The organism is Saccharopolyspora sp. 7B (assembly GCF_020177435.1).
Classification (GTDB): Bacteria; Actinomycetota; Actinomycetes; order Mycobacteriales; family Pseudonocardiaceae; genus Saccharopolyspora_C; species Saccharopolyspora_C gregorii.
The window spans coordinates 1-53,545 of record NZ_JAIUKC010000038.1 but is presented as its reverse complement, the minus strand read 5'-3'; the positions used below and the strand labels follow the sequence as shown (position 1 = coordinate 53,545).

Annotated in this window: 48 protein-coding genes; 36 read left to right on the top strand and 12 right to left on the bottom strand. The window is 72.5% G+C overall.

Going from position 1 to position 53,545, the window contains the following annotated elements; all coding sequences use genetic code 11:
- The first annotated feature begins 142 nt into the window (after positions 1 to 142).
- From LCD33_RS08060 to LCD33_RS08050, 3 genes are all read left to right on the top strand, one after another.
- The gene (locus tag LCD33_RS08060; protein ID WP_224956840.1) at positions 143 to 1,438 is read left to right on the top strand and encodes an MFS transporter; all 1,296 of its coding nucleotides are present in this window, start codon (positions 143 to 145) and stop codon (positions 1,436 to 1,438) included.
- Between the two features lie 246 nt (positions 1,439 to 1,684).
- A complete protein-coding gene (locus LCD33_RS08055; RefSeq protein ID WP_224956842.1) occupies positions 1,685 to 3,079 on the top strand; it encodes an APC family permease in 1,395 nt (464 codons plus the stop codon).
- A gap of 102 nt (positions 3,080 to 3,181) precedes the next feature.
- Positions 3,182 to 4,102: an aldose 1-epimerase family protein gene (locus LCD33_RS08050; protein ID WP_224969004.1), complete on the top strand. Its 921-nt coding sequence runs from the start codon at positions 3,182 to 3,184 to the stop codon at positions 4,100 to 4,102.
- Positions 4,103 to 4,381: 279 nt separating this feature from the next.
- Here LCD33_RS08050 and LCD33_RS08045 read toward each other — a convergent pair whose 3' ends face one another.
- Positions 4,382 to 5,608: an acyl-CoA dehydrogenase family protein gene (locus tag LCD33_RS08045; RefSeq protein ID WP_224977673.1), complete on the bottom strand. Its 1,227-nt coding sequence runs from the start codon at positions 5,606 to 5,608 to the stop codon at positions 4,382 to 4,384.
- Positions 5,609 to 5,754: 146 nt separating this feature from the next.
- Between LCD33_RS08045 and LCD33_RS08040 the strand changes: the two genes are divergently transcribed.
- The 4 genes from LCD33_RS08040 to LCD33_RS08025 all read left to right on the top strand — a co-directional run bounded on the left by LCD33_RS08040 (position 5,755) and on the right by LCD33_RS08025 (position 10,899).
- Positions 5,755 to 6,456 (top strand): TetR/AcrR family transcriptional regulator, encoded by a 702-nt coding sequence (locus LCD33_RS08040; RefSeq protein ID WP_224977671.1) that lies wholly within the window; start codon positions 5,755 to 5,757, stop codon positions 6,454 to 6,456.
- Positions 6,457 to 6,566: 110 nt separating this feature from the next.
- Entirely contained in the window at positions 6,567 to 7,499 is a 933-nt protein-coding gene (locus LCD33_RS08035) for a carbohydrate kinase (protein WP_224956850.1), read from the top strand.
- Positions 7,500 to 7,874: 375 nt separating this feature from the next.
- Positions 7,875 to 9,179 carry a citrate synthase gene (locus LCD33_RS08030; RefSeq protein ID WP_224956851.1) on the top strand — a complete coding sequence of 435 codons (1,305 nt, stop codon included), beginning with the start codon at positions 7,875 to 7,877 and terminating at the stop codon, positions 9,177 to 9,179.
- Positions 9,180 to 9,534: 355 nt separating this feature from the next.
- Positions 9,535 to 10,899, top strand: a complete 1,365-nt coding sequence (locus LCD33_RS08025) for a deoxyribodipyrimidine photo-lyase (RefSeq protein WP_224977670.1) — start codon at positions 9,535 to 9,537, stop codon at positions 10,897 to 10,899.
- Positions 10,900 to 11,119: 220 nt separating this feature from the next.
- On the opposite strand, the gene LCD33_RS08020 is transcribed toward LCD33_RS08025, so the two are convergent.
- Entirely contained in the window at positions 11,120 to 11,854 is a 735-nt protein-coding gene (locus tag LCD33_RS08020) for a hypothetical protein (protein ID WP_224956853.1), read from the bottom strand.
- The gene (eccE, locus tag LCD33_RS08015) at positions 11,851 to 13,041 is read right to left on the bottom strand and encodes a type VII secretion protein EccE (RefSeq protein WP_224956854.1); all 1,191 of its coding nucleotides are present in this window, start codon (positions 13,039 to 13,041) and stop codon (positions 11,851 to 11,853) included. Before eccE ends, LCD33_RS08020 begins: the two co-directional genes overlap by 4 nt.
- 87 nt (positions 13,042 to 13,128) lie before the next feature.
- Between eccE and eccB the strand changes: the two genes are divergently transcribed.
- From eccB to LCD33_RS08000, 3 genes are all read left to right on the top strand, one after another.
- A complete protein-coding gene (gene eccB, locus LCD33_RS08010) occupies positions 13,129 to 14,904 on the top strand; it encodes a type VII secretion protein EccB (protein ID WP_308011246.1) in 1,776 nt (591 codons plus the stop codon).
- Between the two features lie 192 nt (positions 14,905 to 15,096).
- A complete protein-coding gene (locus LCD33_RS08005; protein WP_224977669.1) occupies positions 15,097 to 15,402 on the top strand; it encodes a hypothetical protein in 306 nt (101 codons plus the stop codon).
- Positions 15,402 to 16,589, top strand: a complete 1,188-nt coding sequence (locus tag LCD33_RS08000; protein WP_224977668.1) for a hypothetical protein — start codon at positions 15,402 to 15,404, stop codon at positions 16,587 to 16,589. Before LCD33_RS08005 ends, LCD33_RS08000 begins: the two co-directional genes overlap by 1 nt.
- A 74-nt stretch (positions 16,590 to 16,663) precedes the next feature.
- On the opposite strand, the gene mycP is transcribed toward LCD33_RS08000, so the two are convergent.
- Together mycP and eccD are read right to left on the bottom strand one after the other, a co-directional pair.
- Positions 16,664 to 18,055 carry a type VII secretion-associated serine protease mycosin gene (gene mycP, locus LCD33_RS07995; RefSeq protein WP_224956858.1) on the bottom strand — a complete coding sequence of 464 codons (1,392 nt, stop codon included), beginning with the start codon at positions 18,053 to 18,055 and terminating at the stop codon, positions 16,664 to 16,666.
- Between the two features lie 11 nt (positions 18,056 to 18,066).
- Positions 18,067 to 19,485 (bottom strand): type VII secretion integral membrane protein EccD, encoded by a 1,419-nt coding sequence (eccD, locus tag LCD33_RS07990; protein ID WP_224956860.1) that lies wholly within the window; start codon positions 19,483 to 19,485, stop codon positions 18,067 to 18,069.
- 320 nt (positions 19,486 to 19,805) lie between these two features.
- Between eccD and eccCa the strand changes: the two genes are divergently transcribed.
- The 15 genes from eccCa to LCD33_RS07920 all read left to right on the top strand — a co-directional run bounded on the left by eccCa (position 19,806) and on the right by LCD33_RS07920 (position 35,300).
- The gene (gene eccCa / locus LCD33_RS07985) at positions 19,806 to 23,897 is read left to right on the top strand and encodes a type VII secretion protein EccCa (protein ID WP_224977666.1); all 4,092 of its coding nucleotides are present in this window, start codon (positions 19,806 to 19,808) and stop codon (positions 23,895 to 23,897) included.
- 118 nt (positions 23,898 to 24,015) lie between these two features.
- Positions 24,016 to 24,915 (top strand): helix-turn-helix transcriptional regulator, encoded by a 900-nt coding sequence (locus tag LCD33_RS07980; RefSeq protein ID WP_308011245.1) that lies wholly within the window; start codon positions 24,016 to 24,018, stop codon positions 24,913 to 24,915.
- Between the two features lie 13 nt (positions 24,916 to 24,928).
- Entirely contained in the window at positions 24,929 to 25,051 is a 123-nt protein-coding gene (locus LCD33_RS07975; protein ID WP_308011244.1) for a DUF397 domain-containing protein, read from the top strand.
- A gap of 307 nt (positions 25,052 to 25,358) precedes the next feature.
- Positions 25,359 to 27,179, top strand: a complete 1,821-nt coding sequence (locus LCD33_RS07970) for a type VII secretion-associated protein (RefSeq protein ID WP_224967398.1) — start codon at positions 25,359 to 25,361, stop codon at positions 27,177 to 27,179.
- Between the two features lie 246 nt (positions 27,180 to 27,425).
- Entirely contained in the window at positions 27,426 to 27,737 is a 312-nt protein-coding gene (locus LCD33_RS07965) for a WXG100 family type VII secretion target (RefSeq protein ID WP_224956871.1), read from the top strand.
- Between the two features lie 61 nt (positions 27,738 to 27,798).
- Positions 27,799 to 28,086, top strand: coding sequence for a WXG100 family type VII secretion target (locus LCD33_RS07960; RefSeq protein WP_224956872.1), 288 nt, complete (start codon positions 27,799 to 27,801; stop codon positions 28,084 to 28,086).
- Between the two features lie 416 nt (positions 28,087 to 28,502).
- Positions 28,503 to 28,952: a 50S ribosomal protein L13 gene (gene rplM / locus LCD33_RS07955; RefSeq protein ID WP_224956873.1), complete on the top strand. Its 450-nt coding sequence runs from the start codon at positions 28,503 to 28,505 to the stop codon at positions 28,950 to 28,952.
- A gap of 161 nt (positions 28,953 to 29,113) precedes the next feature.
- Positions 29,114 to 29,509 (top strand): 30S ribosomal protein S9, encoded by a 396-nt coding sequence (gene rpsI, locus LCD33_RS07950; RefSeq protein ID WP_308011247.1) that lies wholly within the window; start codon positions 29,114 to 29,116, stop codon positions 29,507 to 29,509.
- A 127-nt stretch (positions 29,510 to 29,636) separates the two neighbouring features.
- The gene (gene glmM, locus LCD33_RS07945; protein WP_224967413.1) at positions 29,637 to 30,971 is read left to right on the top strand and encodes a phosphoglucosamine mutase; all 1,335 of its coding nucleotides are present in this window, start codon (positions 29,637 to 29,639) and stop codon (positions 30,969 to 30,971) included.
- 51 nt (positions 30,972 to 31,022) lie between these two features.
- Positions 31,023 to 31,187 carry a hypothetical protein gene (locus LCD33_RS07940; protein ID WP_224956875.1) on the top strand — a complete coding sequence of 55 codons (165 nt, stop codon included), beginning with the start codon at positions 31,023 to 31,025 and terminating at the stop codon, positions 31,185 to 31,187.
- Positions 31,180 to 31,302: a hypothetical protein gene (locus LCD33_RS28800; protein ID WP_255617167.1), complete on the top strand. Its 123-nt coding sequence runs from the start codon at positions 31,180 to 31,182 to the stop codon at positions 31,300 to 31,302. The genes LCD33_RS07940 and LCD33_RS28800 overlap by 8 nt, the downstream gene beginning before the upstream one ends.
- A 92-nt stretch (positions 31,303 to 31,394) precedes the next feature.
- Positions 31,395 to 31,733 carry a hypothetical protein gene (locus LCD33_RS07935; RefSeq protein ID WP_224977664.1) on the top strand — a complete coding sequence of 113 codons (339 nt, stop codon included), beginning with the start codon at positions 31,395 to 31,397 and terminating at the stop codon, positions 31,731 to 31,733.
- A gap of 139 nt (positions 31,734 to 31,872) precedes the next feature.
- The gene (locus LCD33_RS07930) at positions 31,873 to 32,184 is read left to right on the top strand and encodes a type VII secretion target (protein ID WP_224956877.1); all 312 of its coding nucleotides are present in this window, start codon (positions 31,873 to 31,875) and stop codon (positions 32,182 to 32,184) included.
- Positions 32,184 to 34,829: a hypothetical protein gene (locus tag LCD33_RS07925; RefSeq protein ID WP_224967400.1), complete on the top strand. Its 2,646-nt coding sequence runs from the start codon at positions 32,184 to 32,186 to the stop codon at positions 34,827 to 34,829. The genes LCD33_RS07930 and LCD33_RS07925 overlap by 1 nt, the downstream gene beginning before the upstream one ends.
- 27 nt (positions 34,830 to 34,856) lie before the next feature.
- On the top strand, positions 34,857 to 35,300 hold the full coding sequence (locus LCD33_RS07920) for a hypothetical protein (protein WP_224956880.1): 444 nt from the start codon (positions 34,857 to 34,859) through the stop codon (positions 35,298 to 35,300).
- Positions 35,301 to 35,345: 45 nt separating this feature from the next.
- On the opposite strand, the gene LCD33_RS07915 is transcribed toward LCD33_RS07920, so the two are convergent.
- Positions 35,346 to 35,774, bottom strand: a complete 429-nt coding sequence (locus LCD33_RS07915) for a hypothetical protein (protein WP_224967401.1) — start codon at positions 35,772 to 35,774, stop codon at positions 35,346 to 35,348.
- 238 nt (positions 35,775 to 36,012) lie between these two features.
- Positions 36,013 to 36,831 carry a dienelactone hydrolase family protein gene (locus LCD33_RS07910; RefSeq protein WP_224956884.1) on the bottom strand — a complete coding sequence of 273 codons (819 nt, stop codon included), beginning with the start codon at positions 36,829 to 36,831 and terminating at the stop codon, positions 36,013 to 36,015.
- 269 nt (positions 36,832 to 37,100) lie between these two features.
- Between LCD33_RS07910 and glmS the strand changes: the two genes are divergently transcribed.
- From glmS to LCD33_RS07880, 6 genes are all read left to right on the top strand, one after another.
- Complete coding sequence (gene glmS / locus LCD33_RS07905) at positions 37,101 to 38,963, top strand: glutamine--fructose-6-phosphate transaminase (isomerizing) (protein ID WP_224977663.1); 1,863 nt, start codon at positions 37,101 to 37,103, stop codon at positions 38,961 to 38,963.
- Positions 38,964 to 39,089: 126 nt separating this feature from the next.
- Positions 39,090 to 40,592 carry an NAD(P)H-hydrate dehydratase gene (locus LCD33_RS07900; RefSeq protein WP_224977662.1) on the top strand — a complete coding sequence of 501 codons (1,503 nt, stop codon included), beginning with the start codon at positions 39,090 to 39,092 and terminating at the stop codon, positions 40,590 to 40,592.
- 93 nt (positions 40,593 to 40,685) lie between these two features.
- On the top strand, positions 40,686 to 41,831 hold the full coding sequence (alr, locus tag LCD33_RS07895) for an alanine racemase (RefSeq protein WP_224967403.1): 1,146 nt from the start codon (positions 40,686 to 40,688) through the stop codon (positions 41,829 to 41,831).
- Positions 41,828 to 42,934, top strand: a complete 1,107-nt coding sequence (locus LCD33_RS07890) for an alpha/beta fold hydrolase (RefSeq protein ID WP_224956888.1) — start codon at positions 41,828 to 41,830, stop codon at positions 42,932 to 42,934. The genes alr and LCD33_RS07890 overlap by 4 nt, the downstream gene beginning before the upstream one ends.
- Complete coding sequence (tsaE, locus tag LCD33_RS07885) at positions 42,931 to 43,392, top strand: tRNA (adenosine(37)-N6)-threonylcarbamoyltransferase complex ATPase subunit type 1 TsaE (protein WP_224967404.1); 462 nt, start codon at positions 42,931 to 42,933, stop codon at positions 43,390 to 43,392. The genes LCD33_RS07890 and tsaE overlap by 4 nt, the downstream gene beginning before the upstream one ends.
- A gap of 199 nt (positions 43,393 to 43,591) precedes the next feature.
- Entirely contained in the window at positions 43,592 to 44,245 is a 654-nt protein-coding gene (locus tag LCD33_RS07880; protein ID WP_224967405.1) for a DedA family protein, read from the top strand.
- Here LCD33_RS07880 and LCD33_RS07875 read toward each other — a convergent pair.
- Positions 44,231 to 45,010 carry an IclR family transcriptional regulator gene (locus LCD33_RS07875; protein ID WP_224956891.1) on the bottom strand — a complete coding sequence of 260 codons (780 nt, stop codon included), beginning with the start codon at positions 45,008 to 45,010 and terminating at the stop codon, positions 44,231 to 44,233. The genes LCD33_RS07880 and LCD33_RS07875 overlap by 15 nt on opposite strands.
- A 182-nt stretch (positions 45,011 to 45,192) precedes the next feature.
- Here LCD33_RS07875 and aceB point away from each other — a divergent pair, with 182 nt between their 5' ends.
- The 3 genes from aceB to LCD33_RS07860 all read left to right on the top strand — a co-directional run bounded on the left by aceB (position 45,193) and on the right by LCD33_RS07860 (position 48,697).
- Positions 45,193 to 46,791 (top strand): malate synthase A, encoded by a 1,599-nt coding sequence (gene aceB, locus LCD33_RS07870; RefSeq protein WP_224977661.1) that lies wholly within the window; start codon positions 45,193 to 45,195, stop codon positions 46,789 to 46,791.
- 72 nt (positions 46,792 to 46,863) lie between these two features.
- Entirely contained in the window at positions 46,864 to 48,114 is a 1,251-nt protein-coding gene (locus LCD33_RS07865; protein WP_224977660.1) for an aldolase/citrate lyase family protein, read from the top strand.
- Positions 48,115 to 48,358: 244 nt separating this feature from the next.
- On the top strand, positions 48,359 to 48,697 hold the full coding sequence (locus tag LCD33_RS07860; protein ID WP_224977659.1) for a hypothetical protein: 339 nt from the start codon (positions 48,359 to 48,361) through the stop codon (positions 48,695 to 48,697).
- A 265-nt stretch (positions 48,698 to 48,962) separates the two neighbouring features.
- Here LCD33_RS07860 and LCD33_RS07855 read toward each other — a convergent pair whose 3' ends face one another.
- Positions 48,963 to 49,571 carry a TetR/AcrR family transcriptional regulator gene (locus LCD33_RS07855; RefSeq protein ID WP_224963046.1) on the bottom strand — a complete coding sequence of 203 codons (609 nt, stop codon included), beginning with the start codon at positions 49,569 to 49,571 and terminating at the stop codon, positions 48,963 to 48,965.
- A gap of 133 nt (positions 49,572 to 49,704) precedes the next feature.
- Between LCD33_RS07855 and LCD33_RS07850 the strand changes: the two genes are divergently transcribed.
- Positions 49,705 to 50,256 carry a hypothetical protein gene (locus LCD33_RS07850; RefSeq protein ID WP_224969059.1) on the top strand — a complete coding sequence of 184 codons (552 nt, stop codon included), beginning with the start codon at positions 49,705 to 49,707 and terminating at the stop codon, positions 50,254 to 50,256.
- 51 nt (positions 50,257 to 50,307) lie between these two features.
- Here the strand turns inward: LCD33_RS07850 and LCD33_RS07845 are convergent, their stop codons facing one another.
- The 3 genes from LCD33_RS07845 to LCD33_RS07835 form a co-directional block, all read right to left on the bottom strand.
- Positions 50,308 to 51,210, bottom strand: a complete 903-nt coding sequence (locus LCD33_RS07845; protein WP_224963050.1) for a serine/threonine-protein kinase — start codon at positions 51,208 to 51,210, stop codon at positions 50,308 to 50,310.
- Positions 51,207 to 51,395 (bottom strand): hypothetical protein, encoded by a 189-nt coding sequence (locus LCD33_RS07840; protein ID WP_224963052.1) that lies wholly within the window; start codon positions 51,393 to 51,395, stop codon positions 51,207 to 51,209. The genes LCD33_RS07845 and LCD33_RS07840 overlap by 4 nt, the downstream gene beginning before the upstream one ends.
- 243 nt (positions 51,396 to 51,638) lie before the next feature.
- Complete coding sequence (locus LCD33_RS07835; protein WP_224963053.1) at positions 51,639 to 52,220, bottom strand: TetR/AcrR family transcriptional regulator; 582 nt, start codon at positions 52,218 to 52,220, stop codon at positions 51,639 to 51,641.
- 137 nt (positions 52,221 to 52,357) lie between these two features.
- Between LCD33_RS07835 and LCD33_RS07830 the strand changes: the two genes are divergently transcribed.
- On the top strand, positions 52,358 to 53,212 hold the full coding sequence (locus tag LCD33_RS07830) for an NAD(P)H-binding protein (RefSeq protein WP_224963055.1): 855 nt from the start codon (positions 52,358 to 52,360) through the stop codon (positions 53,210 to 53,212).
- The last annotated feature ends 333 nt before the right edge of the window (positions 53,213 to 53,545 follow it).

The window sequence follows — 53,545 nt, the reverse complement described above, 5'->3', positions numbered from 1 at the left end:
GCGGCGCGGAACCCCGCCCCCCCCCCGCCGTCGTGCGAACCGGTCGAAGGGGACGTCCGCGCACGTGATCGCCGGTGCGCGTGGTCGGCTGCGTCACAAGACCTGGTTTCCTTAGCCACGCTCATGGCTAGGCTGGCTCCTCGTGGACCAGCAGAGCGGCCGCGCGGAGCGGGAGCGGACCCGGCGATCCTGGCGATCGCTGCTCGGCAAGGTCGTCCTCGACACCCGGCCGCTCGGCTACCCCGCCTACCGGCGGCTGTGGACCTCCAGCATCGTCACCTCGGTCGGTGCCCAGTTCAGCGCCGTCGCGGTGCCCAAGCAGCTCTACGACCTCACCGGGAACTCCGCGTACGTCGGCCTCGCCGGGATCTTCGGCCTGGTGCCGCTGCTGGTGTTCGGGCTCTGGGGCGGCGCCGTCGCCGACACCGTGGACCGGCGGAAGCTGCTGCTGCTCACCAACAGCGGGCTCGCCGCGACGGCCGTGCTGCTGTGGCTGGTGGCCGCATCGGGCGTCGGTTCGGTGTGGCTGGTGCTGGTGCTGTTCGCGCTGCAGCAGACCTGCTTCGCGGTGAACATGCCGACCCGCAGCGCGGCCATCGCCCGGCTCATCCCGGCGCCGCTGCTGCCCTCGGCGCAGGCGCTGGGGTCCACCGTGTTCCAGCTCGGCGCGGTCATCGGGCCGCTGCTGGCCGGCGTGCTGCTGCCGGTGCTGGGCCTGTCCGTGCTGTACCTGGTGGACGCGGTGGCGCTGACCATCGCGGTGTGGGCGGTGTTCCGGTTGCCCGCGCTGCCGCCGCTGGCGGGGGCTCCGACGAAGGCCGGGCTGCGCTCGGTGGTCGACGGGTTCCGGTACCTGGGCACGCACCCGGTGCTGCTCACCTCGTTCCTGATGGACATCATCGCGATGGTGTTCGGCATGCCGCGGGCGCTGTTCCCGGAGCTCGCCGAACGCGTCTACGGCGACCCGCCGGGCGGCGGCGCGGCGCTGGGCTGGCTGTACGCGGCGATCCCGCTGGGCGCGTTCGCGTTCGGCGTGCTGTCCGGGTGGCTGCACCGGATCCTGCGCCACGGCGTCGGCGTCACCATCGGCGTCGTCGTGTGGGGCGTGGCCATCGTCGGGTTCGGGCTGTCCGACTCGCTGTGGCTGGGCGTGCTGTTCCTCGCCATCGGTGGCGGCGCCGACCTGGTGAGCATGGTGTACCGCAGCTCGATGCTGCAGGCCGCGGCGACCGACGAGATGCGCGGCCGCATCCAGGGCGTGTTCACCGTCGTCGTCGCGGGCGGCCCGCGGCTCGCCGACGTGCTGCACGGGTCGGGCGGTGCGGTGATCGGCGCGCAGACCGCGGTGGCGGCGGGCGGCGTGCTCGTGGTGGTGCTCGCGCTGGGCGCAGCGGTGCTCACGCCCTCGTTCTGGCGTTACCGCGCGCCGTCCGAGTGAGCCGCCCGCGGACTCCACCGGAAGGGATCAGCCGGGCCGCGGCACTGCGGGAACCGGTGACTATCCGGAGCCGGCCGCGCGGCTGAGCGTGTCCGGCCGGGGCCGTTCGGCTCAACGCGGTTCGGCCGACGAGCGGTTCCCGGTCCGGGGCCGATGCGCTGAGCGGGCCCGGTGCCGTCGACGGTGCACGCCGTCCACCAGGGGTGCTCCAAGATCACGTCGAACCACCCTGCACACTTTCCTGCCATGGCCAACGACACGACCATGAACGACGACGCGCCCGACGGTGCGCAGCCCGGCCTGAAGAAGGTCATGGGGCCGAAACTGCTCTTGTTCTTCGTAGTGGGCGACATCCTCGGGACCACGGTGTACTCCCTCACCGGCAAGGTCGCGGGCAAGGTCGGCGGCGCGTTGTGGATCCCGTTCGTGGTCGCCTTCGTCGTCGCGTTCCTCACCGCTTGCAGCTACCTGGAGCTGGTGGGCAAGTACCCGAAGGCGGGTGGGGCGCCCCTGTACGTGCACCGCGCGTTCGGCATCCACTTCGTCACCTTCATCATCGCGTTCGCCGTGATGTGCTCCGGGATCACCTCGGCGGCCTCCGCCGCGCAGGCGTTCAGCGGCAACTACCTGGAGGAGATCTTCCCCGGCGTGGGGCCGGTCGCGATCGTGGTGGCGCTTGCGTTCCTGGTGCTGCTCGCCCTGATCAACTTCAGGGGCGTGGGCGAGTCGGTGAAGATGAACGTCGTGCTCACCTGCGTGGAGCTCGGCGGCCTGGTCATCGTCATCCTGTTCGGCGCGGTCGCGCTGATCAGCGGCAGCAAGGACCCGGCGGTGGCGCCGGACCCGGGCCGGTTGCTGGAGTTCAACCCGGAGTCCAGCCCGCTGCTCGCGGTCACCTCCGCGACCGCGCTGGCGTTCTTCGCGATGGTCGGCTTCGAGGACTCGGTGAACATGGCCGAGGAGACCCGGAACCCGGCGAAGGTGTTCCCGCGCGCGCTGCTGCTGGGCCTGTCCATCACCGCGGGCATCTACCTGATCATCGCGGTGATCACCTCGACGCTGGTGCCGACCGATGAGCTGGCCGCCACCGACGCGCCGCTGCTGCTGGTCGTCAAGGCCGCCGCGCCCTGGTTCCCGCCGATCCTGTTCTCCATCATCGCGCTGTTCGCGGTCACCAACACCGCGCTGATCAACATGCTGATGGCGAGCCGCCTCGTCTACGGCATGTCGAACGAGCGGATCATCCCGTCCGTGTTCGGCCGCGTGCACCGCTCCCGGCAGACCCCGTGGGTCGCGATCCTGTTCACCAGCGTGCTGGCCGTGGTGCTGGTGAGCCTGCTGGACATCGAGGACCTGGGCAGCACCACCTCGCTGCTGCTGCTGGTCGTGTTCGCCATCGTCAACATCGCGGTGCTGGTGCTGCGCAAGGACGAGGTGGAGCACAAGCACTTCAAGGCCCCCACCTGGGTGCCCGTGCTGGGCGCGGTGCTGTGCCTGTTCTTCGCGAGCCCGCTGTCGGGCCGTCCCGTCGCCGAGTACCTGGTCGCCGCGGGCCTGCTGCTCATCGGCGTCGTGTTCTGGGGCGTGAACCGGGCGATCGCCGGCCGCGTCGACTTCGACCCGGACAAGCTCGCCAAGTAATCGCCGGACCGGAACCCCGTCCCCGCGGTGCGGAAGCACCCGTGGGGGCGGGGTTCTTCCGCGTCCGCACCGGGGTCGCCGGGCACGTTCTAGAGTGGCGGTGTGAATGATCTGGTCGCCGCCACCGGCAGGCAGTTCGAGATCGTCAGCGGCAGTGCGCGCGCCGTCGTCACCGAGGTCGGTGCGGCGCTGCGCCTGTTCGAAGTGGACGGGATCGCGTACTCCGAGACCTACGACGCCGACCAGCGGCCACCGGGCGGCGCAGGCGCGGTGCTGGTGCCGTGGCCGAACCGGGTCGCCGACGGACGCTGGACCCTGGAGCGGGAGCCGCAGCAGCTGGCGCTCACCGAACCGGACCGGCACAACGCGATCCACGGCCTGCTGCGGCACACCCCGTGGACCGTGGTCGAGCACGCCGAGTCGACGATCGTGCTGCACGCGATGGTGCCGGTGCAGCCGGGCTGGCCGGTGCCGCTGCTCACCTCCATCGGCTACTCGCTGGACGCGACGGGGCTGACCGTCACGCACACCGTGGAGAACCTCGGCAAGCGCGCCGTGCCGTTCGGCGTGGGCGTGCACCCGTACCCGCGCGCCGGGCTCGCCGAGACCGACGACTGCACGCTGCGGCTCGCGGCGTCCTCGGTGCTGCCGGTCGACCCGGAACGGCTGCTGCCGGTGCGGCCGCCGCGCGCGCTGGAGGGCGACGAGCAGGACTTCCGCCGCGGCCGCCGCCTCGCCGGGGTGCTGCTGGACACCGCGTTCGGCGGGGCCGCGCCGGATCCGGGCGATCCGCTGGTGCGGCACTCGTTGACCGACCCGGCCGGGCACGGCGTGGAGCTGTGGGCGGACCCGGTGTTCAAGTGGGTCCAGGTCTACACCAACGACGAGTTCCCGGGCCGCGGCCGGGCCGTCGCGATCGAGCCGATGACCTGCCCGCCGGACGCGCTGAACTCCGGCACCGACCTGATCACCCTCCCGCCCGGCGAGGACTGGATCGCCCAGTGGGGCCTCCGCCCGTTCTGATGCGGGATCCCCGCTCTCGTTGCTGAGGGGGTGGGGTGGCGGAACCTCAGCGGTTTCCTCGCTGCGGGATCTTTTTCGCAGGTGGCTCCGCCACATGCAAAAAAGCTGTCCTCGCGAGGAAACCGCTGAGAACCCGCGGATGGTCGTCTTGCTCTGGTGGTCGCCGCTCAGCGGCTTCGCCGCTGACAGGAAAACGGCGGAGCCTGCGGGTGGTCCGGTCGCTCGGGTGGTTTCTGCTCAGCGGCTTCGCCGCTGACGGGACACGGACGAACCGGTGGGTCAGCCCTTGGCGAGGTCGCGGGCGATGACCATGCGTTGGATCTGGTTGGTGCCCTCGAAGATCTGCAGCACCTTCGCCTCCCGCATGTACCGCTCGGCGGGGAAGTCGCGGGTGTAGCCGGCGCCGCCGAGGACCTGCACGGCGTCGGTGGTCACCTTCATCGCGGCGGGGGGGGGGGGGGGGGGGGGGGGGCCGCCGCCCCCCCCCCCCCCCCCCCCGCCGCGCGCCCCCCCCCCCCCCCCCGCGGGGCCCCCCCCCCCCCCCCCCCCCCCCCCCGCCTGCGTCCCGAACGGCCTGCCCGCGTCCCGGCGCCGCGCCCCGTCCAGGTAGGCGGCGCGGGCGGACTGCACGGCCGCGGCCATGTCGGCGAGCAGGAACTCGACGCCCTGGAACTCGATGATCGGCCGCCCGAACTGCTCGCGGCCCTTGGCGTAGTCGACGGCGAGGTCCAGCGCGGCCTGCGCGAGGCCGACGGCGCAGGCGGCGATGCCGAGCCGCCCGGAGTCCAGCGCGTTCAGCGCGATGGCCAGCCCGTGCCCTTCGCCGCCGAGCAACCGGTCCGCGGGCACCCGCGCGTCCTCGAACCGCAACTCGGTGGTGGGGGAGCCGGTGAGGCCCATCTTGCGCTCGGGCGGTGCCGCCGACAGCCCGGGCGTCGCGCCGTCCACGAGCAGGCAGCTGATGCCGCGCGGCCCGTCGTCGGAGGTGCGCGCCATCAGCGCGTAGAAGTCGGCGACCCCACCGTGCGTGATCCACGACTTGGTGCCGGTGACCCGGTACTCGTCGCCGTCCCGGTCGGCGCGGGTGCGCAGCGCGCCGGCGTCCGATCCGGCGTGCGCCTCGGACAGCGCGTAGCCGCCGAGCAGGTCGCCGCCGATCATCTCCGGCAGCCACCGGTCGCGCTGCTCGTCGGTGCCGTACCGGGCGAGCGGGTAGCAGGACATGGTGTGCACCGAGAGCCCGACGCCGACGGTCATCCAGGCGCTGCTGAGCTCTTCGAGCACCTGCAGGTAGACCTCGTAGGGCTGGCCTCCGCCGCCGTGCTCCTCCGGGTACGGCAGGCCGAGCAGCCCGGAGTCGCCGAGCAGCTGGAACGCCTTGCGCGGGAACAGTTCCCGTTCCTCGGCCCCGGCGGCGGCGGGGGCGAGCTCGTCGCGGGCGATCTCCGCGGTCAGCGCGAGCAGGTCGCTGGCTTCCTGGCTGGGCAGCAGTCGGTCGACGGCCATGGGCGGCGCTCCTGCGGGCTGTGGCGGGTGCGGAACATGCCAGTACTGAAAAGAGTACTGTGGGACTCGTCAGAGTACTGTCGCGCCGCGTCCGGCGCCAGGCCCGCCGACGCCCGCCGTTCCCGAGCTGTGGCAGTCTCACCCGCATGACTCCTCCCGAGCCGGTCGCCGCCGAGGCGAACGCGTCGCCGGGCCGCCGCCGGAGCGCGGGATCGCCGGAGCAGCGCCGCGCCGACCTGCTCGACCGGTTGTGCGCCCTGTTCCTCGCGGAGGGGTTCGCCCACTTCACCCTCGACGAGCTCGCCGCCCGGCTGCACTGCTCGAAGTCGACGCTCTACACGCTCGCCGGCAGCAAGGAGCAGCTCGCCGTCGCCGTCGTCGCCCGGTTCTTCAAGAACGCCACCGCCGACGTGGAGCGCGCCGTCGCCGAGGTCGACGACGTCCGCGCCCGGATGCGCACCTACCTCGACACCGCCGCGGCCAGGCTGCGCCCCGCCTCCCGGCGGTTCATGGCCGACATGGCCGCCAACCCGGCCACCCGCGCCACCTACCAGGCCAACGCCCGCGCCGCCGCCGAGAACATGCGCCGCTACATCCGCGACGGCGTCCGCGAAGGCGTGTTCCGCGAAGTGCACGCCGCGTTCGTCGCCGAGATGGTCAGCGGCACCATCGGTGCCATCCAGCGCGGCGAGATCGCCGAGCGCACCGGCCTGTCCGACGCGGAAGCCTTCGCCGAGCTGTCCCAGTTCCTGCTCGGCGGCCTGTTCGACCCGGCGGCCGGAGGTTCACGGATCGCCCCACCCCCGGCGGAGCACACTGGTCCCCGCCCCCCGACCGCCCGGCCGTAGCCGTCCGGCGCGGTCCCCGGCCCGAAACCTGGTCCGGAACGCCGAACCCGGCGGCCGGCCCGGTCGCGGAGCCGAGCAAGTCAGCACGGAAGCACCAGCACGGAGGAAACGTGATCGTCATCGGTGGAGAGGCCCTCGTCGACCTCGTCCCGGACGCCGCCACGCCAGGAGGCGAGCTCGGCCCGCTGCACCCCCGCCTCGGCGGCGGCCCGTACAACGTGGCGATCGCGCTGGGCCGCTTGGACGTGCCCGCCGGGTTCCACGCGACCCTGTCCACCGACCAGTTCGGCGACAAGCTGCTGGAACGCCTCGTCGAATCCGGGGTGAGCACCGAGCTGGTGCGCCGCGGCCCGGAACCGACGACGCTCGCCGTGGTCGGCCTCGCCGAGGACGGCTCGGCCCGCTACAGCTTCCACACCGAAGGCACCGCCGCCCGCTTCGTCGCCGACCCGGGCCCGCTGCCCGACGAGGTCACCGCCGTCTCCTTCGGCACCCTCGGCATGGTGCTCGAACCCGGCGCCACCGCGTACGAGGCGGTGCTGTTCCGCGAAGCCGAGCGCGGCCGGTTCGTGGCGCTGGACCCGAACATCCGCGCCGACCTCATCGGCGACCCGGAGGCGTACCGCAAGCGGTTCGAGGCCTGGCTGCCCTCCGTGCACCTGCTGAAGCTGTCGGTGGAGGACGCCGAGTGGCTGGCCGGGGACGAGGAGCTGGACGTCGCGCTGCGCCGATGGCAGCAGGCGGGCCCGGCCGGGCTGGTGCTCACCCGCGGTGCCGACGGGCTGGCCGCGCTGGTCGGTGACGGCGAGCTCGTCGAGGTGCCGGGCGTGCGGGCGCAGGTCGCCGACACCATCGGCGCGGGCGACACGGTGCACGGGGCGCTGCTGGCCTGGCTGCACCGCAACGACGCGCTGTCCCCGGCCGCGGTGCGGGCGCTCACCCACGACCAGTGGCGCGAAGCCCTCGGCTTCGCGGCCCGGGCCGCCGCCATCACCGTCTCCCGGCCCGGTGCCGAGCCGCCGACCACCGCCGAACTCGCCTGACCGGCCGCCCCGGCCCGTCGCGCGGCGGGTCGGGGGCGGGTCCGGGCATTCCGGGCGCCCCCGGGCCGGAGGAGCTCCGGCCCTGGGCCCCGCCGCGATCGGTTGCGGCAACCGGGTGCCGAGCGCGTGGCGTCCGGCCTGATCGGCGATGTGATCGTGGTCCCACCTGCCCAAAAGGGCTAACACGATTGCTGCGCGAGGGGCCTGGAGCGGTCTAGCGTGGCATCTGACAGGACCCCAACGGGGTGGTGCTGCGGCGGTCCGGAAACCCCGACCGGCGCATGCGCGCGACCGACCACGCTGCCCGAACACCACGGGAAGTGCGCAGTCGTCGGCGGAAGCGCCGCCCCCTTCACGAGCGCGAGAGGTTCCCGAATGCCCGACGACGCGACCGCCAAACGTACCGTCGCGCTGCGCTACGACGGTGGCGAGCACGAAATGCAGGTGACGGAGCCGACCGAGGGCTCCGCCGGTGTGGATCTCGGGAAGCTGCTGGCCCAGACCGGTTTGGTGACGCTGGACCCGGGTTTCGTCAACACCGCCGCCTGCAAGTCCGACATCACCTACATCGACGGTGACGCGGGCATCCTGCGCTACCGCGGCTACCCCATCGAGGAGCTGGCCGCCAAGTCCAACTTCATCGAGGTCAGCTACCTGCTGATCTACGGTGAGCTGCCCACGCAGGCGCAGTACGACGACTTCGCCGACCGGATCCAGCGGCACACCCTGCTGCACGAGGACCTCAAGCAGTTCTTCGACGGCTTCCCCCGCGACGCGCACCCGATGCCGGTGCTGTCGTCGGCGGTGTCGGCGCTGTCGACCTTCTACCAGGACAGCCTGGACCCGTTCGACCAGAACCAGGTCGAGCTGTCCACGGTGCGCCTGCTGGCGAAGCTGCCGACGATCGCGGCCTACGCCTACAAGAAGTCCGTGGGGCAGCCGTTCCTGTACCCGGACAACTCGCTGGGCCTGGTGGAGAACTTCCTGCGGATGACCTTCGGGTTCCCCGCCGAGCCCTACGAGGTCGACCCGGCGCTGACCCGCGCCCTCGACCTGCTGTTCATCCTGCACGCCGACCACGAGCAGAACTGCTCCACCTCCACGGTGCGCATGGTGGGCTCCTCCGAGGCGAACCTGTTCGCCTCGATCTCCGCGGGCATCAACGCCCTGTTCGGCCCGCTGCACGGCGGCGCGAACAGTGCGGTGCTGGAGATGCTGGAGGGCATCCACGCCAACGGCGGCGACGTCGACTCGTTCGTCGAGCGGGTCAAGAACAAGGAGCCCGGCGTCAAGCTGATGGGCTTCGGGCACCGGGTCTACAAGAACTACGACCCGCGCGCGGCGATCATCAAGAAGACCGCCGACGAGGTGCTCGGCAAGCTCGGCGCGAACGACCCGCTGCTGGAGATCGCGCTCAAGCTGGAGGAGAAGGCGCTGGCCGACGACTACTTCGTCGAGCGCAAGCTCTACCCGAACGTCGACTTCTACACCGGCCTGATCTACAAGGCGATGGGCTTCCCGACGAAGTACTTCACCGTTCTGTTCGCGCTCGGCCGCCTGCCCGGCTGGATCGCGCACTGGCGGGAGATGCTGGAGGACCCGGCCCGCAAGATCAGCCGTCCGCGCCAGGTGTACACCGGTGCGGCGGAGCGCTCCTACCGGTCCATCGGCGAGCGCTGAGGGCCCGCACCGCCGGGGGCGCCCGATGAGCCGTGCGGGCTCGACGGGATCCGTCCACGGCGGAGCTGAATCGAAAGCTGAATCGACCTAGCGGCTCCGGCCGCGGCGGGTATCGGCCCGTCGTCCCGCCCAGGCCCCGGTGTCCGGCTCCTCGCCGGCCGCTGCGCCGACTCGTGTCGGCCTCCCCTGTGGCTGCGCCGACTCGTGTCGGCCTCCCCTGTGGCTGCGCCGACTCGTGTCGGCCTTCCTGGTGGGTGCTGCGCCGACTCGTGTCGGCTTCCCACCAGCACGGTGCCCGACTCGTGCCGGGTTCGCGCTCGGCCTCCGGCGGGCGCGGTGCGTAGGGTCGTCGGGCATGAGCGCACCTGCCGTCCTGTGGTTCCGGCGCGATCTGCGGGTCCGCGACCACCCGGCGCTGGCCGCCGCGGCCCGCGACGGCCGCCGGGTGATCGGGGTGTTCGTGCTGGACGAGGCGCTGCTCGCGCCCGCGGGCCCGCCCCGCCGCACCTTCCTGTACCGCTGCCTGCGAGAGCTCGACGCGAGCCTCGGTGGTCGGCTGCTGGTGCTGCGCGGTGCTCCGGCGCAGGTGCTGCCGGAGCTCGTCGCGGAGGCCGGCGCCGGTTCGGTGCACGTCTCCGCCGACACCGGGCCCTACGGCCGGGAGCGCGACGAGCGGGTGCGGGACGCGCTCGGCGAGGTCGAGTGGGTCGCCACCGGTTCGCCGTACGCGGTCACCCCGGGGCGCGTCACCAAGCGGGACGGCACCGCCTACCAGGTGTTCACCCCGTTCCGGCGCGCCTGGGACGAGCACGGCAGGCCCGCGCCCGCGGACACCGACGGGTCCACGGCGAACTGGCTGCTGCCGCGGAAGGTGCGCGCCGCCGGGATCCCCGCGGACGAGGACCTGGGCGGTGTCGTGCTGCCACCGGCGGGGGAGCGGGCCGCGCTGGAGCGCTGGGACGACTTCTGCGCTTCCGCGCTCACCGGCTACGACCGGGACCGGGACCGGCCGGACCGCGCGGGCACCAGCCGGATGTCGCCGTACCTGAAGTGGGGCTGCGTGCACCCGCGCACCCTGCTCGCCGACCTGGCCGGCGAGGTCGGGGACGGTGCGAGCAGCTACCGGAACGAGCTGGCGTTCCGCGACTTCTACGCGGACGTGCTGTGGCACCGCCCGGACAGCGCCCGGCACAACTTCGACACCCGCTACGACCGGATCCGGCTGGACACCGACGCCGACGCCTGGGACCGGTTCGGCGAGTGGTGCGCGGGCCGCACCGGGTTCCCGATCGTGGACGCGGGGATGCGGCAGCTGCTCGCGGAGGGCTGGATGCACAACCGGGTGCGGATGGTGGTGGCGAGCTTCCTGGTGAAGGACCTGCACCTGCCGTGGTGGTGGGGCGCCCGGCACTTCATGCGGCACCTGGTGGACGGGGACCTCGCCTCGAACCAGCACGGCTGGCAGTGGGCCGCGGGTTCCGGCACCGACGCCGCCCCCTACTTCCGGGTCTTCAACCCGATCACCCAGGGCACCCGGTTCGACCCGGACGGCGCGTACGTCCGCGAGCACGTCCCCGAGCTGCGCGACCTGGATGCGAAGAGCACCCACCGGCCGTGGACCCTGCCGGACGGTCCGCCGAACGGGTACCCGCCGCCGATCGTCGAGCACGGCGTCGAACGGCAGGAGGCGCTGGCCCGCTACGGCGAGATCAAGAACTGACCTCCCCGGCGCGGAACGGCCCGCACCCCGATGGGGGATGCGGGCCGTTCCGAACGTCGTCCTAGCCGGTCAGCGGCGAAGCCCCTGACCGCCCGTCTCCGAACCTGCCCGGCGGGTCGTGTCCGTCTTCCTGTCAGCGGCGAAGCCGCTGAGCTGCCGACCGAGCACGCAACCGGACACCCGAGCTCCTCGCACCCCGAGTTCGAAGACCGTCGCGTGATCAGTCGCCGCGGCGGATGGGGCCGAGGATCTCCCGTTCCTTGGCGCCGGTGACCAGCGTGATCGGCTCCCACAGGTTGTCCCCGAGGGCGATCACCCCGTCGTCCTTGAGCTGGGTGAGGTGCTGGATCTGCTGCTGCCCGAAGTACCAGAACCGCGCCGCCAGCTGCGCCTGCTGCAACGGCAGGCGCTGCAGCAGGATCAGGTCGGCGGTGTTGGTGGCCGCACCGCTGCCCGCCTGCGGGTGCAGGTAGGGCAGCACGTACATGGTGGTCTGCCACGGGACGCGCGGCGGGAACATCTCCTGCGGCACCGCGCCGCCGTCGTGGATCAGCAGCAGCGGTGACTCCTCGGTGACCCGGGGAACGTCGTAGGGGGCGAGCTTGCGCAGGCTCACCACCGGGACCGGCTTGCCGTCGGGGGTGAGCCCCGCGGCCCGCTCCAGCACCCGCCACGCGCCGGGGCGGCCGGTGACCACGTGCACCCAGGCGCCCGCGGCCATGGCGCGCAGCGCGATCTGCCGCGCCAGGTACAGGCCGCCGACGGTGACCATGCGGGTCGGTTCGGGCCGCAGGATCGACGCCGTCAGCGGCTCCCCGGTCGGCCCGGCGCCGATGATCATCCCGCCGCGGTCGCCGGGCGGGCTCACCAGGTCCAGCATCTCCGGCCGCACCAGGAACTCCGGCGCGGTCCCGGTGCTGTTGCCGGGGGTGTCGAGGGTTCGCGTCCGGCTCATGCCGCACCTCCCAGGGGCAGCGTTCCGGTCAGGCCCGCCAGCTGCATCCCGCGCAGCGGGGTGAGCGTCAGGTTGAGCTTGTTGCTGATGGCCCGCAGCTGGTGGTCCGCGGAGTTCAGCGCCTCCGGGGTGCGGCCGCTGATCCGCACCAGGCCGCGCAGCCCCACCTCGCCGTCCTCACCGGACGGTGCGATGGACAGCGCGATGCTGATGGACCGGCCGCGAACTCCGGTCAGCGCGTTGATGCCGTCGGTCATCCGGTTCGGCCAGCCGGTGATGGCGTAGCTGGCGTGCCGGTAGTTGTCGGCGATGACCCCGCTCCACCGCTCCCGCAACCCGATGGGCCGCTGCGAACCGAGCGCGTCCTGCAGCTCGGCGGAGGAGATGCCCGCCTGCAGCAGTTCGTCCGGGTCCAGCGGCCGGGCCGAAATGCCCTGGCTCGCCAGCGCGTTGCGCACTCGGGACAGCGCGCCGATCAGCGCCCGGTGCGCGCCGACGACCCCGCCGCCGCGTTCGCCGACGGCCTTCGCGCAGGTCTGCGGGTCCAGCCGCACGGCGACCCAGGTGGTGCGGCGTGCGGCGGCGGAGGAGGTCCCCATCAGTTCCAGGTAGGAGTTCAGCGCGGGCGAATCCGGCAGCAGCGCGGCACTTCCCGGGTAGCAGTGCCAGATCACCTGGATCGCGTCGAGCACCACGCCGCGGTCCTCCAGGCACGGCGTCAGCACGCCCAGCGGCAGGTTCGTCGCCTTGTCCGGGTTGCTGATCAGCGGCGGCGTCGGGTCCACCATGAGCACCGCGGTCCACTTGCCGTTGTGCCAGGACAAACCGACCGGGTTGCGGTCGTGGTCCTGGCCGCGCGCGACGACGAGGTCCTCGACCAGGATCCGCAGCAGCGCCACCCGGTGGTTCTCGTCGGGACCGATGATGCCGTCACCGTTGCGGTCCTCGACGAATTCGCTGACGTCCTCGGACGGCGGGACGGAACGGCGGATGTGGCTGCGCGTGCGGTATTCCAGGACGAGCCCGAACCACTGGGTGAACCAGCGGCCGCGCCTGCGCAGCAGCGCGATGATCAGCGCGAGCGCGACGACGCCCGCGGACACCGGCCACAGCATCTCGTTGAGCAGCACCAGGATCAGGCCGAGTGCCAGGCCGACCTCGATGACGACGATGTTGGCCACCGGCATCGCCCCGAGGCTGGCACCGACCGTGCGACGCCGCGCTCGGATGCGCGTGCGAGCACCGCCGGTACCGGAGGCGTTCGGCTGGGCCGGATGTTGCGTGCTGACGGACATCCGTTCGGTCTCTTCCCCTCGCAGGTAGTGCGCGCACGGGCGCGCCAACCAGGTCGTTCGGCAGCCGTTCCAAGAGTTTGCGGAAGGGTTCCGTCGAACCGGACCCGTGCGGCGCCCCTCTCCGGCTATCCTGCGGAACCGTACCTCGGACGGGAGAGCTGTAGGCGAAGAATGGCATCAACACCCACAACGAAGTCACAGGTTCAGGCGTACCAGTTCGTCCTTCGCCGCATGGAATCGGCGTTGGTGCGCAAAGACGCGGTGATGCTGCACGACCCGATGGGCTCGCACAAGCGCGCCACCATCGCCGGTGCCATCCTCGCCTGCATCGGGCTGATCGGGTTCCTCGTCTGGGGCTTGTTCGGCGGGAAGGGGTCGATCCCCGAACCGGGCAACATCGTCATCGGCAAGGACAGCGGCAGCGTGTACGTCGTCACCGCGGACGACGCCGCGCAGAAGCGGCTGATCCCGATGCTGAACATGGCGTCCGCGAAGCTGCTGGTGATGGCGCAGGGCGGCGGCCAGGGCGGGCAACCCGTCGAGGCGACCACGGTGAAGGAGTCGGCGCTGGCGGACTTCCCGCGCGGCCCGCGCACCGGAATGGTCAACGCCCCCAACTACTTGCCCGCGGCGAACAACGTCGCCGAGCCCGCGTGGGCGATCTGCGACGTCGGGCAGGTCCGGGACAACCTCGGCAGCGAGGCCCGGACCCAGCGCGCGACGAAGGTGGAGACCACCGTCATCGGCGGCGACGCGGACCACGGCGTCGAGCTCAAACCCGACGAGTCGCTGTTCGTGCAGGACCAGAGCTCCGGGCAGGAGTACCTGATCTACCGGGTGGAGGACCTGCCGGGCCGGCCGCACACCAAGGTCGTCAAGGCGCAGGTGGACCGCTCCGAGCAGGCCGTGATGGACCTCTACGGGCTCAACGGGGTGGTTCCGCGGACCATCACCACGAACATGCTGAACTCGGTGCCGGACGCGCCGCCGTTGCAGATCCCGGACGCGCCCAGCGGCACCGTGGACTACATGCAGAACCCGTACGACTCCGGTGACGTGGTCAAGCAGACCGTCGCCGGGGCGCCGGACAAGTACTTCGCGCTGCTGCCCGAGGGCAAGCAGGAGATCAGCGCCGGTGCGGCCGCGGTGCTGCACGCCAGCAAGCGCGGCAGCCAGGAGATCCCGAACTCCACCGGCACCATCACCGACGCGAAGACCGCGGAGGCGCAGCGCCTCGACATGGACTCGTTCCCGACGGTCGTGCCGCACCCGCTGTCCTTCCAGCAGGCGCCCACGTCCTGCCTCAGCTGGCACAACGTCGGCGGCGAGCACCACGTCACGGTCACCGTCGGCAAGGACGCCCCCACGAAGACCGCCCCGGTGAAGCTGGCCCAGCACGACGGGACCGGCCCGAAGGTGGACTTCTTCTACATGCCCGCCGGGAAGGCGGCCGTGGTGCGCGGCGCGTCCAACGAGGCCGGTGCCGACTCGGCCCCGATCTACCTGGTGTCCGACCAGGGCGTGATCTACGGGATCAAGGACGGCGCGACCGCGCAGGGGCTCGGCGTGGTGACCAACCCGGGTGCGTTGCAGGCCGGTCCGTCCGGGATCCTGCGGTCGCTGCCGAAGGGCGATCTGCTCGACCCGGCGCAGGCCAGCTACGTGTACGACTCCGTCCCGGTCCCGCCGGGCGGCGTGAACCGGCCGCCGCCGAACCCGCAGGCGCAGCAGCAGTCCGGCAGCACCGGCGGCTGACGGCTCCTCCCGCGAGGTCAACGGCCCGCTCGACCTTTTCCGGTCGGGCGCCCCGCTCGCGTTTCCCGCCCAGCGGACGGGAACCGCGGTGCCGGTGAGCACGTCCCAGGGACGGTGCGCTCGTGCCCGAGCGCGGGCGCGCCCGCCGGCCCGCTGGGGTGGCCGGTGTCGTCGACTACCGGGAGGTGCCGGATGGCGGGGATCCGGATCGAGACCGACGAGCTGGTGGCGCGCGCGGCCGCGCTGCGCGCCGCCCGGGAGCTCGTGCGCGAAGTGGGGCGCGGACTGGGGGACGCGCCCGGTGGCGCCGATTTCGGGGAGTGGGGCGAGGTGGCCGCCGAGTCCTACGACGGGCTGGCCGGGGCGCTGCGGGAGCGGATCTTCGGTCTCGGCCACGCCGTCGCCGACGCGGGGGACGAGCTCACCGCGGTCGTCGAGCGGCACGCGACCGGGGACGCCGAGCACGCCGCCGGTTTCGGCCGGGAAGGTGAGGCGTGATGGGGGAACCGGGCGGGATGTTGCAGTCGAACGACCTGCGCGCGGTGCGCGCGGCCAGCGCGGCGGAGGCGGAGCGGAGTTCCGCGCCCGCGGCCGACGTCGGAACGGCGGCGGTCGCACCGGGGGCCGATCCGGTCGCACCCGGATCCCGTTCGCCCGCAACGGGAATCGAGCCGCTAGCGCCCGGGTCCGGGGCCGTCGCACCGGAATCCGCCGCGCCCGCACCGGGAACCGAGCCCGCCGCGTTCGCCGCCGACCGGGCCGAGCTGCCGGTGCAGCTGGACTTCCTGCACCAGTCCGTCGAGGTGCTGGAGGTGCCCGACCCGTTCGGCCCGGAGTTCGCCGTCGCGGGAGGGGAGTGGCGGGCGCTGCCGCCCGCCGCCGAGTTCTGGCGCGCCGCGGCGGAAGCCCTGCGCGAAGGCACCTCCTCGGCCGCCGACCAGGTGAGCGGGGTCGAGGCGAGCTGGGACGGCGCGGACGCCGACGCGTTCGCCGCCGCGCTGCGCCGGATCGGCGCGAGCGGAGCGGCGCTCGCCGAGGTGGCGGACGCGCTGGCCGCGGAACTCGACGCGGCGGCCGGTGCGCTGCGCGAACTGGCCGGGGAGATGGGGCTGCTCGTCGCCGAGGTCGCGGCCCAGGTGTACGCGGCCTTGCGCGAACCGGGGCCGGACCTGCCCGCTGCCCGCGAGCACCTGATGCGGGTCCGGCGCCCGGCGGCGGGCCTGGCCGAGTCGGTGCGCGAGGTACTCGCCCGGTTGCACCGGTTCTGCGCCGCCCAGCGGGACGTGCTGCCGCCGGTGCCGGCCGTCACCGCGGACGGGCCACGGAATCCGTTGTGGACAGAGCTCGCGGCTGCGGGGGAACCGCGAGCCGGAGCGGCCCCTGCCACGGCCACCCCCGCCACGACCAGCCCGGCCCAGGCCGGGAACGCCGAGCAGTCGGGCGACGCCGAGCAGTCTGACGAGGGCACCTCCGCGGCCACCACCGGTGCCGTGCTCGGTGGCGGGATGGTCGGCGGCATGATGCCGCTCGCCGGGATGGCGGGCCTGGCCGGTGCGGGTGGCGGGACGGGACGTCGCTCGCAGAAGCGGCCGCGGCCGAAGGCCGACCCGGCCGAGCTGTTCGGCACCCCGCCGCCCGCCGCCGACCCGGTGCTCGGCGACACGAGGAAGAAGCGCCCGGAATGACCGTGGCCTGACAGGACGAGGCCCGGTGGAGTCCGAAGTGGACGCCACCGGGCCTTCGTCGTCGAACGCCGCGATCAGTCGTCGTCGCCGCCCGCGCGGCGCGCGCGGACCGTGCGCACCGCGTTGATCAGGAACGCGGTGAACAGCACCGCCCCGATGCCGCCGAGCGCCCCGCCGAACGCGACGGTCATCGCCGCCCAGTCCGGCTGCGGGATGACGTCCGCGCCGAGCCGCGCCGGCTTCGCCGGGGCGGGCTGCGCGCCGTGCTCGGCGGGCACCACGTCGCTCAGCGCCGCCATCGGGTCGATCATGCCGTGCCCGAGGATGTCGTTGCGCCCGTTCGGCCCGCCGGGGCTCAGCGAGGTCTGCTCGATCCGGTCCATCACCTGCTTCGCGGTGAGCTCCGGGAACTTCTGCTTGATCAGCACCGCCAGCCCGGAGACGTACGGGGCGGCGAAGCTGGTGCCCTGGATCGGACCCGGCTCGCCCTGCGGCCCGGTCGCGAGCTGGTTGACCACGCCGGTCCCCCCGCTGCCCGGGTCGAGCGCCGTGAGGTCCTCGCCCGGTGCCGCGACGTCCACCCACGGGCCGGGAACGGTGAACTCGGAGGCCTGGCCCTGCTGCCCGACCGACGCCACCGTCAGCACGTACTCGTCGAACCAGGCGGGCAGCACCGCGGTGACCGGGTTGCCGGGCGGGTTCTTCTGGCAGCTGTCCTGGGTGTTGCCCGCCGCGGCGACCACGACGACGCCCTTGTCGTAGGCGTTCTTCACCGCGTTGTGCAGCCGGTTGTTGTGCCCGCCGCCATCGGCCATCGCCGCGGCCATCGTCTGGCAGGACGACTGCGAGATGTTGATGACGCTGGCGCCCTGGTCCGTGGCGTACTGCACGGCCTGCGCCATCGTGCGGGTGTCACCGATCGTCTTGTTCTGCTGCTTGTCCTGGAACAGCGCGGATGACTGCCGGATCGACATGATCTGCGAGTCCGGGGCGACCCCGACGAACCCGGTGTCCGGGGAGGGCGCCGCCGCGATGATCCCGGCCACCACCGTGCCGTGGCCGTCGCAGTCGCGGTTCGCGCCGCCGTCCGGCACCGCGCTGCCCCCGCCGCCGGTCAGCTTCAGCCGCGGGTGCTCGTTGACGCCCGTGTCGATGACCGCGACGGTCGCGCCCTGCCCGGTGAGCCCCTCGGAGTGCGCGCGTTCGAACCCGAGCGTGAGCTGGCTCCACGGCTTCTCCACGACGGAGGCGCCGCTGCTGTTCGCCTGCATGCAGCCCTGGGTGGGCTCGTAGTTGCCCGACGGGGACAGCGGCCCGGTCGGCGGCGCGTCCGGGACGAGCGGCGGTGGCTGGAACTCGGTCTCGTCCGCCAGTGCGGGCTGCACCGGGCCGAGCGCGGTGATGCCCAGCACGGCCACCAGCGCCATGCCGCGCCGCAGCGCGCCGTTCCGCGAGTTGAAACCCATCTCGGCGGTCCTCAGAAGAAGTTCAGGTTGAGGTCGCGGATCGTCATGTACAGGTCCATGACGCCCAGCGCGAGCGGCAGCACCAGCGCGATCAGCACCGCCTCCAGGATGTCCACCATGCGCCGCTGCACCGGCGAGAACCGGCGGTTCGGGAACACCACGCCGAACACCAGCGCGCCCACGCTCAGCAGCAGCAGTGGCGGGAACACCCAGGCGACGGCCATCGGCGCCACCGCGGTCTGCACGAGCAGCCCGGCGGCCACGCCGACCGAGGCGAGCAGCCCGCTGATCAGCAGCGCCACCGCCTGGCTGCCGTTGGCGTAGTTGCGGCCGCGCAGCAGCAGCACCGCGGCGACCACGATCGCGAACAGGGCGCCGAAGACGCCGCCGTTGGCCAGCGTGATCGCGAGGATCGCACCGAGCGCGGCGGTGAGCCCGCAGCCGATGATCAGCCCGGTCATGTACTGGTGGGCGAGGCCGGTGCGGCGCTCGATCATCAGGTAGTCCGGGAAGCCCTCGTCCTCCTTGAGGTCGTCGGCGTTGCCCGGCACGTGCGGCAGCGGCAGCTTCGCCAGCTGGATCGTCAGCCGCGGCAGCAGCGAGATCCCGGCGAGCCCGATGGCGCCGGCCCCGGCGGCGACACCGGCGGCGCTCGCCCCGCTCGGCAGCAGCAGGGCGGCGATGAAGGCGAGCACCGCGAACGTGGAGACGGTCGCGGCGGCGATGAACGTGACGATGCCGGTGCCGATCACCATCAGCGAGATCGACGCGAAGATGAGCACCAGCGCGCTGGCCAGCAGCAGCTTCGGGGTGGGGTCGTTGCCGGGGACCGCGTTGAGCCCGGCGACGAACGCCATCGGCAGCGCGCCCGCCCCGGCGATCACGGTGCCGGTGGTGGCGGCGCCGTAGGCGCGGGTGACGACGGAGCCGATGCCGGTGGCGAACACGGCGACCACGAGCGCGATGATCGCGGTGATCGCGTGGAAGAGGACCCCACCGGCCTGTCCGGACAGTCCTAACGCGGCGGCGGCGGCGACGAACCCGAGCACGCCCGCGGCGTGCCCGATCTTGGCGGCGGTCTCCTTCGTCCACGGCCGGTAGCTGCCCGGTTCCGCCTCGGCGAGCGCGTCCACCACGTCGTCGTAGAGCGGGGGCGGCGGGTCGTCCGAGCGGCGGCGCAGCTGCAGCAGTTCGCCGTCGACGACGCCGAGCGAGGACAGCGTCTGGCTGTTCTCCAGCGGTTCTTCACCCAGCTTCGCCAGGCACCAGCCACCGTGCCGCGAGCCACCGTCCGTGCTGCCCTCGCGGGCCATGTCCAGCAGCATCGGCAGCAGATCCGCCACCGCGACGTCGGCGGGCAGCGCCAAGTCGATGCGAGTATTCGGCGCCACCACTGTCACGCGGCTGAACACCGTGGTCCCGGTCGCCACTGAGGCCCCCTACTTCCTAGGTCCTTGCACTTGGGTCCTTCTGCGTTCGATCCGGCCCGGTGCGGCTTTTCTCGCCGAAAGCGGCCCGCCCGGCCGAAGAGCGCCCCTAGTATGGCCGCACCGACCTCGCAGGGGTGAAGGGTTTGGTCGAACTCGTGCCAACGGGTTCGCAACCGGTTGGTCACGGACGGACCGGAACCGCCTGGACCCTGCTGACGTCGGTGTCGTGGACGGTACAGAATGCCGCTCGCGGCAGTAGGGGCGTCGTGACGTGAGCCCGCCGCTCCACATTGCTACGACAGGAAAGGTTGCTGCCTCCGGTGAGCACGCTGCAGTTCAAGCGATTGCCGCGCATGGCCGCTCCGAGGCCGCCTGGCGGGGAGGTGCACCTCGAACCGCCACCCGAGATCCCGCGGGTGATCCCCGGCAACATCGTTCAGAAGGTGCTGCCAGGCGTCATGATCGTCGCATCCCTCGGGATGATGGTCTTCATGCTTCAGCGGGCCAAGGACAACCCGATGATGATGATGATGCCGATGATGATGCTCGTCTCGACTTTCGGGATGATGGCGGGCGGCGGCAAGGACGGCGGTCAGAAGAAGGCCGAGATGAACGAGGACCGCAAGGACTACCTGCGGTACCTCGGTCAGATGCGGGATCGCGCCCGCGAGGCCGCGGACGAGCAGCGCCTCGCCCGGGAATGGGTCCACCCGGACCCGCAGACGCTGTGGTCGCTGGCGAACGGCACCCGTCGGATGTGGGAGCGCAGGCCGAACGACAACGACTTCTGCCAGGTCCGCGTCGGCCGCGGCTCGCAGCGGCTGGAGACGCGGCTGGTGCCGCCGCAGACCGGGCCGGTCGACGAGCTGGAGCCGATCACCACGTTGGCGCTGCGCCGCTTCGTGCGCGCCCACTCGCTGGTGGCCCAGCTGCCGATCGCGACCTCGCTGCGCGGTTTCGCCGCGGTCGGGCTGCAAGGCGACCGGGTGCTCACCCGCGGGCTCGCGCGAGCGATGCTGGCCCAGCTGGCGACCTTCCACTCGCCGAACGACGTGATCATCGCGATCGCCTCCAGCGGCCGGTCGCGCACCGAGTGGGACTGGGTGAAGTGGCTGCCGCACGCGCAGCACCCCACCGAGACCGACGGCATCGGCCCGATGCGGCTGATGTCCGGTTCGCTGTGGGGCATCGAGGAGATGCTCGCTGAGCAGCTCGACGAACGCCCCCGGTTCCAGCGCAACGCGGCCCCGCCGGAAGGCCAGCCGCACATCGTGATCGTGCTCGACGACGCCGAGATCAGCCGCGAGGAGCAGCTGATCGTCGAAGGCGGGCTCGCCGGGGTCACGATCATCGACCTGTCCGATGTGCTCGGTCCGATGACGCAGCGCCGCGGCATGCGCATCGTCGTCGAGCCGGACCGCATCGGCGCCCGCGGCCAGAACAGCGTGGAGTGGTTCGGCGAACCGGACGCGCTGACCATGGAGGAGGCCACCTCGCTGGCCCGCCAGATGGCGCGGTACCGCATCGCCTCCGGCCCGGCGGCCGTGGAGGACAGCGGCGGCTTCGAACCGCTCACCACGCAGCTCAACTACATCGAGCAGCTCGGCCTCGCGGGCGACCCGGTCACCTTCGACCTCAACGAGGCCTGGCGCCCACGTCCGCGGGACGACATGTACCGCGTCGCGATCGGCCCCGGTGAGCAGGGCGAGATCGTGCACCTGGACATCAAGGAGACCGCCTCCGGCGGCATGGGCCCGCACGGCCTGTGCATCGGTGCGACCGGTTCCGGCAAGTCCGAGTTCCTGCGCACCATCGTGCTGGGCCTGCTGGCCACGCACTCCTCGGCGGCGCTGAACTTCGTGCTCGTCGACTTCAAGGGCGGTGCGACGTTCAAGGGCTTCGACAACGCCCCGCACGTCTCCGCGAGCATTTCGAACCTCGGTGACGACAGCACCCTGGTCGACCGCATGCAGGCCGCGCTCGAAGGCGAGATGAACCGCAGGCAGGAGGTGCTGGACAAGGCGGGCGCGAAGAACGTCTGGGACTACCGGAAGCTCTACGAGGCCGGGCACGACAACGCCAAGGACCCGCTGCCCGCGCTGTTCGTGGTCATCGACGAGTTCGGCGAGCTGCTGCAGCAGAAGCCGGAGTTCGCCGACCTGTTCACCATGATCGGCCGGCTGGGCCGGTCGCTGCAGGTCCACCTGCTGCTCGCCTCGCAGCGCCTGGAGGAGGGCAAGCTGCGCGGCCTGGACTCGCACCTGTCCTACCGGATCGGCCTGAAGACGTTCAACGCCTCCGAATCCCGCGCCGCCATCGGCATCCCGGACGCGGCGGACCTGCCCTCCAACGGTGGGCACGGGTACCTGAAGCACCCCAACGGCATGGAGCGGTTCCGCGCGGCCTACGTCTCCGGGCACGACCACCAGACCAGCGGGCGCCGCCCGATCGGCCGGGCGGCCTCGCCGGTGACGGGGGAGAAGCGGCCCCGGTTCTTCATCCCGGACTTCGTGGAGAAGCCCCCGGAGCCGGAGGCACCGGTGGTCGAGGAGGAGCCGAAGAAGAAGGACGACCTGGCGCCGACCGACTTCCAGCTGGTCATCAGCAAGGTCGAGGGCCAGTGGCCGCCGGCGCACATGGTGTGGCTGCCGCCGCTGGACGCCCCGCCCACGCTGGACGGCCTGCTGCCGCCGCTGCAGGCGACCGACGACCGCGGCTACACCGCCGTCGGCCACCCGGGCAGCGGCAAGCTGGAGGTGCCGATCGGGCTCATCGACGTGCCCTACCACCAGCGGCAGGACCCGCTCGTGCTGCGCTTCGCCAACGGTGCCGAGGGCAACGGCGCCGTGGTCGGCGGTCCGCAGACGGGCAAGTCGAACCTGCTGCGCACGATGATCGCGTCGATGGCGCTCACGCACACCCCGCAGGAGGTGCAGTTCTACTGCGTCGACCTCGGTGGTGGTTCGCTCTCGGCGCTGCGGAACCTGCCGCACGTCGGCGCGTACGGCAACCGGCGCGACCCGGACACGGTGCGGCGCACCATCGCCGAGGTCAAGTCGCTGCTGGCGGCGCGCGAAGGCCGGTTCCAGGAGGCGGGCATCGACTCGATGGCCGACTTCCGCAACCGCAAGCGCCGCGGTGAGATCACCGACGACCCGTACGGCGACGTGTTCCTCATCGTCGACGGGTGGGAGGCGTTCCGCGCCGAGTCCGAGTTCGAGCCGCTCGAACCGGAGATCAACAACCTGGTGCAGCAGGGCCTCGCGTTCGGCATCCACGTGTTCATCGGCGCCAACCGGTGGGCCGCGATCCGGCCGCAGCTCAAGGACGCCCTCGGCACCCGCATGGAGCTCCGGCTCGGCGACCCCGGCGAGTCCGAGGTCAACCGCAAGGTCGCGGTGACGGTGCCGCTGGGCCGCCCGGGCCGCGGCCTGCACGCCACGCAGCTGCACTACCTGACGGCACTGCCCCGGGTGGACAGCGAGAAGCTCGGCGACCGGATCCCCGCGGAGGCGGCGCGCGCCGAGGCGGCGAACGAGAAGCACCCGCGCCCGTCGTGGGAGCTCTACAACGACGACCTCGCCGACGGCGTCGCCGACCTGGTCAACCGGGTCCGCAGCTCGTGGAAGGGCCGTCCGGCGCCGCAGGTCCGGCTGCTGCCGAACCTGCTGCCGTACGAGCAGCTGCCCGCCAAGGAGCAGCAGCCGCGTCCGCACCTGGTGCCGATCGGCATCAACGAGGACGGGCTCAACCCGGTCTACCTGGACTTCAAGGCCGAACCGCACTTCTACGCGTTCGGCGAGCGCGAGTCCGGGAAGACGGCGCTGCTGCGCACCATCGTCAACGGCATCACCAGCCGGTACACCCGCGAGCAGGCGCTGATCCTGCTCGTCGACGTGCGCCGCACGATGCTGGGCGTGGTGCCGGACTCGCACCTCATGGAGTACACGGTCACCGCGGACCAGCTGAAGAACAACGTGCGGGACATCGCCGCCGCGTTGAAGAAGCGGCTGCCCGGCCCGGACGTCACCCAGGAGCAGCTGCGGGACCGCTCCTGGTGGAAGGGCGCGGACCTGTTCATCGTGATCGACGACTACGAGCTGATCTCGCCGCAGGGCAGCAACCCGCTGGCACCGCTGGCCGAGTTCGTCGCGCAGGCCTCCGACGTGGGGCTGCACATGGTGATCGCCCGGAACTCGGGCAACGCCAGCCGTGCGCTGTTCGAGCCGATCATCGGCAAGATGCGGGAGGTCTCGGCGCCCGGTCTCGCGATGAGCGCGAACAAGGACGACGGGCAGCTCGTCGGCAACGTCAAGTCCCGGCAGCTGCCGCCGGGGCGCGGGACGCTGGTCAGCCGCTCGTTGCGCGGCGGCCCGCAGCTGATCCAGACGGCGTACTCGCAGCCGCAGTGATCGGCGGGTCCCGTGCGGACCGCTGGCGGCTCTCCCCCGTCCTCGTGGCGGGGGAGCCCCGCCGTCGCTCTCGGTGAATGACACGATCGAGCGAAGATCTTCCTCGGTATTCGCGCTTATGGTGTGGGCCATGTCAGACACCCCCCGAGCCCGCGCGCTGGGAAAGGAATTGCGTGCCGTTCGCGAGCAATCCGGACTGACCTTGCGCCAGCTCGGCGATCTGATCGGCTGCTCCGAAGCGAAGGTGAGCCGAATGGAGACGGCCCGCCGCCGCCTCGCCCCGAATTCCGTGCGGGCCTTCCTGGACGCCGTGGACGTGCGCGGTGCTAACCGCGACCGGTTGTTGCGCCTCGCCTACGACATCGATGAACCGGTGTGGTGGGAATCGGGCATCGGATTGCCCGCGCAGCTCACCGAACTCATCGACGCGGAGAAACGCGCGGTGTGCATCACCGAGGCGTCCGAAGTCCTCGTTCCCGGACTGCTGCAGATCCCCGACTACGCCCGCGCGCTGTTCAACGCCACCGGTGTTCCGGCCGAGCAGGTCGACCGGCTCATCGGGGCCCGCTTGGCCCGGCAGGGAATCCTGCACCGCGCCGAACCGACCCGGTACGTGGTGCTGCTGGACGAGGCCGCGCTGTGCCGAGCGGTCGGCGGGCCTGCGGTGATGGCCGCGCAGCTGAACGCGATGTGCGCGGTGTGCCGGGAGCCGAACATCTCCCTGCACGTGGTGCCGTTCGCCGCGGGCGCGCACACCGGACTGGACGGCCCGTTCCTCCTGCTGGAGTTCGTCCGGAGCAGGCCGGTGGTCCATTTGGAACAGCGCAGGTGCGGTGCATTCCTCGACGACCCGGAAGATGTAACGCCCTTTTTGCACGCGCGATCTAGTCTGTGCCGGACGGCGCTGAGCCCTGATCGTTCCTTGGAACTCGTCGCGGCTTATGCGCGCAGGTACGAGTGCGGGGAGGGCGCTGGTCATGGGGACGGGGCGTTGGCGGAAATCGAGCTACAGCGGTAGTCAATCGGCGTGCGTGGAAGTCGGTTCGATCGCGATGCGGGTGGATGTGCGCGATTCGAAGGACCAGTCCGCGGTGCTGTGCTTCCGGCGTGATCAGTGGCGAACTTTCCTGGCCGAGATCAAGTACTCGGATTGATCCCGGCCGGGCGGCGCGTGCCGGGGGCGGGGGCGTGCCCGGCCCGCGCCGCACCCGGTGCCCGCGGCGCGCGGGAACCTCGGACACGGTGCGTCAAGAGGTTGCCGCGAAAGCCACCCGATCGAGGGCAGACTGTTGAACTGCGCGCACCCTCGGCCTCTAGGGTGCTGGGGTGGATTCGGGATCGGAGCCCGACTCGCGCGAACCGTTCGGGGGCATTCGGGTTCGCGCCCGGTTCGTCCCGCCGCACCGGCGGCCCGGCGAAGACACCGACGCGACCCCGCGGCGGTGCGCGAAGGAGTAGTGGGTGTCCCTGCACGTCTCGGTCGACTTCGGCACCTCGAGCACTTGCACCGTGGTGTCCGTCGGCGGCGGTGAACCGCAGGTGGTGGTCGTCGACGGCCAACCCCTGGTGCCCTCCGCGGTGTTCGCCGCGGCCGACGGCACGTTGTTCGTCGGCCACGAGGCGGAGCGGCAGGCCGCCGTCGACCCGTCCCGGTTCGAACCGCACCCCAAGCGCCGCATCGACGAGGGCGAGCTGCTGCTGGGCAGCAGCGTGCTGCGCGTCGGCGACGTGGTGCGCGCGGTGCTGCAGCGGGCCGTCGGCGAGGCCCGCCGGTTCGCCGCGGGCGCGGGCGTGGACCTGCTCGTGCTCACCCATCCCGCGGACTGGGGTTCGGTCCGCGCCGGGGTGCTGCGCCAGGCCGCGGCCGGGCTGGCGAAGGAAGTCGTGCTGGTGCCGGAGCCCGTCGCGGCCGCGGTGTTCCACTCCGCCGGGCACGGGCTGCCCGATGGCGGGGCGCTCGCCGTGCTCGACCTGGGCGGCGGCACCGTGGACGCCAGCGTCGTCTGCAAGCAGGGCCGCGCGTTCCGGGTGCTGGCGACGAAGGGCGAGCCGAACTTCGGCGGCGCCGACATCGACCAGGCCCTGCTGGAGCACATCGGTTCCGTCGTGTCCGGAATGGACCCGGCCGCGTGGCACAAGCTCGTCGAGGGCCGCGACATGGCGGACCGGCGGCGCCGCCGGGTGCTGCGCCAGGACGTGCGCGGCGCGAAGGAGACGCTGTCCCGGCACACCTACACCGACGTGCCGATGCCACCGCCGTTCTCCGACGCGCACGTCACCCGCGCCGACCTGGAGCGTCTGGTGGCGGCACCGCTGGCGAAGTCCGCCGACCTGGTCTCGGCGACCTTGCAGGAGGGGCAGGTGCCGCGGGACCGGCTGGCCGGGGTGTTCCTGGTCGGCGGTTCCAGCCGGATCCCGCTGGTGGCCCGGCTCATCCACGAGCGCACCGGGGTGCTGCCGACCACCTTGGACCAACCGGAGACGGTGGTGGCCCGCGGTGCGCTGCGGGCGGTGCGGCTGGACCCGGAGCGCACCGGTGGGCTCGCGCCCGCGGGCGCGCACCGCGGCGCACGCGCACCGGCCGCGCGCCCGCAGCACGCGGGCGTCCCGCGGCAGCAGTGGGCGCAGCAGCCCGCCGTCGCTCCGCCGGGCGATTCGCTCAGCCGCGCCTCCACCATCGTCATCGGCGCCGGCGACCAGACCCGGCCGGTGTTCCACACCCCGGTGCCCCGGCGGACCGGGGTGCGGCCGTGGGTGTGGGGCGCGGGCGCGGCGGCGGCCGTGGTCGTCGCGGTGGTGGTCGCGGTGCTGCTCTCGCAGGTCGCAGGCGGGCGGGCGGCGGCGCCACCGCGGCACGTCGCGCAGTACGAGTACGGCTTCGACTACCCGGCGGGCTGGCGGCAGACCGGCGGTGATCCGCAGCTGTGGCAGACGGTGGTCGCGCCGCGGTCCGACGGGGACGACCTGATCGTCGTGCAGCAGGGCGACCTCGGCTACGACGTGGCGGCCGGGCGGGCCCGCGCGGTCGCGGACCTGCGCGCCGAGTACGACCGGTTCAACGCCGATGGGGGGCGGTTCTCCGGTTTCGACGCCTCGGCGACCTTCGCGGGCCGGGACGTCGTGTACTACCGGGAGGACCTGCCGGGCACGACCGCGGAGTGGTTCGTGGTGCACCGCGGGCAGTACCAGGTGAGCGTGGGCTGCCGGTACACCCCGGCCGGGAAGTCCGAAGTGGAGCGGGCCTGCGAGCAGGTCGTCTCCTCGCTCTCGGTCACCGGGTGACGGTCGCCCGCGAAATCGGTAACGGGTGCAAATCGCTTTCGCGAATTCCGCGTGCGATCCGCCGAGAACTCGGCACGAGCGGATTCTTTCGCAATCGCTAATCCGCGCGTGACCAGCGATTTCGCCCTTCCGCGTTCACAGCCGCAACCGTTTCCGGAAAAAGCTGGGACAGGGCGGAACCGGACGTGGCAATGTCTGCGTCGTAGGTTCATCGATCTTCGAGCAACGAATGAAGGGGGCTCACCTATGAGCGGGATGGGTACCGACGCGGACCTGATGGCGAAGGCCGCGGGTCAGGTCGAAGAGGTTCGGGGCAACGTCGAGAACGCGGTGAGCACGCTGGACGGGCAGATCGCGCCGGTCCTGGCCTCCTGGAAGGGCGGGGCGTCCGACGTCTTCCGCCGCCTGATGGACGCGTTCCAGGAGAACGCCAAGACCATCAACCAGAAGCTGGGCGAGATCAGCGAGAACATCCAGTCCTCGGGGCAGGCGTACACCCAGAACGAAGAGGAGCAGGCGGCCGAGATCTCCAAGATCGAGGGCATGCTCGGCGGCTGAGCCCGCCTCCGACGTTCTTTCTCCACCTTCTTCCGACCACTTCACGTGAGGGGACTTCACCATGGAAATTCGGGTTGATTTCGGCCAGCTGAGCCAGGCCGCCGACGACCTGGGCGGTGCCGCCACCAAGATCCAGGCCGAGCTGGACGAGCTGGAGAACATGCTCAAGCCGCTGGTCAGCACTTGGGAAGGCCAGGCGCAGGAGGCGTACCGCGCCGCGCAGTCCGAGTGGGACAAGGCCGCCCAGAACATGATCGAGATCGCCGCGAAGATGGGCATGGCCGTCAACGCCGCGAACGAGTCCTACCAGGCCGGTGAGGCGAAGAACGCCGGTCGCTTCGGCGGCTGATTCTCCGCGCCGCGCCGATCGCCGACCCCGGACGCCCCTCGCGGCCCGGGGTCGGCGGTGTTCCGGGGCGGGTGCCCGGGGCTCCCGGGCCGCCCGGTAGCATCCACTCGGCGACTCGGCACGCCGACGGCGTTCCCCCGACGAAGGGGACCCCGTATCGGTGGGTCTTTTCGCCAACGAGTACCCTGATTGTTTGTTGTGCGGTGCGCGACTGCGGTGTTGGAGCGGTGACCGGCCCAACGGAAAGCCCGGCGAGAGCCGAGGCCGAACCGGGCCACAGGTCTCTGGTGACACCCAGGACGTGCCGGTTCCCCGGCCAGATCGGGGATTCCGACCCGGCACGGTTCCGATGGGCTCCCCGGAGGAACACGGGGTCCGCACCGAGATTCCGACGCGAACGACGACGAGGTAGATCCGTGCGCACGTACAGCCCGAAGGCCGGCGAGGTGACCCGCGCCTGGCATGTCATCGACGCCGAGGACGTGGTGCTCGGCCGGCTGTCCACCCAGGCCGCCCTGCTGCTGCGCGGCAAGCACAAGCCGACTTACGCCCCGCACATCGACACCGGCGACTTCGTCGTCATCGTCAACGCTGAGAAGGTGGCGCTGACCGGCAAGAAGCGCGAGCAGGCGTTCCACTACCGGCACAGCGGTTACCCGGGCGGTCTGCGCAAGCAGTCCCTGGGGCAGGTTCTGGACTCGAAGCACCCGGAGCGCGTGCTCGAGAAGGCCATCAAGGGCATGCTGCCGAAGAACAAGCTCGGCCGGGCCATGGGCAAGAAGCTCAAGGTCTACGCAGGCCCGGAGCACCCCCACGCGGCCCAGAACCCGCAGCCGTACCAGATCAACGCGAAGGTCGAGAAGTGACCGAGGGACCCGAGGACCAGCCAGTGACCACTCCTGCTCCGGAGGAGACTCCGGTTATCGAGACCGTCGGCGAGGACGTCGTCGAGAACATCGGCGAGCACTTCGCCGAGAACACCGAGGTCGACGCGGACGTCGAGGACGCGCCTCAGGAGTTCGCGCCGATCCCGTCCGGCCGCGCCGTGCAGACCGTCGGCCGCCGCAAGGAGGCGATCGTCCGCGTGCGCCTGACCTCCGGCAACGGTGGGTTCAAGCTGAACGGCAAGGCGCTCGAGGACTACTTCCCGAACAAGGTCCACCAGCAGATCGTGAAGGAACCGCTGGTTCTCGTGGAGCGCGCCGAGGGCTTCGACGTGCACGCGAACCTCAACGGCGGTGGCCCCTCCGGTCAGGCCGGTGCGCTGCGCATGGCCATCGCGCGCGCGCTGGTCGAGCTGGAGGCGGATGACCGCCCGGCGCTGAAGAAGGCCGGCATGCTCACCCGCGACCCGCGGGAGAAGGAGCGCAAGAAGTACGGCCTCAAGAAGGCCCGCAAGGCTCCGCAGTACAGCAAGCGCTGACCTTTCGTACGATTCACGGGAGCAGCCGTGGCGTCCGCGCGACGCCGGGGCTGCTCCCGTGATCTTTTTCCGGGCCGGGTTCGGCCTGACAGTGGCCCTGCCGTCGATCCAGGAGGATTCGCTGCACATGTCCCGGCTGTTCGGCACCGACGGGGTGCGAGGTCTTGCGAATTCGGACCTCACGCCGGAACTGGCGTTGTCCGTGGCGGCCGCGTCGGCCCGCGTGCTCTACGACCGCGACGACTCCCGGCGCCGGGTGGCGCTGGTCGGCCGCGACCCGCGGGCCAGCGGCGAGATGCTGGAGGCGGCGGTCACCGCAGGGCTGACCTCGGCGGGCATGGACGTGCTGCGGGTCGGCGTGCTGCCCACGCCGGCGGTCGCCTACCTGGTCGGTGAGCTGGGCGCTGACATCGGCGTGATGATCTCCGCCTCGCACAACCCGATGCCGGACAACGGGATCAAGCTGTTCGCCGCGGGCGGCCACAAGCTGCCGGACGCGGTGGAGGACGAGATCGCCGCGCGCCTCGACGAGGACGTGCAGCGCCCCACCGGCGAGCACGTGGGCCGGGTGCGGGACGTGCCGGACGCGGTGCAGCGCTACGTGGACCACCTGCTGGTGGCGACGCCGCAGCGGCTGGACGGCATCCGCGTCGTGGTGGACTGCGCGAACGGCGCGGCCTCCGGTGCGGCCCCCGAGGCCTACCGGCGCGCGGGCGCGGACGTGATCGCGCTGCACGCCGACCCGGACGGCATCAACATCAACGACGGCGTCGGCTCGACCCACCTGGACAACGTGCGGGCCGCGGTGCTGGAGCACGGCGCCGACCTGGGTATCGCGCACGACGGCGACGCGGACCGCTGCCTCGCGGTCGACGCGGCCGGGCAGGTCGTGGACGGCGACCAGATCCTCGCGGTGCTCGCGGTGGCGATGAAGGAGTCCGGCGAACTCGCCGACGACACGCTGGTCGCGACCGTGATGAGCAACCTGGGCCTGCACCTGGCGATGCGCGACCACGGCGTGAAGCTGCGCACCACCAAGGTCGGCGACCGCTACGTGCTGGAGGAGCTGCGCGCCGGCGGGTTCTCGCTGGGCGGCGAGCAGTCCGGGCACGTGGTGCTCCCGGGGCACGCCACCACCGGTGACGGGCTGCTCACGGCGCTGCGGCTGATGGGCCGGATGGCCGCGACCGGCGAGCCGCTGGCCGAGCTCGCGACCGCGATGCGCCGGTTGCCGCAGGTGCTGGTGAACGTGCGGGTGGTGGACAAGGCGCAGGCCGTCTCGGCTCCCTCCGTGTCCGACGCCGTCGCGGCCGCGGAGGCCGAACTCGGTGAGCAGGGCCGGGTGCTGCTTCGCCCGTCCGGTACCGAACAGCTCGTGCGGGTGATGGTGGAGGCGCCGAGCGAGGCGATCGCCGACGCCACCGCGCAACGGCTCGCCGGGGTCGTTGCTGCCATCCGGTGAAGCTGTGATCTAGGTCTCCCCGCGCGGGCAGATGTGTGAGACGCTGCTCACATGGGTGCCATCGTCGTCGCCATCATCGTCGGACTCGTCGCGGTCGGGCTCGTCGCCGCCGTCCTCGTGTTCTCCGCCCTCGGCATAGCCGGGACCAAAGCCATCAACGCCGTGCACGACGGCGGTCAGTGGTGGGTGAACCGGCGGGCGCGCCGACATGGCTGAGCGGGTGCGCGCGGCGCGCGGGGAGTGGCTCGCGAACGTGGTCATGCTCCTGGTGCTGCCGCTGGCCGGGATGGCGCTGGCGGTGATCCTCGCGCTGGTGATCACCGGGTACTGAGCGGCCGGTCCGCTCCTCCTCCCGTCGGCGAGCCGCCGGTGGGCCGCGGTGCCGCGGGCGATACCTTGGGCGCGAGCCGAAGGGGGGACCCGATGAACTGGATTTTTCTGCTCGTGAGCATTCTCGTCGGTGGTGGCGCCGGTGCGCTGACCGCCGCGCTCGTGGTGAAGGTGAAGCTGGGCGAGCACGCCCCGCAGCCGGGTCCGCCGCAGGCCGGCCCGCCGTTCGCGCAGCCGTTCCCCCACGCGCAGCCGCAGCCGCTCCCGCAGGGGCCGCACTCGCAGGTGCCCCAATCCCAGGCGTCGCCGTCGCAGCCGTTCCCGGCGGCCCAGCCGCAGCAGTTCGGCCAGCCCTTCCCGCAGTCGCAGCCGTTCCCGCAGCAGGCCCCGCCGCAGCCCTACCCGCCGCAGGGGCCCTACCCGCCGCGGTGAGCCTTCGCGTATGCAAGGAGATCATCGGATCCGGCCCGTGCGCCGCTCCCGCCTGCCAGGGTGAGGAACCTGGCGCCACCACCTGACGTCGCATCCGTGCGCGCGTCGGTGGGGGCGTGAAGTGCGAGGAGGGGCAACGATGTCAGGTTTCGGGACGAACTCGGGGGAGTTGGTCGCCGCCGGCAACAGCATCCGGGGTACGGCGGATCCGGTGCGCGATGAGCACGCCAAGAAGGTCGGGGAGCTCGGTCTGGGGGCCGAGGACTTCGGGCGCGTGCACCAGCAGGCCTTCGGCGGCTACCAGGAGGCGATGACCAAGCTGTCGAAGTGCGTCTCCTCGATGGCCGACGCCATGGACGACTTCGCCGGGAAGCTGGAGAAGACCGGGCAGGGTTACGACTGGTCCGACGCGGATGCGGCGGAGACCGTCGGGAAGTCGGGGAACAACTGATGGCCGACGAGCAGAAGTTCCCCTCCGTCGACGAAGTCAAAGCCATCATGGACGACAGCTCGGTCTCCGAGGACGCCAAGGTGACCTTGCTGCTCGACTACCGGCGTTCGGGCGGCGATGACCCGAACGACGAGCTCGACGCCTACATGACGAAGTACGACAACGGTGCCGGTGTGCAGCAGGTGCCGTACGAGAGCGGTGGCACCAGCACCGGTCAGCGCGTCAAGGATTCCTACGCCGGCGCGAAGAAGCAGGCGGACGAGGGCGCACAGGCGCGCCGCGAGCACGGCGAGGCGATCGAGAACGGCAAGTCCACGATCGGTGACACCCAGCGCCGCGCCGACAACGGGGAGGGCGCGGGGGCGGCGGATTCCGACCAGCTGCTCAACGCGGGTGCTCCGGGGTTGAGTCTGATGATCGACCTCGTGAAGCTGTACGCGAAGATCAAGAGCATCAAGCACGCCGGCGTCGGGGTCGGCGACGAGGCGAAGGTGAAGGAGCGCTACGACGAGCAGCGCGGCATCGGGTTCGCCAAGTTCGATCGGATCATCGGTGACCTGGAGAAGGCCGACCGCGGTACGGGGCAAGCGCACAGCGCGATGTCCGACCGGCTGGGGCAGTTGCGGCAGAACTGGACCGGGTCCGCGTCGGAGAGCGCGCAGGGGTTCTTCGACGAGAAGTTCACGCCCACGGCCCAGGATCGCGTGATCGAGCGGCTGCGCACGTCGGCGCAGGTCACGAAGGAGTCGATCAAGGCCGTCGGCGATCTCTGCCGGGAGAAGGCCCGCTTCGTCCTGGAACAGGACGGACGGCGCGCCGCGGTCTTCCAGCAGAAGAGCAAGCCGGACTGGGAAGTCACCATCGACCTCGCCAACGGGAGCGACGACGACCTGGTGATCCGCAAGGTCGCGAGCATCTGGCAGATCCCGATCGACGAGAGCTGCGGCGACGCCGACAAGGAAACGAAGGATGCGGCCCGGAACAAGGCCAACTCGGTGGTCCTGCAGTTCGCCGAGTCCATCGAGACGGAGTGGAAGAACTTCGTCCAGAAGTGCGATGACACCAAGACCGCCGTGGACGACGCGTGGAAGAAGCTGAACGAGGAGCTCGGCAAGGCCGAGGAGAACCCGTTCAGCAACCCCGGTCCGGCGCAGGACGAGTCCGGCCCGCAGGGTTCTGACCAGCAAGGTGCAGGTCGGCAGGGCCCTGGTGGTTCGCCGGGCGGCTCTCCTGGTGGTTCCCCCGGTGGTTCACCCGGCGGCTCTCCGGGCGGCTCCCCCGGCGGCTCTCCTGGTGGTTCGCCCGGCGGCGCGCCTTCGATGCCGGAGACTCCGGCGATGCCCGAGGCCCCGAAGACGCCGGAACCCCCTGAGCTGCCCGAGGTGCCGGGGATGCCGCAGCCCGGCGCGGACGGTTCGGGCGGACCGGGGGCCGGCGAGCCCGCGGTGGAGACGATCGGCGAGGGCGAGAACGCCGTGCAGGTCCAGGAACCGGACCAGCAGGGCACCTCGAAGGTCACGATCATCGGCGAGGACGGGCAGCCGAAGACCTACGACGTGCGGTTCGGCCCCGAGGGCGGTCTGCCGGGCGTCGGCACGAACCCGACCCCCGGCACGATGCCGGGGCAGGCGGACCTGCCCGGCGTGAGCACCCAGCCCGCCCCGGGCCCGGCGCCCGGCGAGGGCGGTCTGCCGGGCGTCGGCACGAACCCCGCTCCGGGCGCGATGCCGGGTGCGCCGGATCCCGCCCAGCAACCGGGCATCCCGGTCCAGCCGGGCGAGGACGGCAAGGCGGTGATCCAGGAGGGCGACCGCACGATCACCTTGGAGCGGGCCCCGGACGGCAGCATCCGCGTCGACGTGGACAACGGGCCCGGCCGGCCGCCGGTGCAGCAGACCGTCGACTTCGCCGAGGACACCGCGGGTGCCGAACCGCGGCTCGACGCGGTGCCCGGGCCGGCTCCGGCCGAGCCGCCCGCGATGCCGGGGGCGGAGCCGGACGCCGCGACGAGCGCACCGGTCGGCCGCGATCCGGGCGCCGGATTCGACCCGTCGACGCCGGTCGGCACGCCACCGCAGGTCGGCGGCTACGAACCGCCCGCTTCCGGCGGGACCGAGCCGGTGGCGCCCGCGGCGTACGCGGCGTCGACCGACTCGCCGCCGGACCCGCTGACCCCGGCGCCGACCGCTCCGCAGTCGGCCGGGCTGGGGTTGGCGAGCGCGTTCACCGGCGACCACGTGCCCGGTTCGTTCACGACGATGTCCGGGCAGTTGTTCTCCGGGGACCTCTCGGATCCGCCGCCCGCGCACCCCGGCCCGTTCGGGGACGCGCAGCCGCAGGCCGGCGCGACCAGGATGGCCAGCGCGGACGACGCGGCTTCCGGCAGCTCGCAGGGCGCCACCGGGCTCGGCACCATGGGCGATCCGGCGGGCGGTCAGGGTGCCGCGCAGCAATCCGGTGGCATGGGCGGCGGCATGATGGGCGGCATGGGTGGTATGGGCGGCGGCCAGCAGGGCGGCGGCTCGGGTGATCAGGAACGGACGAACTCCAGCCCGTGGCGCACCCAGGGGCAGCTGTTCGACGACGGCGTGGACGAGTCCGGTGCCCGGCACCGGGCGGTGTTCGGCGAGGACCGGCGGGGATGAGCGTGACGCAGGGGAGTGCGGGCTGAGATGAGCACCGAGACACCGGCGGCGCGCGCCTTCCGGGAGTCGATGACCAAGCTGGTCAGCGACGACGTGAACCGCAGCCACGAGCTCACCCGGAGTTCCCGGGAGAGCGCGGAGAAGGCCAAGGCGGGCATCGAGAGCACGGTCGCCACGGCGAAGAAGATGGCGGAGCGGGTCCGGGAGCGGGCGCAGCGCGAGAACGCCGAGCGCAACCGAGTCGCGGAGATCGACGTGGGCCTCCCGGACGACGAGGAGGAGTACACCGATCCGCCGCCCCGGCCGGTCGAGCAGCAGGACCGCAAGCCGCGCCCGGAACCGATGGCGCCGGAGCCGCGGGGCTGGCAGCAGCCGCCGCCGCGGCCCGCACCGCGACCGGCGTCCCGCCGCCGCCCGGTCGTCCAGGACGACGAGGACGACGACTTCTCGAACCGCACCTGGCTGAGGTGAGCACCGGGCCGCGTCCCCGCCGGGGCGCGGCCCGATCTCATCGGCTCACCTGTGCGACCAGGGCGCTGGTCGCGCCGCCACGCTCCTGCTGATCGTGGGGACGAACGAGAGCAGCGTCGCCGCCAGGCCGATCACGAGGAGAGCGGTGAAGCGGTTGTCGAAGAAGTGCCCGATGCCGAACCGGAACCCGCCGTGCACCAGGTCGTGCATCTCGTAGGCGGCGCTCATGAGGTAGGCGAGACCGCTCGCGGCCGCCGGGCCGACGGCGAGGATCCGCGCGGCGGGGTTGCGCGCGAAGCAGAGGATCGCGGCGACGAGGGCGACCAGCCCGCCCGGCACGATCAGGTCGCCGCGCGCGATCGCCAGGACGTTGTTCAACCCCGCCTGGGTCTGGCCGGACACGACTACGCGGCCGGCTTCGATGCTGTCGATGATCGAGGTGGTGCCGTCCACGAGGAAGAAGATCCCGACCACGCACAGCACCACGCCGTAGGCGATGCGCGGCCAGTTCGAAGCCGGGCGCCACGGCGGACCGGACGGTCGAGGTTGCCTCGGCGGTGGCCCGTACCCCGGTTGCCCGCCCGGGCCGTGCGGGGGCGGCGTGCCGTGCGGGAAGGGTGGTCCTGGCGGTCGCTGCGGAGCGTTCACGAGCGGTGATTCTCGCTGCCGCGCCGCCGCCGCGAGGCGTTTCCGGCTGATCGCCGACCGGAACTCAGGCGGTGAGGGCCGCGCTGCGGGTCCGGGCTTCGTCGATGGTGGCGCCGGAGACGTCGGAGTCGAGCAGCGCGCCCCACCGCTCGTCTCCGTCGAGGTGGCGGAGCAGGAACGCGGTGAGCAGCGCGCGGGCGGTGCGCTGGGTGCGGTACTCGGCCTTGCCGTGCAGCACCAGTTCCGTCCAGTGCCTGCCCTCGGTGAACCCGAGGTGGCTGGCCTTCGGCAGGGTGCGCAGCTGCACCGGCCCGCCCCAGGCGGCGGCGATCGGTTCGGCGTTGGCGACGGACGGCGCGAGCAGGTCCTTGCCGCCGGTGAGGTGCAGTCCGGGCGCGGTGACGCGGTGCGCGGCGGCCAGCGCCGAGGGCATCGTCTCGGTGACGGCGAAGGTGCCGACGGCGCGGACGCGCGGGTCGTCGGCGGCGGCGAGCACGGCGCTGCCCCCGCCGAGCGCGTGCCCGGCGACGGCGAGCTTGCGGTCGTCGACGCTGAGCTGCCCGTCGCCGAGCCGCACGCCGGTGCAGATGTCGAGCGCGGTGCGCAGGTCCGCGGCCAGCATCCGGTGCGAGGCCAGCGGCCCGCGCTGGGTGCCGGGCGCGGCGGCGACGATCCCCCAGGAGGCCAGGTGGCGCAGCAGCCCCGCGTACCGGCGGGGCGACTGCAACCAGCCGTGGCCGAACGCGACGGCGGGCAGTCCGCGCCCGCTGCGCGGCGTGCACACGATGCCGGGCAGGCCGACCAGCGCGAGATCGCCGTGCAGCACCTCGTGCGGCCCGCGGTGGGACAGTTCTTCCAACGCCTTCTTGGCATTCCGCGCCATGGTGGGTCACGGTAGCCGACGCGGGCGCGACCGCGCCCACGCGAGGTGCGCGGTTCGTCACGTGGCGGATGCCTCGCTCGCGGCCGCCGGGCCGGCGCACCACCGGAACTCCCCAGGCGGGGACCGCGACCGCGGGTGCCGGGACCGGGCGCGGACCGTTGACCGGCGGTGATGGGCGTCGCCGGGTCGTGGCGACGGGGTTCGCACCGTCAGGTGCGGCTGCCCTGCCCGTTCTGAGGCGTTCGGCGGCGGTGGCTACGCTGACTCGGGTGTGCGGCATCGTGGGTTACGTAGGACATCGTCAGGCGCTGGACGTGGTGCTGGACGGGCTCAGGCGGCTTGAGTACCGGGGTTACGACTCGGCGGGCGTCGCGATGCTCGACGGCGCGGGCGGTCTCGCGGTCGAGCGGGCGGCGGGGGCGCTGTCGAACCTGGAGGGCAAGCTCGCCGGACAGGACGGTTCGCGGTTCGCGGCGACCAGCGGCATGGGCCACACCCGGTGGGCGACGCACGGTGCGCCGACCGACCGCAACGCGCACCCGCACCGGGACGCGGCGGGCAAGGTCGCGGTGGTGCACAACGGCATCATCGAGAACTTCGCCGCGCTGCGCGCCGAGCTGGAGTCCGCGGGCGTGGAGATGGCCAGCGAGACCGACACCGAGACCGCGGCGCACCTGGTGGCCGCCGCGTACGCCTCAGGTCCGACCGCGGGTGACCTGAGCGCCAGCACCCGCGCGGTGGCGCGCCGGTTGGAGGGCGCGTTCACGCTGCTGGTCACCCACGCCGACGTGCCCGACGAGATCGTGGCGGCGCGCCGCTCCTCGCCGCTGGTGGTGGGCGTCGGCGAGGGGGAGCACTTCCTGGCCTCCGACGTGGCCGCGTTCATCGAGCACACCCGGGACGCGGTGGAACTCGGCCAGGACCAGGTCGTCACGATCGACCGCGCCGGCTACCGGGTCACCGACTTCGACGGCGTCGAGGTGCAGGCGAAGCCGTTCACCGTGGACTGGGACCTGTCGGCCGCCGAGAAGCCCCCCCACGACTACTTCATGCTCAAGGAGATCGAGGAGCAGCCCGAGGCGCTGGAGAACACGCTGCGCGGGCACTTCTCGGGCGGCGGCATCGTCCTCGACGAGCAGCGGATGACCGAGCAGGACCTGCGGGACATCGACAAGGTCTTCGTCGTCGCCTGCGGCACCGCCTACCACTCGGGCCTGCTCGCGAAGTACGCCATCGAGCACTGGTGCCGGATCCCGGTCGAGGTGGAGCTGGCCAGCGAGTTCCGCTACCGCGACCCGGTGCTGGGCCGCGACACCCTGGTCGTGGCGATCTCCCAGTCCGGCGAGACCGCGGACACCCTGGAGGCGGTGCGGCACGCGCGCACCCAGCGGGCCCGGGTGCTGGCCATCTGCAACACCAACGGCGCGCAGATCCCGCGCGAGTCGGACGCGGTGCTCTACACCCACGCCGGCCCGGAGATCGGGGTGGCGGCGACGAAGACGTTCCTGGCGCAGATCACCGCGAACTACCTGGTGGGGCTGGCGCTGGCGCAGGCGCGCGGCACGAAGTACTCGGACGAGGTGGCGCGCGAGTTCGAGGAGCTCGCCGCGATGCCGCAGGCCGTTCGGCAAACGCTGTCCACCGTGGACCAGGTGCGCACGCTGGGCCGGGAGCTGGCCGACTCGAAGGCGGTGCTGTTCCTGGGCCGCCACGTCGGCTACCCGGTGGCGCTGGAGGGCGCGCTGAAGCTCAAGGAGCTCGCCTACATGCACGCGGAGGGCTTCGCGGCGGGCGAGCTCAAGCACGGGCCGATCGCGCTGATCGAGGACCGGCTGCCGGTGGTCGTGGTGATGCCGTCGGCGAAGGGCCGGGCGCTGCTGCACTCGAAGATGCTGTCCAACATCCGCGAGATCCAGGCCCGCGGCGCCCGCACCATCGTCATCGCCGAGGAAGGCGACGAGGCGGTGCGCCCGTTCGCGGACGAGCTGATCGAGATCCCGGCGGTGGCGACGCTGCTGCAGCCGCTGGTGTCCACGGTCCCGTTGCAGGTGCTGGCGGCGGAGATCGCCCGGGCGCGCGGCTACGACGTGGACAAGCCCCGCAACCTCGCCAAGTCCGTCACGGTGGAGTGATCCACCGGCGCTGATCGGGCCGCTCGACCGCTGGTCGGGCGCCCCTTCTCGTCCGATGGGCGATGATCGGGTAGGACGGTGCCAGGCCGCGAGCGGACGGTGCCAGCCGCGAACAGGAGGTCGCCCGTGCAGGGAGCGTGGACCCCGGACCAGGTCCGGGACGCCGAGCGCAGCGTGTTCACCAGCACCCCGGAACCGGTGGTGATGCGCCGGGCCGCGTTCGCGGTCGCGGTGCACGGCGCCCGGCTGCTGGCGGAGACCGCGGGCGCGGTCGCGGGCAGGCACGTGGTGCTGCTGGTGGGGGCGGGCGGCAACGGCGGCGGCGCGCTGTGGGCCGGGGTGGAGTTCCGGCGCCGCGGTGCGGGTGTGACCGCGCTGCTGCTGTCCCCGGACAAGGCGCACCCGGCGGGTTCGGCGGCGCTGCGCCGCGCGGGCGGCGTGCTCGTGGACGCGGCGGGTCCGGGAGCGGACACCGCCGGGGTCGGCGCGGCCGCCGCGGGTGCGCTGGAGCGCGCGGACCTGGTGGTCGACGGGATCGTGGGGCTCTCGGCGCGGGGAAGCCTGCGTCCGCTGGCCGCGGAGCTGGTGTCCCGGGTGGCGGCGCCGGTGGTGGCGGTGGACCTGCCCTCCGGCGTCGACCCGATCACCGGTGCGGTGGACGGGCCCGCGGTGGACGCGGACCTGACGGTGACGTTCGGCGGCCGCAAACCGGGCCACGTGCTCGGCGCCGGGTCGGTGCGGTCGGGTGCGGTGGTGGTGGCAGGCATCGGCGTGGACGAGCACCTGCCGGAGCCGGACCTGTTCGTGCTGGACGCGGCGGACGTGGGCGCGGGCTGGCCGGTCCCGCGGCCGCAGGACGACAAGTACTCGCAGGGCGTGGTGGGCGTCGCCGCCGGTTCCGCGACGTACCCGGGCGCGGCGGTGCTGGCGACCGGCTCGGCCGTGCAGGCGACCTCGGGCATGGTGCGCTACGCGGGTTCGGCGGCGGACCTGGTGCGCTCGCACTGGCCGGAGGTGGTGGCCACCGGCTCGATCACCGACGCCGGCCGGGTGCAGGCGTGGGCGGTCGGGCCGGGCATCGGCACCGGCGCCAGCGGCCGCGAGGTGCTGCGGCACGCGCTGGAGTCGGGGCGGCCGGTGTGCGCGGACGCCGACTCGATCACCCTGCTCGCGGAGGACCCGACGCTGTGGGACGCGCGGGACCCGGACGCGGCGGTGGTGCTGACGCCGCACGCCGGGGAGTTCCAGCGGCTCGCGGGCGAGGTCGGTGCGGACCGGGTCGCCGCGGCGCGGGAGGTGGCGCGGCGCTTCGACGTGGTGCTGCTGCTCAAGGGCAACACGACGGTGGTGGCGGCCCCGGACGGCCGGGTGCTGGTGAACCCCTCGGTGCACGCCTGGCCCGCCACCGCCGGATCGGGTGATGTGCTGACCGGGTTGATCGGCGCGCTGCTGGCGGCGGGCATCGATCCGTGGCTGGCCTGCGGATACGCGGCCCACGCGCACGCGCTGGCGGCCGAGCTCGCCGCGTTCGGGCCGGAGGCCGGGGACGATCCGGTGGGTGCTCCGATCGGCGCGTCGGCGCTGCTCAGGTCGGTTCCGGCGGCGATCCGGACGCTCCGCGCGAGCTGACGGGCCGGTCCGGGGCCGGCGTTGATCTCGGGGCGGGGGTGGGTCACATGTGCGGGCCTTCGTCCGGTTTCCGTGTGCGACGATGTGCGCGCCATGACCGAACAGCCCGTGCACCGCGCCGACCTGCGCATTGACGTCGACGCGCTCCGCAACAACGTCGCCCTGCTGGCCGAGCGCGCCCGGCGTTCCGGTGCTCGCACGATGGTGGTGGTGAAGTCCGACGGCTACGGCCACGGTGCCGCGACCGTCGCGCGCGCCGCGCTGTCCGCGGGCGCCTCCGAGCTGGGCGTGGCCGCGATCGGCGAGGCGCTGCGGCTGCGCGCGGACGGCATCACCGCGCCGCTGCTGTGCTGGCTGCACGCCCCGGGCGACGACTTCGACGCGGCCGTCGCCGCGGACGTGCAGCTCGGCGTCTCCTCGGAGGCGGAGCTGCACGCGATCGCCGCGGCCGCGCAGGCGCGGTCGACGACCGCCCGGGTGCACCTCAAGATCGATACCGGGTTGAGCCGCAACGGCTGCCCACCGGAGCTGTGGCCGTCGCTGGTGGAGCGGGCGGCGAAGGCGCAGGCCGCGGGCGCGGTCGAGGTCGTGGCCGTGTGGTCGCACCTGGCGTGCGCCGACGAGCTCGGGCACCCGTCGATCGACGCGCAGGCCGCTCGCTTCGACGCGGCCTACCGGCAGGCGCGCGCCGCCGGGCTCGACCCGATCCGGCACCTGGCGAACTCGGCGGCGGTGCTGACCCGCCCCGATCTGCACTTCGAGCTGGTGCGCCCCGGCATCGCCGCCTACGGGCTGGACCCGGTGCCGCAGGACGGCGACCACGGGCTGGTCCCGGCGATGACGTTCCGCTCCACCGTGGTGCTGACCAAGCGGGTCGCCGCGGGCGAGAGCGTGTCCTACGGCCACCGGTGGACCGCGGACCGCCCGTGCACGTTGGCGCTGGTCCCGGTCGGCTACGCCGACGGCGTGCCGCGCAGCCTCTCCGGCCGCATGGAGGTGTGGCTGGCCGGGCGCCGCCGTCCCGTCGTGGGCCGGGTGTGCATGGACCAGCTGGTGGTGCGCTGCGACGACGACCCGGTCGCCGCGGGCGACGAGGTGGTGCTGTTCGGCGCCGGTGAGCAGGGCGCGCCGACCGCCGCGGAATGGGCGGAGGCGCTCGGCACGATCCACTACGAGATCGTCACCGGCATGTACCGGCCGCGGGTGACGCGCACCGCGGTGGGGACGGAGGCGACATGAGACCGGTGTGGCAGGCGCTCGCCTGGACCAGCGGGGTGCTCGGGGCCGCGGTGACCGGTGCGGTCGTCGGCGTCGCCGCGCACAGCTCGCGCATCGCCACCCAGCGCCAGGACGAGGACGACCCGCACGCCGAGGAATCGCTGGGCAAGCTGCGACCGGACCGGCAGTCCACGGTCGCCGCCGACGACGGCGTCCCGCTCGCGGTGCAGGAGATCAAACCGGCGGACGGCGGGCACGCCGACCTGACGGTGGTGCTGGTGCACGGCTACGCGCTGGATTCGCGATGTTGGCACTTCCAGCGCCGCGACCTGCCGAAGATGACCGATCCGCGGGTGCGGGTGGTGCAGTACGACCAGCGCAGCCACGGCCGCTCCGGGCATTCCTCGCGGCGCGGCAGCACGATCGAGCAGCTCGGCAAGGACCTGGACGCGGTGGTGCGGGCGACCGCGCGGCGCGGACCGGTGGTGCTGGTGGGGCATTCGATGGGCGGCATGGCGATCATGGCGCTGGCCGAGCAGCGGCCGAAGCTGTTCCGGGACCGGGTGTGCGCGGTGGCGTTCATGAGCACCTCGGCCGGGGAGATCGGCGCCTCCGGCTTGCCGAAGCCGTGGCTGTCCCGGCACAACCCGCTGACCCGCGGCCTGGGCGTGATCGCCGGGTTGCAGCCGGAGCTGGTGGAGCGGGTGCGCCGCACCGGCGGGCAGCTGGCGTGGAGCATCGTGCGGGCGCTGTCGTTCGGCGACCGCGAGGTCAGCCCGTCGCTGGTGGACCTGATGAACAAGATGATCTCGGCGACCACGGTCGAGGTGGTCACGGACTTCCTGGAGACGCTCGGTTCGCACGACCGCAAGGCCGCGCTGGCCGGGCTGCGGCACACCGAGGTGCTGGTGCTCAGCGGCGATCTGGACCGGATGACGCCGTTCTCGCACTCCGAGGTGATCGCCGGGGAGCTGCCGGACGCCGAGCTGGTGCGGGTGGAAGGCGCCGGGCACATGGCGATGCTGGAGCGGGACGAGCTGGTGACCGGGCACCTGGAGGCGCTGATCAGGCGCGGTGCCCGCCGCGCCGCGGAGGGCGAGACGAAGGTGGGCGGCCGGTCATGAGCACCGTCGAGTTGGCGACGCCGGAAGCGGCGCTGGAGTTCGGCAGGCGCCTCGGCGCCGTCCTGCGCGCGGGTGATCTGGTGGTCCTGGACGGCCCGCTGGGCGCGGGCAAGACCGTGCTGGCGAAGGGCATCGCCGCGGGCATGGGCGTGACGGGCCAGGTCACCTCGCCGACGTTCGTGATCGCCCGGGTGCACCACCCGGCGGCGGACGGGCCGCCGCTGGTGCACGTGGACGCCTACCGGCTGGGTGGCCTGGAGGACGTCGACGACCTGGACCTGGACACCGACCTCACCGATGCGGTGGTGGTCGTGGAGTGGGGAGCGGAGGTCGCGGACCGGCTCGCCGACGAGTTCCTGCTGATCAGGCTGCACCGCCGCGCCGATGACGTGCGCGAGGTGGAGCTGGAGCCGCACGGCGCGGACTGGCCGCAGCGCTTGGCCGCGGTCCGCGGCTGACCGCGCGAGGGATGCTCCTGCGATTCACCGGCGGGACCGATCCCGCCCCGATCTCCCGGTAGGAAGGGTGCGGGCGGCACCGTGCCGCGGGTGCGGCCTCCGCGGCGACGGCGTCCACCCGCCCGTGCGGTGACCGGTGGGGCCGAGCGCGGTCCCACCGCTGCGGTGCGCGGATTCGGACGGTGCGGAGGGGCGCTCGGTGGTCGAGCACGTGATGGGCTTGCCGGTGCCGGCCCTGCTGGTGGTGGCGGCGGTGGTGCTGGTGCTGGAGTCAGGTTCGCCGCTGGGCGTGCTGCTGCCGGGTTCGCCGATGCTGCTCGCGCTGGGGCTGCTGTCCCGGCAGGGGGTGGTGCCGCTGTGGGTCGCCGTGCCGGTGGCGGGTGCCGCGTCGGCGCTGGGCTGCCAGTGGGCGTTCCTGCGGGCGCGGCGGCTGCGGTTGCTGGACGCGGACGCGGATCTGCTGGAGCCGCCGGGTCGCTGGGAGCGCGGGTTGATCCGGCGCGCCGGCCCGGAGCGGGTGCGCCGGTCGTTGTCGCTGCTGGAGCGCCGCGCGGTCCCGGCGGTGGCCGGCGCGCACTTCGTGAGCGTGCTGCGCACGTTGATGCCGCGGTTGGCGGGCCGCGCGGGCGTCGCGCACCTGCGGTTCTGCGCGGCGAGCGTCCCGGCGGCGTTCACGTGGGCGGCGGTGGTGTGCGTGCTCGGCCGGGTCGCGGGGGAGGCCTACGGCCGGGTGTCGGCCGCGGTGGGCGTGGCAGGCGCGCCGCTGGTGGTGCTGGCCGCGCTCGGAGCGGGGGCGGTGCTGCTGGTGCGGCGGCGCCGGGCCGCGCGGGTGGCGCGCTCAGGCACCGTGTGAGGCGGTGCGCAGTTCGGCGGCGAGCTTCTCGGCGAGGCGTTGCATGAGCGGGACGAGGGTGTCGGTGGACATGCGGGTCATCCGCCCTTCGGGACCGCTGATGGAGATCGCGGCTCCGGCAGGCGCCCCGGGCAGGGCCACCGCGTAGCAGCGGACGCCGACCTCCCGCTCGCCGTCGTCGACGGCGTAGCCCTGCTCGCGGATGCGGGCGAGCTCGTCCTGCATGGCGCCGACGCTGGTGATGGTGCGTTCGGTCTGCGCGCGCATCCCGGAGCGTTCGAGCAGCTGCGCGACGCTGTCGGCGGCGAGGTCGGCGAGCACGGCCTTGCCGACGGCGGTGGCGTGCGCGTCGACGCGGCGGCCGACCTCGGTGAACATCCGCATCGAGTGCTGCGAGGGCACCTGGGCGACGTAGACGACCTGGTCGCCGTCGAGGACCGCCATGTTGGAGGTCTCCCCGGTGGCTTCGGTGAGTTCGGCGAGGTAGGGCCGCGCCCAGGACCCGAGCGACCGGCTGGCGGTCTCGCCGAGCCGGATCAGCCGCGGGCCGAGCGAGTAGCGCCGGGACGGCTGCTGGCGGGCGTATCCGCTGCTCACGAGGGTCCGCATGATCCGGTGGATGGTGGGCAGCGGCAGCCCGGAGGTCTCGGCGAGTTCGGAGAGCGCGACTTCGCCGCCCGCGTCCGCCATCAGTTCCAGCAGGTCGAAGGCGCGCTCGATGGACTGCACCCCTCCGCCTTGGTTGGCACGACGTGGCCCGGTCATCGCTGCGGTCCCTTCGGGTCGGTCTGGTGATCGAGTCTAGTCGGCGGTGCCCGAGCTCATGTTGCCTCGGGCCACATGTGGAAACTAACATCCACGATGCAGAAAAGCACTGAAGCGTTCTGGCGCTGCCGAGCGGGCCCCGGCTCGGCGGCGAGCGCAGGTACCGAGAGAGGTGGGCTTCCATGTCCGACACGACCCCGACGACGAGCGTGCAGGTGCTCGGCGGCCCCGTGGAGCGCGGCGACGAGATCCTCACCGCCGAGGCCCTCGACTTCGTCGCCGGTCTGCAGCGGAAGTTCGGCGCCCGCCGCGACGAACTGCTCGCCCGCCGCGTGCAGCGCCGCGCCGAGGCCAAGCGCAACGGCAGGCTCGACTTCCTGCCGGAGACCGCGGAGGTCCGCGAGTCCGACTGGCAGGTCGCCGCGCCCCCGGCCGACATCGCCGACCGCCGCGTGGAGATCACCGGCCCCACCGACCGCAAGATGTCGGTGAACGCGCTCAACTCCGGTGCCCGCGTCTGGCTGGCCGACCTGGAGGACGCGAACACGCCGCACTGGTCGAACGTGGTCAGCGGCCAGGTCAACCTCTACGACGTGGTCCGCAAGCAGGTGGAGCTGACCACGCCGGAGGGCAAGCAGTACAAGCTGCGCGACGACGTGCAGCACGCGGTGCCGCTGGTGCGCCCCCGCGGCTGGCACTTCGACGACAAGCACGTGCTGGTCGACGGCAAGCCGATCGTCGGTGCGCTGCTGGACTTCGGGCTGTACTTCTTCCACAACGCCCAGGAGCTGGTGAACCGCGGCAGCGGGCCGTACTTCTACCTGCCGAAGATGGAGAGCCACCTCGAAGCGCGGCTGTGGAACGACGTGTTCACCCACGCCCAGCAGGAGCTCGGCATCCCGCACGGCACGATCCGCGGCACGGTGCTCATCGAGACGTTCCCGGCCGCGTTCGAGATGGAGGAGATCCTCTACGAGCTGCGCGACCACTCGGCCGGCCTGAACGCGGGCCGCTGGGACTACCTGTTCAGCGTCATCAAGACCTTCCGCGACTCCGACCAGTACGTGCTGCCGGACCGCAACACGGTCGGCATGACGGCGCCGTTCATGCGCGCCTACACCGAGCTGCTGGTGCGCACCTGCCACAAGCGGGGCGCGTTCGCGATCGGCGGCATGGCCGCGTTCATCCCGAACAAGAAGGACCCGGAAGCCAACGACAAGGCGATGCAGAAGGTCCACGACGACAAGAACCGCGAGGCCGGTGACGGTTTCGACGGTTCCTGGGTGGCGCACCCGGGCCTGGTGGAGATCTGCTTCGAGGAGTTCGACGCGGTCCTCGGCGACAAGCCGAACCAGATCGACCGCAAGCGCGCCGACGTGTCGATCACCGCGGACGACCTGCTCGCGGTGAACAAGACGCCCGGCGACAAGACCATCGAGGGCCTGCGCGCGGCCGTGGACGTCGGCGTCCGCTACATCGTGTCCTGGCTGGGCGGCAACGGTGCGGCGGCCATCCACAACCTGATGGAGGACGCCGCGACCGCCGAGATCTCCCGCTCGCAGATCTGGCAGTGGCTGCACAACGACGTGGTCCTCGCCGGTGGGGAGCAGGTGACGGTGGACCTGGTGCGCCAGGTCCTCGCCGACACCGAGCAGGCGCTGCGGGCCGAGGCCGGGTTCCCGACCGAGAACCTCGCCGCCGCGGTGGAGCTGTTCGAGCAGGTCGCGGTCGCCGACGAATTCGTCGACTTCCTGACCCTGCCCGCGTACGAGCGGATCTGATGCACTGGTCGTGATCCACTGGTGCGGAGGGGGCGGTGCGAGCCGCCCCCTCCGACGTTCCCGGAGGTGCGCGTGAGGACTTCGCTGGACGCCGAGCAGGTTCGGCGGCGGTTGGACCGGTTGTCGGAGGTGGACGAGGACCGGGCGCGGCGCCACCCGGGAGCGGGATCCGCGCGGCAGCCGGTGCACACCTGCTACGTGCCCGCGTCGGCGGTGGACGCGGACGTGCTGCGGACGTGGGCGAGCACCGCGCTGGACGCGTTCGACGAGCACCTACCGGACCCGGCCGCGCTCGGCGCACTGCTGGGGATGGCCGATCCCGTTGCGGCCGCGGTGCATCCGCGGGTGCGGGAGAAGCTGGCCGGTGCCCCGGTCGAGGACCTGCGGATCGACTTCGAGGACGGCTACGGCTCGCCCGGCGACGAGACCGAGGACGCCGACGCCGAACGCACCGCCGGGATCGTCGCCGGGTGGCTGCGGGACGGGGAACAGCCGCTGAACTTCGGGCTGCGCGTGAAGTCCTTCGACACCCCCGAGCTGCGGGCGCGATCCGTGCGCACGCTGGACGTGTTCCTGACCGCGCTGCTGCGGGAGTGGGGGAGCCTGCCCGGCGGGTTCGTGCTCACCTTCCCGAAGGTCGTGGACGTCGCGCAGGTCGAGGTGCTGGTGGAGCTGCTGGAGCTGTTCGAGCAGCAGCTCGGGCTGGCCTCCGGGGCGCTGCGCTTCGAGATCCAGGTGGAGACCACTCAGTCCATCGTGGACGGTGCGGGCCGGTTGGCGCTGCCCCGGTTCGTCGAGGCCGGGCGGCGGCGGGTGAGCGGGCTGCACTTCGGCACCTACGACTACACCGCGAGCTGCGGGCTCACCGCCGCGCACCAGCACCTCGCGCACCGCTCCTGCGACTTCGCCCGGCACGTGATGCAGGTGTCCGCGGCCGGGACCGGGATCTTCCTGTCCGACGGGTCCACCAACGTGCTGCCCGTCGGCGACCAGGTGCGGCACGGCTGGCGCAACCACTACGAGCTGGTGCGGCGCTCGCTCGCGCACGGCTTCTACCAGGGCTGGGACCTGCACCCGGCGCAGCTGGTGAGCCGGTACGCCGCCGCGTTCGCGGAGTTCCGGGAGAGCGCACCGGCGCAGGCCGAGCGGATCGCCGCCTACGTCGGCTCCGGGAGCGGCGCGGTCCTCGACGAGCCCGCCACCGCCCGCGCCCTGGCGTCCGCGTTCGTGCGCGCCCTCGACGGCGGGGCGATCGACGCGGCGGAGGCGCGGGAGCTGACCACCATCGACGAGGCCGGGCTGCGCGCCCTCGCCCGCCTCTGACTCCTGCTTCGTCGAGTGAACGGACCGTTCGTCCCATCTAGTTGGTCGAACGGTCCGTTCACTCCTGCCGTTCGTCAGGGGTGAACGGACCGTTCGCCTCGTCTGGTTGGACGAGCGGTCCGTTGACTCGGGCTGTTCGTTGCGGGTGAACGGACCGTTCGTCCGGTCTGGTTGGTCGAACGGTCCGTTCACCCGGCGCGGGCGGCTAGGGTCGGTGGGAGTCCGATCGGCCTCGGGAGGCGGCATGTCCGGCAGTGACGAGCTCGTGACGGCGGAGGACGCGGTCGCCGCGCTCACCGCGGAACTCCGCGAGGGACAGGTGTTCGGCCCCGCCGTGCAGCAGGACGGCACGACGCTGCTGCCGGTGGTGCAGGTGCGCCGGGGCGGCGGGGTGAGCGGTCGCCGCAAGAACCGTTCGGGCGGAGGCGGCACGATCGCGAAGCCGGTGGGGGCGTGGGCGGTGACCGCGCAGGGCGCCGTGTGGCACCCGGCGGTGGACGTGAACCGCATCGTGCTCGGCGGCCAGGTGGCGTTGAACGCGGTCGCCGTGGCGCTGGCGGTGGCCTTCCGCCGCAAGCGCTGACCGCCCGGCCCGGACTTCCCGGCCCAGTCCGGAATCCCCAGCCCGGGTTTCCCACCTGGCCCGAAACCCCTGGCTCAGCTTGAAATCCCCGGCATGGCCCGAAATCCTCGGCCGAGCTTGGAATCCCGGCGCGGCCCGAAACCCCCGGCCCGGCCTGGAACCCCGGCGCGGAACCCCACTCCGAAATCCCCGGCCCACCCCGGAATCCCGGGCCCAGCCCGGAATGCAGCCCGGCCGTGGCCGGAGAACACCGTGGCCGGAGAACTCAGTGCAGCACGGTGAGCAGTCCTTCGACCCCGCGCTGGAAGGCGGCGCCGACGTTCTCCGCGCCGTCGATGTGCGCACCGGTCATCGCGCCGTCGCGCATCATCAGGAAGTGCCGCGCGGCGTGCTCCGGTTTGCCGCGGCGTGGTGAGCCCCCGAAGACCTGCGCGAACAGCGCGGTGAGCTCGGCGACGTACCAGGCGCGGTGGTCGAGCACGACCTGGCGCACGGGATTGCCGGGTTCGGGGTATTCGTTGGCGGCGTTGAGGAATGCGCAGCCGCGGAATTCGGGCCTGCCGAGGTCGGCGGCGACTCCGTCGCCGATCGCGCGGACCGCGTCGGCGGGGCTCGGCGCGGTGTCGACGGCGGTGCGCACGCCGGCGCGGATGTGCGCGTCGACGTCGCGGAGGTAGGCGAGCACGAGCGCTTCCTTGGAGGGGAAGTGCCGGTAGAACGTGGCTCGCGTGGTCGGCGCTTCGGCGAGGATGCGTTCGACGCCGACGGCCCGGATGCCTTCGCCGTAGAACAGCGCGCTGGCGGTGGCCAGCAGCCGGTCGCGGGCTTCGGACCGGCCGCGCGGATTCGGGTCCTCGGTGCGCGTCGTCGCCATGCGGCCACCGTAGCAGAAAGAACGATCGTTCTTGCATTCTGCGGAGCGGTCTGCCACGCTTCCCCCATCGGGAGAGAGAACGGTCTTTCTTCCCCGGGCTCGATGCGAGCCTCCTCAATGAAGGGAACCCGCCATGACCACCGCCACCGCCCCCGCCGCTTCGACCGGTGTCGCGGCGACGCTGCGCCGCCTCTACTTCGTGCGCTTCGGCTTCGCCCTCGTCTGGGCGGTCCTGGTGTTCTTGACCGCGTCCAGCCTCGGCCCGCTGACGGCGGTGCTGCTGGTGCTGTACCCGGTGTTCGACGTGGCGGCGGCGATCGTCGACGCCCGCTCGTCCCGGGGTTCCGCGGCGGGGCTCTACGTGAACATCGCGATCAGCACGCTGGCCGCGGCCGGTCTGATCGTCGCGCTCACCTCGGGCATCCCGGCGGTGCTGCGGGTGTGGGGCGCGTGGGCGGTCGTGGCCGGTGCGGTGCAGCTCGGGGTGGCCGTGCGGCGGCTTCGGCTGGGCGGGCAGTGGGCGATGATCGCCAGCGGTGGCATCTCGGTGCTGGCGGGAGCCTCGTTCTTGCTGATGGCGGGGAAGCCGGACGCGTCGCTGGCGAACGTCGCCGGGTACGCGCTGCTCGGCGGGATCTTCTTCCTGGTCTCGGCCGTGCGCCTCGGTTCCGCGCCGCGCTCCTGAACCACCGCGGGGAACGGCTCGTTCGATCGCGAGCGGGCCGTTCCCCGCGGGTCAGGCCGCGGGGTCGACGCCGGACCAGGTGATGAGGCGGTCCGCGACCTCGGTGATGGTGGGGCGGGCGCCGGGGTCGGGTGCGAGGCAGGCGTCGAAGGTGCGGGACAGCCGCGCCGGCAGCCGCCGCCGGGTGCGCAGCGGCGGTGGGGCGGACGTGAGCTGCGGGTAGTGCCGCACCCCGTCCGCGCCGCGGTGGTGCGAGTGTTCCGCCCACGGCGGAGCTCCGGACAGCGCCTCCCACAACGTGATCCCGAGGCCCCACACGTCGGTCGCCGCGGTCATCTCCCCGCCGCGCGCCTGTTCCGGCGACAGGTAGTCGAAGGTTCCGGCGGAGCTGCGCTCCCCGATGCGGCAGGCGAGGCTGAGGTCGAGCAGCACGGCCCGGCCGCCGGTGGAGATCACGTTCGATGGCTTCACGTCGAGGTGCGCCCAGCCCTTCCGGTGCAGGTAGCCGAGCGCGGAGCACAGCTGCACGCCGAGGATCGCCGCGTCGACCGGCCGCAGCCGCTCGTGCTCGTCCAGCAGGTGGCTCAGCGTCGCGCCGGGCAGCGTCTCGGTGATCACCGCGGGCCGCTCGGGCTCGCCGCTGAGCAGGGTCTCGTAGCCGCGCACCAGGTTCGGGTGGGTGAGCGACCCGAGCAGCGCCCCCTCCTCGCGCAGCCGTTCGGCGGCGGTCGGGTCGGCGGCGCGCTCGGGGCGCAGCGTCTTGCCGATGCAGCGGCAGTCGCGCTCCTCGCTCCACAGGTCGTAGACGTCGAGGCGATTTCCCCGCCGCAGCAACGAGATCACGCGGTATCCGGGGGCCAGGTGCTCGCCCGGTCCGAGGGCGGGCCCGGGCGGGCCCCAGTCGCCTTCGTCGTAGTACGAGCTGGCTTCTTCCGGGGCCGGTGCAGCGCTCAACTGCGGCTGCGGTGGCGTCGGCGGCCGGATCCGCTGCGGCTGGAGCTGTCGCGGCGACGGCGGCGGTGGTCGCTGCTGGACCCGCTGTGCCCGCGGTGGTGGCGGTGCCGGTCGCTGCTGTCGCGGGAGGAGCGGTGGCTGTGCTTGGCGGGGGACAGCGAGTTGAACAGCTTGCCCAAGTCCATTGTGGACCTCCTGGTGGCGGCCGATGCCGATCTCGGTTTCCGAGATCATCTCCTGCCAGCGTACGCGAGGAACGGGCATACCGGACGGCTCTGGAGCGCCGCTCGCCGCGGGTGAACGGACCGTTTGCCTCGTCTAGTTGGACGAACGGTCCGTTCACCTGTGCTGGGTGGGGAGTGACCGGACCGTTTGCCTCATCTGGTTGGACGAACGGTCCGTTCACTCCTGTCGCGGGTGATGGCGCGTCAGCGTCCGCGGATCCCGTCCAGGAGGTACGTGGTGCGGCGGTCGTAGTCCTCCCGGAGTGGCCGCCGGCCGTGCTTGAGGGCGAGGGCGTTGTCGTGGACGAGCGCGTGCAGGTCGCTCGCCGTGAACTCCGGCCGCAGCGCGCCGGAGGTGCGGGCCGCCGCGACGAGTTCCTCGTTGGCCTCGCTGCCGGCGCGGCAGATCTCCACGAGCTGTGGCGAGTCCGGGTACGCCTGCAGCAGGACGTCGTTGAAGGCGGGCTGGCGGTACTGGAGGTCGCGGATCGCGGTGAGGTAGTGCTCGATCCGCTCACCGGCGTCGTCGATGGCCCGTGCGCGGTCGATGACGGCGGACAGCTCGCTCGTCACGACCTCTTCGATGACGGCTTCGATGAGGCCGATCCGCCCGCCGAACCGGTTGAAGATCGTCGCCTTGCTCACGCCCGCCGCCTTGGCGACCTCTTCCAGCGGCACGGCCAGGCCTCGTCCTCGGAAGGCGCCGATCGCGGCGGAGCGGATCTGCTCGGAGTTGCGCCGGGCGTCGGCGCGCAACTGGGGTTCCGGGGGTACCGCGCCGGGCATCGTCGCCTCTTCCTGTCGCCTTAACTTGACTCTCCTGGTCAGTTTACTTACGGTCGTGGCGGAAGCGAAACTGACCCGTCGGGTCAACTTGTGCGGAGCGTCGGTCACCGGGGCGGATGCTCGGAAAGGTCGAGAAGATGATCGTTGTCACCGGCGCCACCGGCGGGCTGGGCGCTGCCGTCGTCGAGCACCTCCTGGAACGCCTGCCCGCCGAGCGGATCGGCGTCAGCGTCCGCGACGTCACCCGGGCGCGGCACTTCGCCGACCGCGGCGTGCGGGTGCGCCGGGGCTCCTACGAGGACCCGGCCGCCCTGCGCGACTCGTTCGCCGGTGCCGATCAGGTCCTCCTGGTGTCCGGCAACGATCCGGCCGCCGACGTCGTCGGCCTGCACCGCGGTGCCGTCGAAGCCGCGGTCGCGGCCGGTGCTCGGCGGATCGTCTACACGAGCCAGCACGGCGCCGTCCCCGGCAACCCGTACCGGCCCTCGGACATCCACGTCGCCACCGAGGCGTTCCTCGCCGGCTCCGGAGTCGACTGGACCGCGCTGCGCAACGGTGCTTATGGCCCGCTCGACCAGGTCCTGGGCCCGTGGCGGCGGACCGGCGTGATCGCCGGGCCGGACGACGGTCCCGTGGCGTACACCGACCGCGACGAGGTGGCCGAGGCCACCGCGGCCCTCCTCGCCGGTGACCGCGTCCTCGACGGTCCCGCCACCCTCGCCGCGCCGAACGCCGTCACCTTCGACGACCTCAGCCGGATCGTCTCCGACGTCACCGGCCGCACCGTCGAGCGCATCGTCGTGGACGACGAGCGGTGGGTCGCCGACCAGATCGCGGGCGGTGTGCCGGAGCCGGCGGCTCGGCTCCTGCTCACCTACTACCAGGCGGCGCGGGAGGGGTACTTCGCCGAACCGGGCTCGCTGCTGGCCGAACTCCTCGGCCGCGAACCCCGCACCGCCGCGGATCGGCTCGCGGCGGACCTCGCCGCCTGAATCCGAGCTCGGCTCCGGTCGTCTCCTGCCCTCGACCGGTGCGGTGTGCGCGGTGGGGAGCGGCTGCTGCCGCGGAACCCTGGTGGGAGGTGGACGACCCGCGCCCCCGGTGGACGAACGGTCCGTTCACCTCGTCCAGCCCGGAAGCAGGTCGGGGTGAACGGACCGTTTGCCTGATCTGGTTGGTCGTACGATCCGTTGACTCGGGGAGTCGGGTGGGAGTGAACGGACCGTTTGCCTGATCTGGTTGGTCGTACGGTCCGTTGACTCGGGGAGTCGGGTGGGAGTGAACGGACCGTTTGCCTGATCTGGTTGGTCGAACGGTCCGTTCAC

Bases quoted from the DNA above. Each gene is read 5' to 3' on its own strand.
- LCD33_RS08055 (WP_224956842.1), top strand. From the start codon at position 1,685: ATGGCCAACGACACGACCATGAACGACGACGCGCCCGACGGTGCGCAG.
- LCD33_RS08045 (WP_224977673.1), bottom strand. From the start codon at position 5,608: ATGGCCGTCGACCGACTGCTGCCCAGCCAGGAAGCCAGCGACCTGCTC.
- LCD33_RS08040 (WP_224977671.1), top strand. From the start codon at position 5,755: ATGACTCCTCCCGAGCCGGTCGCCGCCGAGGCGAACGCGTCGCCGGGC.
- LCD33_RS08030 (WP_224956851.1), top strand. From the start codon at position 7,875: ATGCCCGACGACGCGACCGCCAAACGTACCGTCGCGCTGCGCTACGAC.
- LCD33_RS08025 (WP_224977670.1), top strand. From the start codon at position 9,535: ATGAGCGCACCTGCCGTCCTGTGGTTCCGGCGCGATCTGCGGGTCCGC.
- LCD33_RS08020 (WP_224956853.1), bottom strand. From the start codon at position 11,854: ATGAGCCGGACGCGAACCCTCGACACCCCCGGCAACAGCACCGGGACC.
- eccE (WP_224956854.1), bottom strand. From the start codon at position 13,041: ATGCCGGTGGCCAACATCGTCGTCATCGAGGTCGGCCTGGCACTCGGC.
- eccB (WP_308011246.1), top strand. From the start codon at position 13,129: ATGTTGCGTGCTGACGGACATCCGTTCGGTCTCTTCCCCTCGCAGGTA.
- LCD33_RS08005 (WP_224977669.1), top strand. From the start codon at position 15,097: ATGGCGGGGATCCGGATCGAGACCGACGAGCTGGTGGCGCGCGCGGCC.
- LCD33_RS08000 (WP_224977668.1), top strand. From the start codon at position 15,402: ATGGGGGAACCGGGCGGGATGTTGCAGTCGAACGACCTGCGCGCGGTG.
- mycP (WP_224956858.1), bottom strand. From the start codon at position 18,055: ATGGGTTTCAACTCGCGGAACGGCGCGCTGCGGCGCGGCATGGCGCTG.
- LCD33_RS07980 (WP_308011245.1), top strand. From the start codon at position 24,016: ATGGTGTGGGCCATGTCAGACACCCCCCGAGCCCGCGCGCTGGGAAAG.
- LCD33_RS07965 (WP_224956871.1), top strand. From the start codon at position 27,426: ATGAGCGGGATGGGTACCGACGCGGACCTGATGGCGAAGGCCGCGGGT.
- LCD33_RS07960 (WP_224956872.1), top strand. From the start codon at position 27,799: ATGGAAATTCGGGTTGATTTCGGCCAGCTGAGCCAGGCCGCCGACGAC.
- glmM (WP_224967413.1), top strand. From the start codon at position 29,637: ATGTCCCGGCTGTTCGGCACCGACGGGGTGCGAGGTCTTGCGAATTCG.
- LCD33_RS07940 (WP_224956875.1), top strand. From the start codon at position 31,023: ATGGGTGCCATCGTCGTCGCCATCATCGTCGGACTCGTCGCGGTCGGG.
- LCD33_RS28800 (WP_255617167.1), top strand. From the start codon at position 31,180: ATGGCTGAGCGGGTGCGCGCGGCGCGCGGGGAGTGGCTCGCGAACGTG.
- LCD33_RS07935 (WP_224977664.1), top strand. From the start codon at position 31,395: ATGAACTGGATTTTTCTGCTCGTGAGCATTCTCGTCGGTGGTGGCGCC.
- LCD33_RS07930 (WP_224956877.1), top strand. From the start codon at position 31,873: ATGTCAGGTTTCGGGACGAACTCGGGGGAGTTGGTCGCCGCCGGCAAC.
- LCD33_RS07925 (WP_224967400.1), top strand. From the start codon at position 32,184: ATGGCCGACGAGCAGAAGTTCCCCTCCGTCGACGAAGTCAAAGCCATC.
- LCD33_RS07920 (WP_224956880.1), top strand. From the start codon at position 34,857: ATGAGCACCGAGACACCGGCGGCGCGCGCCTTCCGGGAGTCGATGACC.
- LCD33_RS07910 (WP_224956884.1), bottom strand. From the start codon at position 36,831: ATGGCGCGGAATGCCAAGAAGGCGTTGGAAGAACTGTCCCACCGCGGG.
- alr (WP_224967403.1), top strand. From the start codon at position 40,686: ATGACCGAACAGCCCGTGCACCGCGCCGACCTGCGCATTGACGTCGAC.
- LCD33_RS07890 (WP_224956888.1), top strand. From the start codon at position 41,828: ATGAGACCGGTGTGGCAGGCGCTCGCCTGGACCAGCGGGGTGCTCGGG.
- tsaE (WP_224967404.1), top strand. From the start codon at position 42,931: ATGAGCACCGTCGAGTTGGCGACGCCGGAAGCGGCGCTGGAGTTCGGC.
- LCD33_RS07875 (WP_224956891.1), bottom strand. From the start codon at position 45,010: ATGACCGGGCCACGTCGTGCCAACCAAGGCGGAGGGGTGCAGTCCATC.
- aceB (WP_224977661.1), top strand. From the start codon at position 45,193: ATGTCCGACACGACCCCGACGACGAGCGTGCAGGTGCTCGGCGGCCCC.
- LCD33_RS07860 (WP_224977659.1), top strand. From the start codon at position 48,359: ATGTCCGGCAGTGACGAGCTCGTGACGGCGGAGGACGCGGTCGCCGCG.
- LCD33_RS07855 (WP_224963046.1), bottom strand. From the start codon at position 49,571: ATGGCGACGACGCGCACCGAGGACCCGAATCCGCGCGGCCGGTCCGAA.
- LCD33_RS07850 (WP_224969059.1), top strand. From the start codon at position 49,705: ATGACCACCGCCACCGCCCCCGCCGCTTCGACCGGTGTCGCGGCGACG.
- LCD33_RS07840 (WP_224963052.1), bottom strand. From the start codon at position 51,395: ATGGACTTGGGCAAGCTGTTCAACTCGCTGTCCCCCGCCAAGCACAGC.
- LCD33_RS07835 (WP_224963053.1), bottom strand. From the start codon at position 52,220: ATGCCCGGCGCGGTACCCCCGGAACCCCAGTTGCGCGCCGACGCCCGG.
- LCD33_RS07830 (WP_224963055.1), top strand. From the start codon at position 52,358: ATGATCGTTGTCACCGGCGCCACCGGCGGGCTGGGCGCTGCCGTCGTC.